Here is a 57671-nt window from a genome sequence, read left to right on the forward strand (position 1 = left end):
CCCCGTAGGAGTGTTGTGAATAAAGGGACATGAGTAGGGCGGGGCACGTGAAACCCTGTCCGAACATGGGGGGACCACCCTCCAAGCCTAAGTACTCCTCAGCGACCGATAGCGAACAAGTACCGTGAGGGAAAGGTGAAAAGCACCCCGACAAGGGGAGTGAAACAGATCCTGAAACCGGATACCTACAAACAGTCGGAGCCCAAGGTTCGTCCTGGGTGACGGCGTACCTTTTGTATAATGGGTCAGCGAGTTGGTTTGACGAGCAAGCTTAAGCCGTAAGGTGTAGGCGCAGCGAAAGCGAGTCTGAACAGGGCGTTCAGTTCGTCGGACCAGACCCGAAACCGAGTGATCTAGCCATGGCCAGGCTGAAGGTGCGGTAACACGCACTGGAGGGCCGAACCGGTGCCTGTTGAAAAAGTCTCGGATGAGCTGTGGCTAGGGGTGAAAGGCCAACCAAACTCGGAAATAGCTGGTTCTCCGCGAAAGCTATTTAGGTAGCGCCTCGGGCGAATACCGCGGGGGGGTAGAGCACTGGATGGGCTAGGGGGTCTTACCGATCTACCAAACCTAACCAAACTCCGAATACCCGCGAGTACTACCCGGGAGACACACGGCGGGTGCTAACGTCCGTCGTGGAGAGGGAGAAAAAACCCTGATCACCAGCTAAGGCCCCTAAATCGTGGCTAAGTGGGAAAGGATGTGGGGATCCCAAAACAACCAGGATGTTGGCTTAGAAGCAGCCATCATTTAAAGAAAGCGTAACAGCTCACTGGTCTAGACAAGGGTTCCTGCGCCGAAAATGTAACGGGGCTCAAGCCACGTGCCGAAGCTGTGGGCTCGAAAGAGCGGTAGCGGAGCGTTCCCTAAGCTGATGAAGCGGTAGTCGCGAGACGCCGTGGAGGTATGGGAAGTGCGAATGCTGACATGAGTAACGATAAAGAGTGTGAGAGACACTCTCGCCGAAAGTCCAAGGGTTCCTGCGTAAAGTTAATCTGCGCAGGGTTAGCCGGCCCCTAAGGCGAGGCCGAAAGGCGTAGTCGATGGGAACCTCGTGAACAATCGAGGGCCTGGGAGTAGTGACGAATTCCGTGTGTTGTTCGATCTTATCGGATTGATCGGGCAGCGAAGGAGTTCCAGGAAACAGCCTCCCGTATAGACCGTACCCGAAACCGACACAGGTGGACTGGTAGAGCATACCAAGGCGCTTGAGAGAACTCTGCTGAAGGAACTCGGCAAATTGCCTCCGTAACTTCGGGATAAGGAGGCCCTGGGCTTGCGCAAGCAGGTTCAGGGGGCACAAGCCAGGGGGTGGCGACTGTTTACCTAAAACACAGGGCTCTGCGAAGCCGCAAGGCGACGTATAGGGTCTGACGCCTGCCCGGTGCCGGAAGGTTAAGAGGAGAGGTGCAAGCTTTGAATCGAAGCCCCGGTAAACGGCGGCCGTAACTATAACGGTCCTAAGGTAGCGAAATTCCTTGTCGGGTAAGTTCCGACCTGCACGAATGGCGTAACGACTTCCCCGCTGTCTCCAGCAGAGACTCAGTGAAATTGAATTCCCCGTGAAGATGCGGGGTTCCTGCGGTTAGACGGAAAGACCCCGTGCACCTTTACTGCAACTTTGCGCTGGCATTCGTGTCGGCATGTGTAGGATAGGTGGTAGGCATTGAAGCATGGGCGCCAGCTCGTGTGGAGCCATCCTTGAAATACCACCCTTATCGTCATGACTGTCTAACTGCGGCCCCACAGGGTCCAGGACAGCGCATGGTGGGCAGTTTGACTGGGGCGGTCGCCTCCCAAAGAGTAACGGAGGCGCGCGATGGTGGGCTCAGAGCGGTCGGAAATCGCTCGTTGAGTGCAATGGCATAAGCCTGCCTGACTGCGAGACTGACAAGTCGAGCAGAGACGAAAGTCGGCCATAGTGATCCGGTGGTCCCACGTGGACGGGCCATCGCTCAACGGATAAAAGGTACGCCGGGGATAACAGGCTGATCTTCCCAAGAGTCCATATCGACGGGAAGGTTTGGCACCTCGATGTCGACTCATCACATCCTGGGGCTGGAGCAGGTCCCAAGGGTTCGGCTGTTCGCCGATTAAAGTGGTACGTGAGTTGGGTTCAGAACGTCGTGAGACAGTTCGGTCCCTATCTGCCGTGGGTGTTCGAGACTTGAGACGATCTGTCCTTAGTACGAGAGGACCGGGATGGACGCACCACTGGTGGACCTGTTGTCGTGCCAACGGCAGTGCAGGGTAGCTATGTGCGGACGGGATAACCGCTGAAGGCATCTAAGCGGGAAACCCACGTCAAAACAAGGTCTCGCAAAACAGAGCCGTGGAAGACGACCACGTCGATAGGCCAGATGTGTAAGCGCAGTAATGCGTTGAGCTGACTGGTACTAATAGCTCGATCGGCTTGATCGCTCTCATTTGTCGATATCCATCGAATGATCCTTCCAAGCGAAGGATCGACATTCATCCCTGCACGCGGCGGTGACAAAACACTGCCGAAGACCTCTTCACCCTTGCGTTCCGCCGGCCTGGTGGTTCTAGCGGGGGGCCTGTACCCGATCCCATTCCGAACTCGGCCGTAAAACCCCCCAGCGCCAATGGTACTTCGTCTCAAGACGCGGGAGAGTAGGTCGCTGCCAGGCCTGCAGAGCGCAAGTCAATCACACACGAACCCGCAAGGCGCGGCCCCCGGTCCTCCGGACGGCGCCCGCCGCGCGAAACCTTCTCGATCCGACGGACGATCCTCTCCAACGCCCTCGCACTTCTTCCCGAAGTCCGAGGGCGTCGTTGCTTGGTCGACCCGATCCCGTGGCCCCCACGTCCCGACCGGACAAGGACCCATATAATCGGACACAAGCACGAAAAACACCTCACGCGGGGTGGAGCAGCCCGGTAGCTCGTCAGGCTCATAACCTGAAGGTCGTCAGTTCAAATCTGGCCCCCGCAACCAAACAAAACACACACCAAAGCCCGCCAGGTCAAAAAACCGGCGGGCTTCGTCGTTTAAGGCACGACAGGTAGACCATGTCGTGTCGAAGCGCGTAGCGCGAATGGTCCGGCGGCGACTTCGCACTCAGGCGCGGTCCGGCATGCAGACACCGCGCCGGAGGCGCGCTCGCCGGTGCGACGTGCGCCTTGGCCCGGCGTGCTCGAATCGGTCGGATCAGCGTCTGCGCCGAGGCCTTCACGACCCTCTGTTCCCCAGGCTCCGCCCGCGCTCTGGACTCGATCGTGAGAATGCGGTCGGATGCGCCGGGGAGGAGATGCATGACCGTCGCACACCAGCCTTGGCTCGTGGCGTTGTCGCTGCTCATGGCATTCCAGGGCAGTTACGTCGGCCTGCATCTCGCGCGGCAGATCGGCGAGGCGACGGGGTTGCGCCATCGCCGCCTGATCGCCTCCTCGGCGCTCTCGCTCGCTCTGGCGATCTGGACAATGCATTTCATCGGGATGCTGGCGGTCGATCTGCCGGTGGCGGCCGACTTTCTCGTGCTGCCGACGCTGCTGTCCTTCCTGATCTGCGTTCTCGTCGTGGGCGTCGCCGTCTTCATCGTCAGCCCGGAATGGGTGTCCGGGCGCCGCCTCGTGGCGGCGGCGCTGTTCATGGGCGGCGGCATCGTCGTGATGCACCATCTGGGCATGCTGGCGCTGCAGAAGGGGTTTCATCTCGGCCATGATCCGTTTGCGACCGGCGTGAGTGCCCTCATCGGCGTCGCTGCCTCCGGCATGGCGCTCTGGCTCGGCTTCGGCGATCGGGCGCCGCGTTCCTTACCGGGCTCGGCCGCGCTCCTGGCGCTCGGCATCTCGGCAATGCATTACACCGCGATGAGCGGCACCAGCCTGCATCCGCATGCGGTCGAAGCGGTCGGCACCCAGCCGGCTCTATCGCCGGGGCTTCTGGCCGTGGTGGTGTCGGTGGTGGCCTTTTTCGTCTCGGGGCTGTTCCTGCTGACCCTGGTCCCGATCCGCCCCGCCCCCGAGGTCGCCGTTCTGTCGCGGGCTGCGCCGGGCGGCCTCGAAGCGGCCCCTCCGAGGCGGGAGACCCGCGCCCGGCGGGCGCGATCGCCGAGGGTGCCGTCCCCGCGACCTCGGCCACGCCCGGTCCATCGGCTGCTGCGGCCTATCCGAAGGTTCTGCCGGTCGAGCGCGAAGGTCTCAAGCGCAGTCTCGACGTCCTGCGTATCGTGGCCGTGCAGGCGCAAGCGCATTACACGCAGCTGTTCGACGGTGAAGAGACCTGGTTTTGCCCTCTGACGATTTCGGAGGTCGAGGCTCGGCTCGATCCGGCCGAGTTCAGCCGCATCCACCGCAGTCACATCGTCCGCCTGGACAAGATCGCCACGTTGAAGCGGTCGGGGGACGCCGGCGAAGTCCTGTTGTCGACGCGGGTGCCCTACAAGGTTCCGGTCGCGCGTTCGCGCAATCGTTGGCTCAAGGCGCAATTGCAGGGGCGTTTGATCGTCACGTCCTGAAAGGGGTTGCGACCGGGGCGCCGGTCCGCGCGGATCCGAGCTGCCTGTGGCTCGGCCGATGTCCCGACGGCGAATGCCGAAGCGAGCGCCGATGCGACGATGCCCTGCCCTCGATGCGTGCGCGGCTCGATCCGTTCGGCCGCGCCCGCGCCACGGGCGCGGGGAAGAGGGCGTCGAACAGGGCAGATACCCTATGGCCCCGGTTGGCTTTTCTGCCCCTCGCGCTCCGCACGAGTTGCGGGCATCTTGGACCAAATGCGGCAGGGCTTCTGACGCAATTCGTGCAGGAAATGCACCGCCGGTGCGCCGGAACCGTCGATCGTGCATCCGCAGTTGCCCTTAGGTGGGCCACTCATACCCTCTGCGAACCGATTTAAAGAGCCCGGATCGATGCGGTCCGAGCCGATCGTGGAGGAGACGCCCGTGATTCCCGGACCCTTCGTCTACCACCGTCCCGGCAGCGTCGCGGAGGCCGTCGGGCTGCTCGCGTCGCTCGGTGAGGAGGCCCGACCGCTCGCCGGCGGGCACAGCCTGATCCCGATGATGAAGCTGCGCATGGCAATGCCCGAGCATCTGGTCGATCTCGGCGGCATCGCGGCGCTCAAGGGCATCGCCCGTGATGGCGATGATGTCGTCATCGGCGCGACCACGACGCAAGCCGAACTGCTCAAATCCGACCTGCTCGCGGCGGTGCTGCCGATCATGCGCGAGACCTCGGCCGTGATCGCCGATCCGCAGATCCGCACGCGTGGCACGATCGGCGGCAATGTCGCCAACGGCGATCCCGGCAACGACATGCCGGGCCTGATGCTCTGCCTCGATGCGCGCTACGTCGTCGCCGGGCCGAACGGAAGCCGCGAGATCGCGGCGCGCGACTTCTACCAGGCCGCCTACTTCACCGCGCTCGAACCCGGCGAGATCGTCACGGCCGTGCGCATCCCGGTTCCGCCGACCGGCCACGGCTTCGCTTACGAGAAGCTCAAGCGCAAGGTCGGCGACTATGCGACCGCCGCAGCCGCCGTGGTGCTGACGATGGCGGGTGGCCGCGTGACCTCCGCCTCGATCGGCCTCACCAATGTCGCGCCGACGCCACTGTTTGCCGAGGCGGCGAGCCGGCTCGTGGTCGGCACCGGTCTCGACGCGGCGACGATCCGTGCCGCCGCGGAGGCGGCCAAGGCGATCGCCGACCCCGCCACCGACGGCCGCGGCACGGCCGAATATCGCCGCGAGATGGCCGGCGTCATGGTCGCTCGCGCGCTCGCCAAGGCCGCCGGCCGCGCCAAGGGAGCCTGAACCCATGTCCCAGATCGACAATGTCGCCGTGACCGTGACGGTCAACGGCAAGAAGCACCAGCGCTTCGTCGAGCCGCGCACGCTGCTCGTCCATTTCCTGCGCGAAGACCTCGCGCTGACCGGCACGCACATCGGCTGCGAGACCAGCCATTGCGGCGCCTGCACGGTCGAGATCGACGGCGTCTCCGTGAAGTCCTGCACCATGTTTGCCGTCCAGGCGAACGGTGCGTCGGTCACGACGGTCGAGGGGTTGGCTCAGCCGGACGGCACGCTGCATGCGCTGCAGGAGGGCTTTCGGCAGTGCCACGGGCTGCAGTGCGGCTTCTGCACGCCGGGCATGCTGATGCGCGCCAAGGTGCTGCTCGCCGAGAACCCGGACCCGACCGAGGCGGAGATCCGCGCCGGCATCTCCGGCAATCTCTGCCGCTGCACCGGCTACCAGAACATCGTCAAAGCCATCCAGTACGCCGCCGCCAAGCTGAACGGCCGTACCTATCAGGAGGCCGCCGAATGAACGACATGACCCCCACCCGCGAACAGCGGGAAGCGCGGCTCGAGGGCATGGGCTGCAAGAGGAAGCGCGTCGAGGACATCCGCTTCACGCAGGGCAAGGGCCAGTATGTCGACGACATCAAGCTGCCCGGCATGCTGCATGGCGACTTCGTGCGCAGCCAGTACGCCCATGCCCGGATCAAGCGCATCGACGCGACCAAGGCGAAGGCGCTGCCGGGTGTCGTCGCGGTGATCACCGCCGAGGATCTGAAGCCGCTCGGCCTGCACTGGATGCCGACGCTCGCCGGCGACGTCCAGGCCGTGCTCGCCGACGGTCTCGTCTCGTTCCAGAACCAGGAGATCGCCTTCGTCGTCGCGGAGAACCGCTACATCACCGACGACGCGATCCAGCTGATCGAGGTCGAGTACGAGGAGCAGCCGGTCATCGTCGATCCGTTCCGCTCGATGGCGCCGGACGCGCCGGTGCTGCGCCCGGATCTCGCCGGCAAGACCGTCGGCGCGCACGGGCCGCGCAAGCATCACAACCATATCTTCGAATGGACCATCGGCGACAAGCCCGCGACCGACGAGGCCTTCCGTCAGGCCGAGGTCACGATCAAGGAGATGATCTCCTACCATCGCACCCATCCCTCGCCGCTCGAGACCTGTCAGGCGCTGGCGAGCTTCGACAAGATCAAGGGCGAGCTGACGGTCTACGGCACGTTCCAGGCGCCGCATGTGATCCGCACGGTCGCCTCGCTCCTGTCGAAGATCCCCGAGCACAAGATCCATGTGATCGCGCCCGACATCGGCGGCGGCTTCGGCAACAAGGTCGGCGCCTACGCCGGCTACATCTGCGCGATCGTCGCCTCGATCGTGACCGGGCTGCCGGTCAAGTGGGTCGAGGACCGGATGGAGAACCTCTCCACCACGTCCTTCGCCCGCGACTATCACATGACCGCCGAGATCGCGGCCACGAAGGAGGGCAAGGTCACCGGCCTGCGCGTCCACGTGCTCGCCGATCACGGCGCGTTCGATGCCTGCGCCGACCCGTCCAAGTGGCCGGCCGGCTTCATGAACATCGTCACCGGCTCTTACGACTTCCCCGTCGCGCATCTCGCGGTCGACGGCGTCTACACCAACAAGGCACCGGGCGGCGTTGCCTATCGCTGCTCGTTCCGCGTCACCGAGGCGGCCTATTGCATCGAGCGGGCGATGGACATCCTGGCGCAGAAGCTCGGCATGGACCCGGCCGATCTCCGGATGAAGAACTTCATCCGCCGCGAGCAGTTTCCCTACCAGTCCGCGCTCGGCTGGGAATACGACTCCGGCGACTATCACCTCGCCATGCAGAAGGCGATGGACACGATCGGCTACCGCGAACTCCGCGCCGAGCAGAAGGCCAGGCAGGAGGCCTTCAAGCGCGGCGAGACGCGCGAGATCATGGGGATCGGCGTGACCTTCTTCACCGAGATCGTCGGTGCGGGGCCCTCGAAGAACTGCGACATCCTCGGCGTCGCGATGTTCGACAGCGCCGAGATCCGCATCCATCCGACCGGCTCGATCATCGCGCGGATGGGCTCGAAGTCTCAGGGCCAGGGCCACGAGACGACCTGGGCGCAGATCATCGCGACCGAACTCGGCATTCCCGCCGACGACATCATGATCGAGGAGGGCAACACCGACACGGCGCCCTACGGCCTCGGCACCTACGGGTCGCGGTCGACGCCGGTCGCCGGTGCGGCCATCGCGATGGCCGCGCGCAAGATCAAGAACAAGGCGCAGATGATCGCCGCGCATCTGCTCGAGGTCTCGGAATACGACCTCGAATGGGACATCGACGGCTTCCGCGTGAAGGGCAATCCCGAGCGCGCGAAGACCATGAAGGAGATCGCCTGGGCCGCCTACAACAGCCCGCCGCCCGGCCTCGAGCCGGGTCTGGAGGCGGTCAACTACTACGATCCGCCGAACATGACCTACCCGTTCGGTGCCTATTTCTGCGTGATGGACGTCGATGTCGACACCGGCGTCGCCAAGATCCGGCGCTTCTACGCGCTCGACGATTGCGGCACCCGCATCAATCCGATGATCATCGAGGGGCAGGTCCACGGCGGGCTCACCGAAGCCTTCGCGATCGCGATGGGGCAGGAGATCAAATACGACGAGACCGGCAACGTGCTCGGCGCGTCGTTCATGGACTTCTTCCTGCCGACCGCAGTCGAGACCCCGAGGTGGGAGACCGACTTCACGGTGACGCCGAGCCCGCATCACCCGATCGGCGCCAAGGGCGTCGGCGAGAGCCCGAATGTCGGCGGCGTGCCGTGCTTCTCGAACGCGGTCAACGACGCCTTCGGCTTTCTCGGCTCGACGCATATCCAGATGCCGCATGATGCCTGGCGCATCTGGGAAGCGGCGAAGCGGCTCGGCCTGCACGCGGTCTGAACCCGAACCCCCGCGGCGGCCGGCACTGGCCGGTCGCCGCCCCATCCTCGGCCCGAGACCCGCTCGGCCCTTCCCGGGACGCCGCCCGACCATGCTCGATAGCCAGCCCCCCGATCGCCAAACCATTGCGGATCGCCTCGCCGGCGTCGGCTATGTCGCCGACGGCGCGCTCGCGACCGCGCTGCAGCTCATGGATCTGCTGCAGCGACCGTTGCTCATCGAAGGCGAGGCGGGCGTCGGCAAGACCGAGGTCGCCAAGGCGCTCGCCGCCGTTCACGACACGCGGCTGATCCGGCTGCAATGCCACGAGGGTCTGGACCGGGCGGACGCGCTCTACGAATGGAACTATCAGCGCCAGCTCCTGGCCATCAAAACGCGCGAGGGCCTCGACGCCGACGAGACCGAGGCGCATGTCTTCTCCGAGCGCTACCTGCTCGAGCGACCGCTGCTCGCGGCGATCCGCCAGCCGGTCGCGCCGGTGCTGCTGATCGACGAGGTCGATCGTGCCGACGAGGAGTTCGAGGCGTTCATGCTCGAAGTCCTGTCGGATTTCCAGGTCTCGATCCCCGAACTCGGCACCATCACGGCGACCGCGATCCCGCGCGTGGTGCTGACCTCCAACGGCACGCGCGAGCTTTCCGACGCGCTGCGGCGGCGCTGCCTCTATCACGCGCTCGACTTCCCCGATGTCGAGCGCGAGGCGCGCATCCTGCTCGCCCGGCTGCCCGGCATCGATACGACGCTGGCGCTGCAGATCGCGCGGCTGATCGAGCGCATCCGCAAGGAGGAACTCACCAAGACGCCCGGCGTCGCCGAGACGCTCGACTGGGCGGCGGCGCTCGTCGGGCTCGGTGTGACGCGGCTCGACGAGGCGCGCGAAACCGTGTTCGAGACGCTCGCCTGCGTGCTCAAGACCCGCGAGGATCGCGCCCGTATCGGCCGCGAGGTCGTCGACCGCCTGATCGGAAAGGTGGCGTGACATGGCTGCGACTCCGGCTGCGCAACGACTCGAAACATGGGACGACATCGGCCGCGCGATCCGCCGCCGCGTCGCCGGCTTCGTCGCGACCCTGCGCGACAACGGCTTTCGCGTCGGCCTTGCCGAGGCGCGCGACGCGGCGCGTCTGCTCGCGCACCCGACGGTCACACGACCGTCGGACGCAAAGCCGGCGTTGCGGGCGCTGTTCTGTGGCCGGCGATCGGATTGGGATGCGTTCGATGCGCTGTTCGACGCGTTCTGGGCCGGCAGGGGCGTGAAGACCCGTGTCGCGGTGTCGGGTTCGAGCGCGATGGTAAGCCAGCGAACCATCAAGTCCATGCAGGACGCGCGGGCCGGGGCAGGGATGGCTGGTCCGGCGATGGACGTCGAACGGGGCGCCGAGGGCCCGGAGACGGAAGCCGACCCGTCCGGTCGACGCGAGGGCGCGAGCCTGTTCGAGGCGCTCGCACGCACCGACTTTCGCCACATCGCCGATCCGGAGGCGCTCGCCGAGGCGCATGCGCTCGCGGCGCGGCTCGCGCGGCGGATGCGCGCCCGGCTGACGCGCCGGGACAAGGCCGCGCGCCATGGGGCCCGGCTCGATCTGCGCCGCACGATCCGGGCGAGCGTCGCGACCGGCGGCACGCCGATCGCGCTCGTGCGCCGGCGCCCGCGTTCGCGCCCGCTGCGGCTCGTGGTGCTGGTCGACGCCTCCGGCTCGATGAGCCTCTACACGGGCGTGTTGCTGCGCTTCGTCCACGGCGTGCTCGACCATTTCCGCGAGGCGGAAGCGTTCCTGTTCCACACGCGGCTCGTCCATGTCTCGGATGCGTTAAAGGAGAAGGACGCAGGCCGCGCGCTCGATCGCCTCGGGTTGATGGCCGAAGGCGTCGGCGGCGGCACGCGGATCGGCGACAGCCTCGCGACCTTCAACCGACACCACGCCGCGCGCGTCATTCACTCGCGCACCTGCGTGATGATCCTGTCCGACGGCTACGACACCGGCGAGCCTGAACGGCTCGGCGCCGAGATGGCGGCGCTCGGTCGCCGCTGCCGGCGCATCGTCTGGCTCAATCCGCTGCTCGGATGGGAGGGCTACGAGCCCTCGGCCCGCGGGATGTCGGCCGCGCTGCCGCACATCGACCTGTTCGCGCCCGCCCACACGATCGAGAGCCTGATGGCGCTCGAACCCTATCTCGCGCGCATCTGAGGAGGAGCCCATGCAACCTCGGACCGACGTCATCGACCTCGCCGCGACGCTGAAGGCGCGCAACGAGGCCTTCTGCCTCGCGACCGTGGTGCGCACGGTCTCGGTCACGGCCGCCAAGGCCGGCGCCAAGGCGGTGATCCGGCCCGACGGCACGATCTCCGAGGGCTGGATCGGCGGCGGCTGCGCCCGGGCGGCGGTGGTCAAGGCCGCGCGCGAGGCGCTCGGCGACGGCCAGCCGCGGCTGGTCTCGGTCATGCCGAAGGACATTCTCGCCGAACTCGGTCTAAAGCCCGGCGAGGAGCGCGACGGTATCCGCTTCGCCCGCAACATGTGCCCGAGCCGTGGCACGCTGGATGTCTTTGTCGAACCGATGCTGCCCAGGCCCGAGCTGGTCGTGCTCGGTGCGAGCCCGGTCGCGGTCGCGCTTTCGGATCTCGCAGCGCGCTTCGGCTATCGGGTCGCGGTTTCCGCGCCCGCCGACGATCTCGCGCTCCATGGCGAGGCCGACGAGCGCATCGAGGGCCATGCCCTGCCCGCCGTCGCGACCGGTCATCGGTTCGTGGTCGTCTCCACCCAGGGGCGCGGCGACGAGGCGGCGCTGAAGGCGGCGCTTCAGGGCGAGGCCGATCATGTCGCCTTCGTCGGCAGCCGCCGGAAGATGGCGGCGCTGCGCGAGAGCCTCGCCGAGGCGGGCGTCGCCCTCGACCGGCTCGACCGGGTCAAGGCGCCGGCCGGGCTCGACCTCGGCGCGATCACGCCCGAGGAAATTGCGCTCTCCATCCTCGCCGAAATCCTGTCGCTGCGCCGTGCCGGCCAGCGCGTGCCCCACGAGATATGAGGACCAACCCCATGCAGATGAACGACAGCCAGCGCATCGCCGCCCCGCGCGCCTCGATCCGTGGCCATGCGAACCTGGAGATGACAGTTGCGAACGGGATGATCGCCAGCGGCCGGCTCAAGGTCGACCCCGTGAAGGCGATGTTCGGCGGCAAGTCGGCCGCGGCTCTGGTTCTCGCGCTCCTGCTGCCGATCGGCGCGGCGCATCTCTGCTGTCTCGGCAGTGCCCATGCCGACACCGGGCTCGCCCATGCGGCGATCTGCACCGGCTCGCCGGTCCGCTGAGCGGATCCGGCCGGCGCGTGCATGTTGCGCGGCCCGATCGGAACCGGTCGCGCCGATCGGCGGGGATCGCCCTCAATCGGCCTTCGCGGCGATCCGGCGTCTCGCGAGTGTGAGGCCGAGGCCGACCATGACGTAGGCCGCGGCGGCGCCATAAAGCCCGAGCAGCGGGATCAATGCGCTGTTCAATGCCGCCGAGGCGATCACGGCACCGATCGCCGTCGTGGCGATCGCCTGGTCGCGGTGCTGCGAGATCAGCACGAAGCCGAGGCCCTCGGACGTCATCCGCGCGAGCGTGCCGAGCATGATCAGTGCGAAGACCGGCAGCGAGGCTGCCAGGATCGGGCGCCCCATCAACGGCAGCAGCGCGGGCATGACCAGACCGGCCGCGAGTGCGAGGCCGATCCCCCAGCGGGCGGTCTCCAGCGCGATCCGTCGCCGCTCCTTGCCGATGAGGGCCGTGTCGCCGGTGCGTGCCGCGCTCACGAGCGCTGGCATCTGCGGCAGCATGATGCCGTTGACCGCCAGCGTGTGCACGACGTTGGTGTAGGACCAGAAGAACGTGTAGATGCCGACCGCCTCCATGCCGAGGAAATAGGAGACGAGAAAGCGGTCGAGGTAGAGGTTGCCGACCACGCCGATGTCGGCGATCCAGAACGGCACGCCACCGACGAAGGCGCGGCGCAGATAATCGCGATCGAAGCCGGCGAACCGCCACCATCCACGGGTCACGGCGAGGATCGCGATCGCGATCCAGCTGAGCGACAGACCGCCGACCCAGCATAGCAGGACGGTATCGAGGCTGCGGGCGCCGGGATCGATGAGGCCCCAGAGGATGGCGATCAGGGGCCACAGGCCCGAGCGGATGAAAAACAGGATGTTCGCCGCGACCGCCTGACCGCGTCCGATCTGCAGCGAGAACGCATCGAGCGAGAGATGTTCCAGCAGAAGGATGGCGGCGATCAGCATGGCTGTCGTCGCCCCGATCGGGGGGCCGAACCACATTGCGCCCGCCCAGAGCAGGGCCTGAACGGCGAGTTCGATCGCGAAGGTCGTGGCGAGCCTGGTTGTGGCGATCGGGATCGCAGCGGATCGGTCGAGACCGACCACCAGGCGTGAGGTCCAGTCGTGGATGCCGAAGCTCAGGATGACCGGCAGACCGGTCACCAGGCCCACGATGAGACCGTAGGCGCCGACATCGGCGAGGCCGAGGTAACGCGCCATGTAGATCGTCAGAGCGAACTTGGCGCCGGCATTGCCGAGCCGCAGCAGGACCATCGCCGCCTGGGCCGCTGTCCGACGGTGTCTCTTTGCGAGCTTCAGCAGGTTCGACGTCATCGCGGTCGGTGGCTCCGATCGGTCGCGCGCGGCGGTTCGGACGCAGGGCTCGGCGCGGCGCTCACGCGAAGCGCTTCAGAAAGGCGTGGGTAAGGCGCGCCGTCTCGTCCCAGTCGAACCGGCGGGCGCGCTCGAGCCCGGCGGCGCGCAGATGCGCGCGGAGCTCGCTATCGGAGAGCAGGCGCACCAGTGCATCGCCGAGCGCCGACGTGTCGTGCGGATCGACGAGCAGCGCTGCGTCGCCGACCACTTCGGGCAGGCTGGTCACGTCCGAGACGATCGCCGGTGTGCCGCAGGCCATGGCCTCGAGCGGCGGAAGGCCGAACCCTTCGGCGAACGACGGGAAGGCAAAGACGCCGGCTCCGGCCATCAACAGCGGCAGTTCGGCGTCCTCGATCCGGCCGACAAGACGCGACCGGGGTGGCAGTGGCGGGATTTCGGAGCCGTCGAATGCACGGCCGTAGGCGGCCGCATCGCCGGCGATCACCAGCTCGATCCGATCGTCGATCCGCGGAGCGATCGCGGCCCAGGCCTCGATCAGCCCGCGGAGATTCTTGCGCGCCGAGCCGGAGCCGACCGACAGCACATAGCCGGGGGTGAGTGTATGCGCCGTGCAGAAGCGATCGAGTGCCTCGGGCTCGGCGGGACGGAAGCGATCGTGATCGACGCCGAGCGGCGTCGCGAGGATGCGGTCGGGTGCAAGATCGAAACGCTCGATGATGGCACGACGCGAATACTCGGACACGGTCAGGACAGCATCGACACGCTTCAACATGCGGGGGATGAACCAGCGATAGAACCGGGTCCAGCCCGGCGCCGCGTCGGCATCGGGTCCTTCGAGCATGGCGAGGTCGTGCAACGTCACGACGAGGGGGGCACGGGCGATGAGCGGCGCCGTGTTCGATGGGCTCCAGATCAGCCGGTCACGCGCGCGCAAGGGCAGCACGGTCTGCTCCCACAGGATGCCGCGCGCCTGTCCGGCCGGGCGCGCAGGGCCGATGACGGCCATGTCGGGAATGCGCCGGGCGATCTCACCGGTGTAGCGCTGGATCCCGGTTGTCGCCTGGGACAGGCATCTTCCGTTGCAGACGATCATGATGATCTCCCGGGAACCGGCGGCGGCGTCAGGTGCAGGACTGCAGGACCCCACGGGTCGCGATCGCGGTCTTCTCCCAGTTGAAGTCCGCGGCACGTGCGAGCCCGGCCTGGCGCAGTCCGGCGGCGCGCGCCGGATCGGAAAAGAAGCCGATCAGTGCGTCGGCGATGTCGTCGAGGTCGCTCGGATCGACGAGCAGGGCGGCATCGCCGGCCACTTCCGGCAGGCTGGTGCCCCGGCTGGTCAGCACGGGCGTGCCGGAGGCCATGGCTTCCAGTACCGGAAGGCCGAAACCCTCATAGAGCGACGGATAGGTCAGCAGCGCCGCACCGGCATAGAGCAACGGCAGATCGGCATCGCCGACCCGGCCGAGGATCCTTGTGCGCGGCGGCAACTGATCGAGCGTGGTTCCGCTCAAGACCCGCGCCGGACCCGCACCGCCGGCGATGACCAGTTCGACGTCCTCGTCGATCTGTGCCTGAGCTCGAGACCAGGCCCGGAGGAGACCGGTGACGTTCTTGCGCGCGGAGAGTGCGCCGACGAACAGCAGATAGCGACGCGGCAAGCCGAGCCGCGCGCGCATCTCCTCGATCGCGGCAGGGTCTTGCAGATGAAAGCGCTCGTGGTCGACTGCGAGGTGGGTGACGTGAATGCGGGCTTCGTCAAGGCCGAAGCGCTCGATCAGACGGGCGCGGGTGAACTGCGAGACGGTGATGATCGCCTCGACACGGGAGAGCAGGGTCGGGAGGACGAGATGGTAGAGCGCGCGAAACGAGGCCGAAAAGCCGGCCGGCACATCGAACGGAGCGATGTCGTGGACGGTCACGACCTGCCGCCGCACCGCGATCGGGCCGGTGTTGCAGGGGCTCCAGAGCAGTCGGCGGCCGATCCGCATCGGCAGGACCGCCTGTTCCCACAGGTGGCCCATGACACCGGCCGCCGAATGGCCCGGCCGGATTGTTTCGATCCCGGGCATCCGCGCGAGGATCTCATGTGTATACCGCTGGATGCCGGTCATCGGCGTGTCGAGGACGCGGGCATTGCAGACTATGGTCATCCTCGTCCTCTCGGGGAGCGATGCCCCGGTCGCGCGATCGGCTTCCCGGCGGCTCTTGCGGGTTTCCGCCGGTTTTGACGTTCGAGAGATTACGGACCCGAGATCAATAAGATCTGAATCGAGTTGGCTGCCTCCATGTCGGCCTCGGCCCGAGAAACCGGTCGTGGCTTCATGGCTGCGACGTGGCTGAAGGTGTGGTGCCATGGCTTGGCTTCGGCGGTGATCGGATCGGCGATGGTCCTGTCAATCTTGCCGAGGGCGCCCCGATGTCATGGCGCGGCCATCAACTAATATATTCCGTTACGGTATGTGATAACGACCGACGATCTTCCGAGATTTACGATCGAACAAGTATTCCAGGATTATCGTCCGAGGAACGATCGATCCGGAGGAATCATGTCTGCCGCCGTCCAAACCAACCGAGGTGTGTTTCGTTCGATCGGCGCCAAGATCTTCGCCGGGGTGGCCGCACTCGCGGTGCTGGCCGGCGTCGTCGGCGCCGTCGGCTATCGCGGCCTCGATACGCTCGGCGATCTCGTCGACCAGACGGCTTCGGCCTCGGCGGTAATGTCGGGCTTCAATGACGCGAGCGGGGCCGTGGCGGCCTTCGTGCTCGCGCCGGAGGACAAGTTCATCGCGCGCGGCCTCGCGGCGCTCGACGCGGCGACGGCCGCGTCCGACCGGATCGTCGAGGCGGACACCCGCGACAGGATCAAGCGCCAGATCGACGATTTCCGCAGCACCTTCGCCGATCTCCGGAAAGCGTCATCGGTGATCGCGGCGGCGGCGACCGAGATGACGACCACCGGAGACGAACTGGTCAAGACGGCGAATGCCACCGAGACCGAGAGCTTCCAGAAGGTCGAGACCGTTGATCGCGAGGTCGCCGCGATCCAGCTCGATCTCGGTCAGATCCGCTCGGTGAGCCTGGCGGCGAGCAAGCTGCAGGCGGCGATCTACGAGGCGCGGACCGCGCTCATCGCCTATGCGCGCCAGCCCGACCCGATCCTGGTCTCGAAGGCGCAGGCGACCGTGATCATCGCCAAGCCGGATCTCGAGATGCTGGTCAAGATGGCCGGCTGGCCGGCGACGCAGAAGCACGTGCAGCGCATTTCCGAGCGCTACGAGGCACTCGAAAAGAAGCTTCAAATTACCGACGCCTTCGACGAGACGGTCGCGACCGACGCGATCGACGACGCCAATGTGCTGACCCGCACGGTGACGACGCTGCTCACCACGCTGAACCTGCTCGCGACCACCAACGACGAGATCCTGCGCGAGCGTGCCGACGAGCGCTCGAAGGTGCGCGTCACGGCCGGTTCGGTGCGCAGCTTCGGCGACAGCGCGAAGATCGCGGTCGCCGGCGCGGACAAGTTCCGGCTCGATCCGTCGGAGGCCAATGCCGAGGCGGTGCGCGCGGCGATCAAGCGCGCCGACGGCTTCGGCAAGATGCTGGAGCGGATCGGCCTGGCCCAGCTGCGCGAAGGGCTCGGCAAGCTCGGCGCTGCCTTCGACCGGATGGTGGCGGCGAAGCGCGACCTCGACGGCTCGATCGGCCGGGCGCTCGAGCGTTCGACCGCAGCCAGCCAGGCCATCGCGGCAATCGTGCGCGACCAGCAGGCAACGGCGCGCGACGAGCGCGGTACCAACGCCATGATCGTGATCGGCACGGGGCTCGCCGCGCTCGGCTTCGTCGTGGTGATCGCGCTGTTCATGGCGCGCAAGGTCGCGGCGCCGATCCGCGGCATCACGGCGGCGATGCAGCGGCTCGCGCGTGGCGAGACCGCGCTCGATCTCGATGCCCGCGACCGCACCGACGAGATCGGCGACATGATCGCCGCGGTCTCCGTGTTCCGCGACAATGCGATCGAACGCCAGCGCCTCGCGCGGGACCAGGCCGAGAAGGACGAGCAGGAGCGGCGCCGGCAGGCGAAGATCGAAGAGCTGATCCGCAGCTTCCGGGCCGAGATGTCGACCGTGCTCGAGGTCGTGTCGCAGAGCGCCGATCGCATGCAGTCGACCGCCGACCAGCTCAATGCCGGCGCCTCGGGCGCCTCGGATCAGGCGCGCAGCGCCTCGTCCTCGTCGCGCGATGCGACCGCCTCGGTGCAGACCGTCGCGACGGCGGCCGAGGAACTCTCCGCTTCGATCGGCGAGATCGGCCAGCAGGCGCGCGGTGCCCTTGACCTCGTGGAGGCGACCTCCGGCAACGCCTCGTCGACCGCCGCGCGCTCGGCCGTTCTGGTCGAGGCCGCGACCAAGATCGGCGATGTCGTGTCGCTGATCCGCTCGATCGCCGGCCAGACCAATCTGCTCGCGCTCAATGCCACGATCGAGGCGGCGCGCGCCGGCGAGGCGGGCAAGGGTTTCGCGGTGGTGGCGAACGAGGTCAAGGCGCTCGCCAACCAGACCTCGCGGGCGACCGACGACATCGTCGCGCAGATCGACCAGATCCAGGCGGCGACGCGCACCGTGGTCGACGCGATCGAAGGCATCACTCAGGGCATCGGCGACGTGAAGACCTATACGACCTCGATCGCCGCAGCGGTCGAGGAGCAGGGGGCGGCGACGGCCGACATCGCGCGCAGCGTGGTGCGGGCGGCCGACGGCACCGGCCATGCGACCGAGTCGGTCGATCAGCTGGCGCGGTCGGTCGAGGAGACCACCCACTCGGCAACCAGCGTGCTGCAGGTCTCGCGCGAGCTCAACAGCCAGGCCCAGCGCGTCCGCGCGATCCTCGACGACTTCCTGCAGGGTGTCGCGGCCGCCTGAGGCCGCAACGCTCGGCCGACGTTCAGCCGCCAGCTGGCGGTACCCGCGGCATCAGCCGCCAGCCGGCGGCAGGGGCCGCGGCTTGCGGTCGAGGTCGATCGCCACGAAGGTGAATACCGCCTCGGTGACCTTCGCGGTCTCGGTTTCCTCGCGGGCGCGGCGCCAGGCCTCGATGCGGATGCGCATCGAGGTGCGGCCCTCGCCGACGATCGCGCCATAGAAACTGACTTCGTCACCGACCAGAACCGGCCTGTGGAAGCTCATGCCCTCGACCGCGACGGTGGCGGCGCGGCCGCGCGCGCGGCGCGTCGCGACATTGCCGGCGGCGAGGTCCATGTTGGCCATGAGCCAGCCGCCGAAGATGTCGCCGGCCGGGTTGGTGTCGGCGGGCATGGCGATGGTGCGGATCACCGGCGCGCCGAACTGGGCTTCCGGATCGACGATCGGATCGGTGGTCGGGTGGGCGGACATCGGGCCTCGTCGGTCGGGGACGGCGGAGGGCGGGGACGGTCAGCCGAACCTAGACCGTTCAGGCCTCTAGGGAAAGTTACGGACTTCCGACCCTGGCCGGTCCGATCGTCGCGCTTGGGGACTTCACGCCCGAAGCCCTCACGCGAAAAGACCGGGCCGCATATGCTGCGCCCCGGTCTCGTTTTCAGAACCCCGTCGATGTCGTGGGATCGTGTCAGGCCGCGTAGCGGTCGAGCGCCAGATCGCCGGCTTCGATCTCTGGATGGCGGGCGCCGATCAGGTCGGCGAGAACGCTCGCCGAGCCGCAGGCCATGGTCCAGCCGAGCGTGCCGTGGCCGGTGTTGAGCCACAGGTTGCCGAACTTCGTACCGCCGATGATCGGGGTGCCGTCCGGCGTCATCGGCCGGAGGCCGGACCAGAAGGTCGCGGCCTTCAGGTCGCCGCCACCCGTGAACAGATCGTCGACCGAATGTTCGAGTGTGGCGCGGCGCGCCTCCGGCAGGTCGGTCGAGAAGCCGGAGACCTCGGCCATGCCGCCGACGCGGATGCGATCGCCGAGGCGGGTGATCGCGATCTTGTAGGTCTCGTCCATGATGGTCGATTCCGGCGCGCGCGCCTCGTCGAGGATCGGGGCGGTGATCGAGTAGCCCTTGACCGGATAGACCGGCAGCGACAGGCCGAGGTCGCGCAGCATGCGCGGCGTGTAGCTGCCCATGGCCGCGACATAGGCATCGGCCTGGAACGTGCCGGCATCGGTCACCACGCCGGTGATGCGGTCGCCGGAGCGGGTCAGGTTGCGGATCGAGACGCCATAGCGGAAGTGCACGCCGAGGCTCTCGGCGATCGAGGCGAGCGCGTTGGTGAACTTGAAGCAGTCGCCGGTCTCGTCGTTCGGCAGGCGCAGGCCGCCGACGAACTTCTCACGGACATGGGCGAGCGCCGGCTCGACGCCGATGCAGCCGTCGACGTCGAGCGTCTCGAACGGCACGCCGTCCTGCTTCAGGATCGCGATGTCCTTGTCGGCTGCGGCGAGCTGCTTCTCATAGCGGAACAGCTGCAGCGTGCCCTGGGTGCGCTCGTCATACTTGATGCCGGTGCGCTGGCGCAGCGCGATCAGGCAATCGCGGCTGTATTCGGCGAGGCGGACCATGCGGCCCTTGTTGACCGCGTAGCGCGAGGAGGTGCAGTTCGCCAGCATCGAGATCAGCCAGCGGTACATGTCCGGATCGAGCGTCGGGCGCAGGATCAGCGGCGCGTGCTTCATGAACAGCCACTTGACCGCCTTCTGCGGGATGCCGGGCGCGGCCCAGGGCGAAGCGTAGCCGGGTGAGATCTCGCCGGCGTTGGCGAAGCTCGTCTCGAGCGCCGGCCCCGCCTGACGGTCGAGCACCGTCACCTCATGGCCGGCATAGGCCAGATAATAGGCCGTGGTCACGCCCACGACACCGCCGCCGAGCACCAGAACCTTCATCGTAAGCCCCTCGCAGTTAGGTCAAGTTCGAACAGGACGCGGTCGATCGAACCGCGGAAAGCAGGAGCCGTGCCGGCACGCCATCGCGATGCCGAACGGGGATCGGTTAGCCGAGACCCGTGCGGGTCTCAGGCGGTCTCGTAGCGCCGCGCGAAGCGGTGCCCGAGGCCGGTCAGGATCTCGTAGGGAATGGTGCCGGCGTCGCGCGCCACATCCGCGAGCGACTGGTGCGGACCGACGAGCTCGACCATGTCGCCCGGCTTCAGGGCGCCATCGGGAAGTGCGGTCACGTCGATGATCGTGCTGTCCATTGAGACGCGGCCGACGATGGGCAGGCGCACGCCGTCGAAGACCATGGCGCCGCGGTTGCTCAGCGCACGCGGCCAGCCGTCGGCATAGCCGACCGCGACGGTCGCGAGGCGGCGGACGCCTTCGGTCGTGTGGGTCAGGCCGTAGCCGACGCCGACGCCGGCCGGCACGTCGCGGAGCTGGACGACCGGCGCGCGCAGGGTCACGACCGGCTTCAGCGGCGAGCCCTTGTCGGAGACCGGATGAACGCCGTAGAGCGCCAGACCCGGGCGGATCAGGTCGAAGCCGAAGCCGTTCAGGAATGCCGCGCCCGAATTGCCGAGCGCGCGCGGTGCCGGCGGCAGGCGCTCGGTCAGCGCGCAGAACTCGGCGAACTGCGCGGCGTTGGCCGGCGAATTCGGCTCGTCGGCGCAGGCGAGATGGCTCATCACCAGCACGACGTCGATGGCGGCGAGAATGCCCGGATCGGCGGTCAGGATGTCGACCTCGGCGCGGGCGAGGCCGAGACGGGTCATGCCGCTATCGACCTGCACCGCGGCCGCCAGGCGCTGGCCGCGCAGCGTGCATTCGGCCGACCAGCGCAGCACCTGATCCAGCCCGTTCAGCACCGGCACGATGCCGGCATCGGCGGCGACGGCCTCGGCGCCCGGCGCGAGGCCGTTCAGCACGTAGAGCGACGCCTCGCGCGGCAGGATGCGGCGCAGGTCGAGCGCTTCGACGAGATGGGCGACGAAGAAGTCGCGGGCGCCGGCCTTGTAGAGCGTGGTCGCCACTTCGCGGGCGCCGAGGCCATAGGCGTCGGCCTTGACCACGCCGGCGACGCGCGCCTGCGGCTGGAGCCGCTGGAGCGTGGCGTAATTGGCGGCCAGGGCGCCGAGATCGACCACGAGTTCGCCCGCGCCCAGCAACACGCTGTCGATATCCGCTGTCACCCGGCTCAGCATGGTCCGCCCTCCTGGTCCGTCGCTCGCGAAGGCCGCCCGCTGCACCTCTCGCGGGCTTGCCTAAATTCAGGACATGAAAGACAGTGTCTCAGACATTCGTTCGAATGTGGCATCTCGATGCGCATGCTTACTGCGATTTCGTGTTTATGGCGCAATAATATTGCGTAATTTCAGGAGAAAGTTGTCGTGCAGCTCGACGAGTTCGACCGCCGCATCATCCGTCTGCTGCGCAAGGACGGGCGCATGACCAATGTCCAGTTGGCGCGCGAGATCGGGCTCTCGCCCTCGGCGTGCCTGCGCCGCGTGCAGGCGCTGGAGGCGAACGGCGTCATCCGCGGCTATACGGCGATCATCGGCGGCGACGAGGCGGACGGCATGATCGTGATCGTGCAGATCACGCTCGACCGGCAGGCCGAGGAGACGCTGAACCAGTTCGAGGAGGCGATCCGCAAGCACCCGGAGATCCGCGAGTGCTACCTGATGACCGGCGTCGCCGACTACCTGATCCGCGCCGAGGTCGCGAGCGCGGCCGACTACGAGCGCATGCACAAGGAGGTACTGTCGCGCCTGCCCGGCGTCGCGCGCATCCAGTCGAGCTTCGCGATCCGCAGCGTGTTGCAGGTGCCGGGGCGGTGAGCCGAGGGTGAGCGGGGCTCGACAGCGGCGACGCCGCGTGAAACCGTCCGCGCCGCAGTCAGCCGAGCCAGAGGAAGAACCATGATCGACGACGAACGCGCGCTCCGGCAGGCGATCATCGACAAGTGCCTGTGGATGAACGCGAGCGGGCTCAACCAGGGCACCTCGGGGAACATCTCGGCGCGTTTCGGCGATCGCATGCTGATCACGCCGAGCGCGACGCCCTACGATGATCTGCGCCCCGAGATGATCGCGTCGATGCCGATCGTCGGCGCCGAGGCCGAGGGCTATGGACACTGGCAGGGGCCGCTCAAGCCTTCGACGGAGTGGCGGTTCCATCTCGACATCTTCGCCGCCCGGCCGGATGTCGGCGCGATCGTGCACACGCATTCGACCTATGCCACGGTGCTCGCGATCGCGCGGAAGCCGATCCCGGCCTGCCACTACATGATCGCCGCCTTCGGCGGCACCGATATCCGCGTCGGCGACTACGCGACCTACGGCACGGCGGCGCTTTCGGCACATGCGTTGACGGCGCTCGAGGGCCGCAATGGCTGCCTGCTCGCCAACCACGGCATGATCGCGGCCGGCCCTGGCCTCGACAAGGCGATGTGGCTCGCGGTCGAGCTGGAGACGCTCGCCAAGCAATACTATCTCGCGCTGCAGATCGGCGGCCCGGTGATCCTGTCGGACGCCGAGATCGCCGATGCGGCCAAGGGCTTTGCGAGCTACGGGCTGCAGGACAAGCGGCCGCTCACGGCCGAGTGACGGCGATCAAGCCTCCGCCGGCCCGAAGCCGCCGCCGGTCGGGGTGATCACCGTGATCGCCTCGCCGGCGTCGAGGGGCGTGGAGAAGCAGCCGGGGCGCTCCTCGAGGCGGCCATCGTTGCGGCGGACGATGTTGCGGCCGATCTCGCCGGGGCCGCCGCCCTCGAGGCCGAACGGGGCGACGCGGCGGGCGCCCGAAAGCAGCGACAGCGTCATCGGTTCGCGGAACCGGATCGTGCGGCGCGTGCCGTCGCCGGCCTTGTGCCGGCCCGTTCCGCCCGAGCCGCGCCGGACCGAGAACTCCTCGAGCACCACGGGGAAGCGCGTTTCCAGGATCTCGGGATCGGTCAGGCGCGAGTTGGTCATGTGGGTGTGGATCGCGGCGGCGCCGTCGAAGCCGGGGCCGGCGGGGGCGCCGGAGCAGATCGTCTCGTAATACTGATAGCGTGCGTTGCCGAAGGTCAGGTTGTTCATCGTTCCCTGCGCGGCGGCGAGAGCGCCGAGCGCGCCGAACAGCGCGTTGGTCACCTGCTGGCTGACCTCGACATTGCCGGCGACGACCGCGGCCGGATATTGCGGCGACAGCATGGATCCCGGCGGCACGACGATGTCGATCGGCTCCAGGCAGCCGGCGTTCATCGGGATGTCGGCATCGACCATGACACGGAAGGCATAGAGCACCGCGGCGCGGGTGACCGGGGCAGGGGCGTTGAAATTGTCCGGCCGCTGCGGGCTCGTGCCGGTGAAGTCGACCGTCGCGCGGCGGGCGGTGCGGTCGACGGTGATCGCGACACGGATCTTCGAGCCGGAATCCTGTTCGAGTTCGAAGCTGCCGTCGTCGAGCCGATCGAGCACGCGGCGCACGCTCTCGGCGGCGTTGTCCTGGACGTGGCGCATGTAGGCCTGGACGGTGTCGAGGCCGAAATGCGCGATCATTTTCTTCAGCTCGGCCGCGCCGCGCGTGTTGGCGGCGATCTGGGCCTTCAGGTCGTTGACGTTCTGGGTCAGGTTGCGGACCGGGTAAGTCGCGCCGGTGAGAAGCGTCTCCAGCGCCGCCTCGCGCAGCACGCCGTTCTCGACCAGCTTGAAATTGTCGATGTAGACGCCTTCCTCCTCGATCGTGGTCGCCTCGATCGACATGGAGCCCGGCGCGATGCCGCCGATGTCCGCGTGGTGACCTCGGCTCGCGACCCAGAAGATGATCCGCTCGCCGTCCTCGTCGAACACCGGGGTGCACACCGTGATGTCGGGCAGATGCGTGCCGCCGTTGTACGGCGCGTTCAGCGCATAGACCTCGCCGGGGCGGATCACCGGATTGCCGGCGATCACGGCCTCGACCGACTTGTCCATCGAGCCGAGATGCACCGGCATGTGCGGCGCGTTGGCGACGAGCGCGCCGGCGGCATCGAAGACCGCGCAGGAGAAGTCGAGCCGCTCCTTGATGTTGACCGAGTAGGCGGTGTTCTGCAGCGCCACGCCCATCTGCTCGGCGATCGACATGAACAGGTTGTTGAAGATCTCCAGCATGACCGGATCGGCGTCGGTGCCGATCGCCTCGGTCTTCGGGCGAGGCGCGATACGGGTCAGCACGAGATCGTCGCGCGGCGTGAGCACGGCCTGCCATCCCGCCTCGACGACGACGGTCTGGTTCGGCTCGATCACGATCGCCGGCCCGCGGACACGGTCGCCGGCACGCATGTCGCGGCGCAGATGGACGGTTGCGTCGTGCCATGTGCCCTGGCTGAAGAACCGTGTCCGATCGGCGACCGGCGCGTCGCGTGTCTCCGTTTCGGTCGCGGCGGTCGATGCCAGCGCTGCCGCGCCGCCGACCGCCTCGATCGAGACGGCTTCGACCACCAGCGGCTTGTCGTGATCGACGAAGCCGAAGCGGGCGCCGTGCAGCGCCAGAAACGTCTCGCGCATCAAAGCTTCGGCCTCGGGGGCGAGTGCGTTTCCGTCGAGGGGCGCGGGCACGTCGAGCGTGGTGTCGGTGCCCTTGTAGCGGATGTGGGCGGTGACGCTGACGGTTACGTCGTCGGCCGCGACGCCCTGCTCGGCGAGTTCGGCGCGGCAGATCGCGGCGAGCCGGCGGGCGGCGTCGCCGAGGGGCGTGCGCATGTCCTCGATCGCGACGTCGATCGTCTCGACGCGCGAAGCGCGGATCGAGGCGAGGCCCATGCCATAGGCCGACAGCAGACCGGAGAGCGGATGGATCAGCACGCTCTCGATGCCGAGCGCGTCGGCGACCAGACAGGCGTGCTGGCCGCCGGCGCCGCCGAAACTGTTCAGCGCATAGGCGGTGATGTCGTAGCCGCGCTGGACCGAGATCTTCTTGACCGCCTCGGCCATGTTGGCGACGGCGATCTTCAGGAAGCCGTCGGCGACCTCCTCCGGGCTGCGGCCGTCCCCGACGCGGGTCGCGAGGTCGGCGAATTTCGTGGCGACGGCGTCGCGGTCGAGCGGCTGGTTCTGGTCGGGGCCGAAGATCGCCGGAAAATGCTGCGGCGACAGCTTGCCGACCATGACATTGGCGTCGGTCACGGTCAGCGGGCCGCCGCGCCGGTAGCTCGCCGGGCCGGGCACGGCGCCAGCGCTCTCCGGACCGACGCGGAAGCGGGCGCCGTCGAAGGCGAGGATCGAGCCGCCACCGGCGGCGACTGTGTGGATCAGCATCATCGGCGCCCGCATGCGCACGCCCGCGACCTCGGTCTCGAAGGCGCGTTCGAAGCTGCCGTCGTAATGGGCGACGTCGGTCGAGGTGCCGCCCATGTCGAAGCCGATCACCTTGTCGAAGCCGGCGGCGCGGCCGGTCTCGGCGAGGCCGACCACGCCGCCGGCCGGACCCGACAGGATCGCGTCGCGGCCCTGGAACCGGTCGGCGCCTGTGAGCCCGCCCGACGACATCATGAACATCAGCCGCGCGCCGGTGCGCGCGACGTCCAGTTCCTCCGAGACCTGCGCGACGTAGCGGCCGAGGATCGGCGACAGATAGGCGTCAACGACTGTCGTGTCGCCACGGCCGACCAGTTTGATGAGCGGCGAGACCGCATGGCTGACCGAGATCTGCGGGAAGCCGATGTCTTTGGCGATCTCGGCGAGCGCGATCTCGTGCGCGGAGTGGCGATAGCCGTGGATCAGCGCGATGGCGACGGCGCGGATACCGGCGTCGAAGGCGGCCTGCAGGTCGCGGCGCGCGGCGTCGCGGTCGAGCGGGCGCTCGACCGTGCCGTCGGCGAGCACGCGCTCGTGGGCCTCGATCACGCGCTCATAGAGCAGCGACGGCTTGACGATGTTCTTGGCGAAGATCTTGCGCCGGTCCTGGTAGCCGATCTCCAGCACGTCGGCGAGGCCGCGCGTGGTGACGAAGGCGGTGCGCTCGCCCTTGCGCTCCAGGAGCGCGTTGGTGGCGACGGTGGTTCCCATGCGGACCTCGCCGATCGCGCCGGTCGGGATCGGCTCGCCCCGGCCGAGGCCGATCAGCTTGCGGATGCCGGCGACCGCGGCGTCGCGGTAGGCGCCGGGGTTCTCCGACAGCATCTTGACGACATGCAGTTTTCCGGAGCCGTCGCGCCCGATCACGTCCGTGAACGTCCCGCCGCGATCGATCCAGAAATCCCACGCCATGCCCGTCGCCTCCGTTGGGTTCGGCGGGACCATGGGGCAAGAACGGTCGGCTGACCAGTGCCTCGGCCGGGGATGTGCCCGGCTCGGACCGGGGCACGGTCGCCCGGTGGGCGAGGCACAAGAGAAAGGCGCGGGCCGCATCGCGGCACCGCGCCTTTGCTTGCTCGAACGGAAGGTCGAGGGCGTCGCCTCAGGGCTTCGGCAGCTGCTGCGGATGCAGCTGGAACAGCCAGGTCTCGGTCAGGGCCGTCTCGCCCTGCTTCAGGTAGGCGCGCAGATCGACCGGCTCGGGGCCCTCGGCCCGGATGTCGAACTGCAGGCGCCAGTTCTTGCTCCAGGTGGTCGTCTCCAGGAACACCGAGGAGATCTCGCCGCGCGACGGCGTGATGACCGCCACCGGCTTCTGGTCCTTGGGGAACTGGTCGAGCGGGCCACCGCCGAACTCGATCGAGAAGCGACGGATCTCCGGCGGGTTGGCGCGGGTATAGGGGAAGCCGCCGCGGCCGATGCGGGTGAACAGCGGGCGGGCGAGGTTGGTCGCCGGGTAGGGCTCGTCGGCGCCCCAGTGCAGGCGGTAGCGGTATTCGAACGACTGGCCGGCCTTCACGGGTTCGCGCGGAACCCAGAAGCAGACCATGTTGTCGAAGTCCTCATGGTCGGTCGGCAGCTCGACGAGCTGCACCGAACCCGGACCCCAGCCGCCGATCGGCTCGATCCAGAGCGAGGGGCGGCGCTCGTAGTTCAGATAGCGGTCGAGATAGGCGGCCGGATCGCGCTGCCGCTGCATCAGGCCGAAGCCGCGCGGGTTGTCGTCGACGAAGGCCGAGGTGTGCGGCTGCGGCGGGTTGACCAGCGGCCTCCAGATGCGCTCGCCGGCACCGGTCCACAGCGCCAGGCCGTCCGAGTCGTGCGCGGCGCGGCGCCACTCGAGCTCATAGCCCTTGTCGTATTCCGAGAACCAGTACATCGAGGTCATCGGCGAGATGCCGAGCTTCTCGACGTCCTTGCGCATGAACAGCGACTTCTCGACGTCCATCACCACGCCTTCGGTGCGGCGGATGGTGAAGCGATAGGCGCCGGTGATCGACGGGCCGTCGAGCAGCGCGTGCACGACCATCGGCTGGTGCTCGGCGGTCGCGGGCGCGAGATAGAACTCGATGAAGTCCGGGAATTCCTCCGGCTTCGGGCCGGCGGTGTTGACGGCGACGCCGCGCGAGGACAGGCCATATTCGCCGAGCGAGCCGATGGCGCGGAAGTAGGAGGCGCCGAGGAAGGCGACCCAGTCCTTCTGGCGCCAGTCGGGACGCGACTTGGCTTCCTTGACCTGGAAGCCGGCGAAGCCGGAATCCTCCGGCAGGCGCTGGGCCGGGCTGTCGTCCGGCATGTCGAAGTATTCCGGCTCGTAGAGCACCTCGCGGGCCTTGTCGCCGTCGACCGAGTACATCTTGATGCCCTTGGGAAAGTATTTGCCCAGGGGGAAGAAGGTCACCGGGTAGACGCCCGGATTGTCGCCGTGCAGGGCGAAGTCGGTCTTGAACTTGATCTTGCCGTGGGCGGTGTAGTCGATCTGATCGACGATGTCCGGCGCCGGCTTGTACGGCATCTGATAGGGCTTGGTCGCCATCTCGCGGGCGCGGGCGACCAGCGCCGCGTAGGAGAAGGGCTTCGCCTGACCGAACTTCAGCGGGATCGCTTGCGCCTCGCGGACGGAGACGCCGAGGCCGGCGAGGAAGGCGGCGGCGGCCGAGGCGGCCAGGAGATCACGGCGGGAAGGATCGGCGCTCATTCGGTCTCTCAAAAACGGGCTCTGGCGACTTCGAAACGGCATCATTGACGGGTCGCCGCGTCAACGATGTAGGACACCCGTCGTTCGCCTGCAATCACGGCGGAAACGAGACCGCGTGCCTTCGTGCGAATTGGTTTCCGCTCCCCGCCCGTCGATCCCGAGCCGGAGGGCGGAGCGCCTTTGCCGGCTCAGGGATCGGCACGTCGAGGCGGCCCCGATCGTCGGTCCACGATCAGGGGCCGACCACCTTCGAACAATCTCTGCGGCCGGACAGGGCGCAGGTCTGCAGCTTGTCGTAGGCGTTCATCTGTTCGAACGCCCACCAGCACAGGCCGAGCAGGACGGCGCCGATCACGAGCATGGTCATGATCGGCGGCTCCTTCTCACGCCGGGGCGGTCGCGGTGGTTGCCGGGTCGAACGGTCGGTCATCTCGGTCACTCCGAAGGCGCCCCCCGACGCGCTTGCCGAGCGTTCCATAGCACGGCTCAAGACCGAGCGGAGCGGCGGCGTCCGTGTCGGGTTTCCGTCGCGCTCCAGCCGTGCCAGATGGCGATGGCCTCGTCGGGACGGGTGCGCTCGATCGTGCGCCGCCCTGCGAAGATCGCGCCGCTCGCGCCGTCGACCGAGATCCAGTCGCCCTCCGCGAGCCGGCCCCCGCCGGTCGCGACATGCCAACCGACGGTCTTCCCGGCCGGGTCGACGGCGAGGCCGGCGCAGCCGACCACGGCGGGCCGACCCATCTGCCGGGCGACGACCGCGGCGTGGGCGGTGCGGCCGCCGGTGGCGGTGACGATGGCACTTGCCGCTGCGAAGCCGGCGATGTCCGAGGTCGAGGTGTCGGGGCGGACCAGCACGACCGGGTCGCCGGCGGTGGCGAGCCGCACGGCCGCCGCGCTGTCGCAGGCGATGCGACCGACCGCAGCGCCGGGCGAGGCGGCGACGCCGGCCGCGATCGGCATTGCGTCGTCGTCGGCGAAGCGGGTCTCGTCGAGCGCGGCCTCGTCGATGCCGTCGAGGCGGGCGAGGGCTTCCGCCGGGGTGATCAGGCCTTCGGCGACATGGTCGACCGCGATCGCCAATGCCGCGCGCGGCGTGCGCTTGGCCGCGCGGGTCTGCAGGAACCAGAGCTCGCCGCGCTCGACCGTGAATTCGACGTCCTGCACGTCATGGAAGGCACGTTCCAGATCGGCGAGCGCGGCGGTGAGCCGCGTCGCGACCTCGGGGAGGCGGGCGGCGAGGCCGTCGAAGCCCGCTGGCGTGCGGCGTCCGGAGACGACGTCCTCGCCCTGGGCGTCGAACAGCAGTTCGACCACCGGCCGAGTTCTCGCCGCGCGCGGGGTCGCGCGAGAAGGCGACGCCGGCCGCCGAACGGGCGTCGGCATTGCCGTAGACCATCGCCTGCACCGTCACGGCGGTGCCTTCGAGATCCTCGTAGCCGTGGAGCTTGCGATAGGTCACGGCCTTCGGCTGCTCCCACGAGGCGAAGACGGCGAGCGCGGCGGCGCGCAACTGATCGAGGGGCGCGGCCGGGATCCGGTGGCCGGCCTCGGCGACATGGTCGAGCGCGGCGCGGACATGGGTCGCGAGCGCGACCGCGTCGAGGTCGCGGTCGCTGTCGACTCCCTCGGCCGCGACCAACGCCTCGAGCGCGTGGGCGAGCGGCGCGGGATCGATGCCGAGCACGGTCTCGGCGTAGGCTTCGAGGAAACGGCGCCGGCAATCGAGCGCGAAGCGCGGATTGCCGGTCAACCGGACGAGACCGGCGGCGGCGTCCTCGGTTGCGCCGACGTCGAGCACGGTCTCCAGCATGCCCGGCATCGAGCGGGCGGCTCCGGAGCGGACGGACACCAGCAGCGGCCGGCGCCGGTCGCCGAACCGGCGGCCGGTCCGCGCCTCCAGGAAGGCGATGCCTTCGGCGAGGGCGTCGTCGAGCGCGGCGAGCGCCTTCGGCTTGCCCTTGGCGAGCTTGGCGTTGAAGGCGACCGGCAGCACGAAGGCCGGCGGCACCGGCAGGCCCATGCGGGCCATGGCCGCGATGTTGGCGGCCTTGTTGCCGACGACTTCCGGTTCCAGCGCCTCGGTCTCCGGGCCGCCGATCAGATGGACGCGTTTCATCGGGGTCTCCTCAGAGCCGGTCGGCATCGGCGTGACGGTTCAGTTCGCCGAGCAGATGCGCGCGCATCAGGTGGCCGGCATGGGCGAAGCGATCGGTGGCCGCCTCGATGCGGCGGGCGCACTGGGTCAGCACGATCGTGCGACGCGGATCGGTCTCGGTGCGGAGCGTGGCGGCCAGTGCGGCGCGCTCCTCGTCGTCGGCGGCATGTTCGAGCGCGAACAGATCCGCCATCGCGGCGAGCGCGTCGTCCATGTCGATGCGGTGGCCGTCGGCGGCGGCGGAGGCCGCATCGGCCATCCGCGCGACCGCCTCGGCGGCGCGCGTTGCGGTCGCGACCAGTCGGGTGAGGTCGCCGTTGCCCGCATCGATGCCCGGTCCCTGCAACAGCGACAGGAAGAACGAGGCCTCCTCGACGTCGTCGATCGCCTGCTCGACCTGATCGATCAGCGGCGCGACCTTGCCCTCGACCTTGAGCCGTTCGGCGGTCGCGCGCAGATCGATGGCCAGCCGGTCGGCCTTCTCCTCGATGCGCTTGGCGGTCGCGGCGGCGCGTACCGCGTCGCCGTGGCCGAGTGCTTCGGCGAGGCCGGCGAGGATCGAGCGCGCGAGGCCGGCCTGGGTCACGACACCCTGCAGGAGCGTGCTGCCGGAGCGTTCGAGCCGGCGCACGAGTTCGGCATCGATGGCGTCGCGGATCAGCCGGTCGGAGCGCGCCGCGAGCAGGCCCTCGCAGGCGATCCTGAGCGCCTGACGCAGGAAGTCGACGGCCTGATCCTCGCCGATCGCGTGATCGAGCCGGACGCCGTAGCCGATGTGGCCGTCGGCGGCGCGCTGGATGGCCCCGTTGACGAGATCGGCGCCGCCGAGCTCCAGAAAGGCGCGGTGGCCGAGGCGCCGGCGCGCCGCCCAGTCGAGCACGCGGATCGCGTCGTCCTTGTCGACGAAGCGCTGCAACTGTTTGCGCGCCTTGTTCCAGTCGATCAGGAACACCAGCGCGGCGCCGACGGCGCTCAGGAACGTGTCGCGCCGGCGCGGGTCGGCAACGTCCAGATGAGCCGTCACGAACTCGAAGGCGGCACCCTCGGCGAGCCCCTCGGCCTTGTGGGCGCTCGGCGCGGTCCAGACCACGTCCTCGAAGGACGAGAACAGGCCGATGAAGAACTTGGCGCGCGAGCGGTGCACGTCGGTGTAGGTGACGTCGACCGCCGCTTCCGTGACGGTCACGCATAGCACGTGCGCATCGGTCGTGCCGATGTCGTTCTGGATCAGCAGCCGCTCGCCCGCGCGTGCCGCGGTGGTGTCGAGGCCGGGATGGTCGAACTTCAGCTTCCGGGTCGCCTCGACACCGGCCATGAAGGCGCTCACCGCCTGTCGATCGTCACCGGCGAGGCCTGAGCAGCGGGCGCCGGCGACATCTTCCTCGGCATGATCGGCGGCAAGGCGGTTCAGCGCCTTGTGCAGGTCCATGATCAGCCGATGCAGGCTGTCGGCACTCTTGGTGCCGGCGGCGGTGATGCGGGCGACCTGCGCGCGGTCGAGGCCGTCGCCGTCGGTCGCGAGATCGGCCGCGAGCGCGGCGAACCGGACCTGGAACGCCGATACGTCGTCGCCGGCCGCACCGGCGGCCGCGATCATCGCCTCGATGTCGGCGCCGAGGTCATGGGCGATCGCGACCGCGCCGGGGGCCGCGAATCGCTCGCCATCCTGCGCGGCCGCACCGCGAATGAAGCCGCGCACGCGATCGGCATCGAGCCCGACCGCGCGGGCCTCGGCGTGGAGATCGCTCGCCGCGCCGCCACGGCCGAACGCCTGTTCGACCGCGGCCTGCAGCGCCGACATCAGCACCTTCGCCCGGTCGTTGGCGTCGAGCCCGGCGCGGATCCGCGCCGGCAGGAGCAGCGCGTTCTCGCCGAGATGTTCGATGATCAGGGTCTTCGCCGTCATGGTCCCCTCCGTCTCTAGGGCGACTATGGCGATGCCGATCGGGGCGGGCCTTGCTCGAAATCATTCACCGGACCGTCACATTGGGACGCCCGCGTGAGCCGCCCGAGCGCGCGGCACGCGCCTACGGGTCGCGACCGGCCGTAGCCGCGCTGCGCTCGACGTGTGCGCCCGGGGCCTGCGCGCCGTCGGGGCACGCCGAGATCACGGCAACATCGCGATCGTTCCATGGTCCGTATGCGTTCTGCACATTGGAATGATCACAGATCCGTGAGGCCGCCTTGTGCCCCTGAGCGGATCGCATTCGGCGACCTACATGCGTTGAACCACTTAAGACCAAGGGACGAGACGACCGGCCGGAAGAGCCGGTTCGCCGCCTTTGGCTCGAGGAGAGGCGGGACTTCACATGATCAATCTGACCATCAACGGCCAGAGCCACGCTCTGGACGTCGACCCGGACATGCCCCTGCTGTGGGTGATCCGGGACATCGTCGGCATGACCGGCACCAAGTTCGGCTGCGGCATGGCGCAATGCGGCGCCTGCACCATCCACGTCGACGGCACGCCGGTGCGCGCGTGCCAGACCGCGGCGTCCGATGCCGTCGGTCGCCAGATCACCACCATCGAAGGCATCGACGGCAAGGTCGCCAAGACCGTGCAGACCGTCTGGACCGAGATGGACGTGCCGCAGTGCGGCTACTGCCAGTCCGGCCAGATCATGTCGGCCGTAGCGCTGCTTTCGACCAACAAGAAGCCCTCCGACGCCGAGATCGACGAGGCCATGCACGGCAACCTGTGCCGCTGCGCGACCTACCATCGGATCCGCGCCGGCATCCATGAAGCCGCCAAGCGCCTGGAGGCCTGAGCCATGTTGAAGCACGTCATGAGCCGCTTCTCGGCCGAGAGCCTCAACGGCGGGACCGCCGCGGCGACCACGTCTCCGCTCGCTGTGCCGTCGCGGCGCGGCTTTCTCCTCGCCACCGCCGCGGCCGGCGCCGCGCTGACCATCGGCTTCCGGCCGCTCGAGGCGGAAGCCGCCGGCGCGCCGCCGGCCATCAAGCCGATGGACGCCCAGCCGTTCGCCGCCTACCTGCGCGTCGCGCCGGACGGCAAGGTCACCGTGATTTCGTCGCAGTTCGACATGGGCCAGGGCTCCTGGCACGGCCTGGCGACCCTGGTCGCCGAGGAACTCGGCTGCGACTTCTCGAAGATCGACGTCGAGGGGGCTGGGGCAACGTCAAGCTCTACGGCAATCTCGCCTTCGGCGGCGCCTTCCAGGGCACCGGCGGCTCGACCTCGATTGCCGCGACCTGGGACCGTTACCGGCTCGCCGGCGCGGCCGCCCGCCTGCTGATCGCGGCGGCGGCCTCGGAGGCCTGGGGCGTGCCGGTCAACGCGATCACTATCGCCAACGGCATCGTCACTGCGTCGGGCAAGTCGGCCGGCATCGGCGATTTCGCCGCCAAGGCAGCGACGCTGCCGGTGCCTGCGGAGATTCCGCTGAAGGAGCCGAAGGACTGGACGCTGATCGGCTCGGAGACGCTGAAGCGCTACGACAGCAAGCCGAAGACCAACGGTACCCAGCAGTTCACCATCGACGTGAAGCTGCCGGGCATGCTGACGGCGGTGATGATCCATCCGCCGATGTTCGGGGCCAAGCTGAAGAGCTTCGACGCCTCCAAGGCCAAGGGCGTCAAGGGCTTCGTCGAGGCGGTGGCGACGCCGCGCGGCGTCGGCGTCGTGGCGGAAAACATGTGGGCCGCGATCAAGGCCCGCGAGGTGATCACCGCGACCTGGGACGAGGCGGAAGCCGAAAAGCGCGGTTCGGCCGAGATCATGGCGCTCTATCGCGATCTCGCCGCCAAGGAGCCGGAGGCGATCGCGCGGACCGAAGGCGACGCCGACAAGGCGATGGCCTCGGCCGCCAAGGTGCTGAAGGCGACCTTCGAGTTCCCGTATCTGGCGCATGCGGCGCTGGAGGCGATGAACGCGGTCGTGCGCATGAACCCGGACGGCACGCTCGACCTTTGGTCCGGCCACCAGTTCCCGGACGTCTACCAGGGCACGGCTGCCAAGATCGCCGGCATCACGCCGGACAAGGTCAAGCTGCATGTGCTGAAGTCCGGCGGCTCGTTCGGCCGGCGCGCCACCACCAACGTCGACTTCATCAGCGAGGTCGTGTTCATCGGCGCCGCGCTCAAGTGGCGGGCACCGGTCAAGCTGCAGTGGACGCGCGAGGACGACATGCGCGCCGGCCAGTATCGTCCGGCCTTCGTGCACGCGATGCAGGCCGGCCTCGACAAGGACGGCAAGCTCGTCGCCTGGACCGATCGGATCGTCGGCCAGTCGATCATGAAGGGCACCATGCTCGAAGCCGGCATGATCAAGAACGGCATCGATCCGGTCTCGGTCGAGGGCTCGGCCAACATCCCCTACGCGATCCCGAACGTGAAGGTCGGGCTCACGACGCCGGATGTGAAGGTGCCGGTGTTGTGGTGGCGCTCGGTCGGCTCGACCCACTCGGCCTATGCGGTGGAGGCGTTCCTCGACGAGGTCGCGGAATCCGCGGGCAAGGATCCGGTCGCATTCCGTCTCGCGATGCTCGAGCACCATCCGCGCCATGCGGGCGTGCTCAAGCTCGCGGCCGAGAAGGCGAACTGGTCGACGCCGCCGGCGCCGGGCCGGTTCCGCGGCATCGCGGTCGCCGAGAGCTTCGGCTCTTACGTCGCGCAGGTGGTCGAGATCTCGCTCGGGGACAAGGGCGCGATCAAGGTCGAGCGCGTCGTCTGCGCGGTCGATTGCGGCATCGCGGTCAATCCGGACGTGATCCGCGCGCAGATGGAAGGCGGCATCGGCTTCGGCCTCGGCGCCATCCTCGGTGAGGAGATCACGCTCTCGGCCGGCAAGGTCGAGCAGGGCAACTACGATGCCTACACGCCGCTGCGCATCGACCAGATGCCGAAGGTCGAGGTGCACATCGTCAAGTCGGCCGAGCGGCCGACCGGCGTCGGTGAACCGGGCGTGCCGCCGATCGGTCCGGCGCTCGCCAACGCGGTCTACAAGGCGACCGGCAAGCGCATCCGCGTGCTGCCCTTCGCCAAGTCGCTGAGCGCCTGATCCGGCTAGGCGCATCGGCACGTAAACAGGCGGGAGGCGGTCCGGACGGACCGCCTCCCGCGACGTTTGGGTGCCTTACGTTGAGGTACTCAAAATGGGAACCTCGAGCGTGGTCGTGCATTGACACAATCGCTGCTGCCGCTGGTGGCAGTGTGGACGTCGGGCCTAGGTCCGTCGCCCCGCTCGCCACAGCAGGCCATGCCGCGGCCGGGGATCCGCTCCGACCGGGCACGGCTTCAACCATGGAGGTGCCATTTGACCGACAAGCTCAGCGTTTTGGTCGTCGATGACGAGGTCCTGGTTCGGATGTCCGCCGTGGACATGCTGGAAGATGCCGGCTTTGCCGTCGTCGGCGACGAGGGATCGGCGGAGGCGGCCCTCACCTGGCTCGACGGTTCGTCTCATCCGCTCGATCTTCTGTTCACCGACCTCACCCTGCCCGGCATGGACGGGCACGCCCTGAGCCACACCGTGCGGGCGAAGCACCCGGGCACGGCGATCGTGATCGTCACCGGGCACGCCGGCCTCGGCGTGCGCGCCAAGGGCGACCGGGTGTTCGAACTCGGCAAGCCCTTCACGGTTGCCCATATCGAGGAACTCAAGAGCCTCGTCTCGGCCGGCGCAGCCGGCTGATCTCCGTTCCGCTGCGCCCCGGCTCGCCGGGGCGCTCGGCGGGACATGTGCCGATGTCATCGACCGAAAATCGGCAGTGTGCGCAATCCGGCAAATTGGATCGGCGATGGATCTTACGTCGGGCGAACTCGTTGTTCGTTGCAGACGCATTCCCGCGCCCCGAGGTCCTGCCCTGCTCCCCTTTTTCCGTTTCAGAATGAGCCCCTGCGGCTCGTCGCCCAGGCCCGAGCGTCGCCATGCGGCGCTCATGGTGCTCGGGACGATGCTGTTTGCGCTGGTCGCGCTCATGGTGCCGGCGCGCGCGGCCGAAGGCGGCGGCCCGTCCGAAGTCACCTTCATCATCCAGGTGCTCATCCTGGTCGCCGCCGGCCGGATCTGTGGCGAGATCGCCCAGCGTCTCGGGCAGCCGGCGGTCATGGGCCAGCTGATTGCCGGGCTGATCCTCGGACCGTCCGTGTTTGGCCTGTTGGCGCCGGACTGGCAGAGGGCGCTGTTTCCGACCGCGCCCGAGCAGAAGGCCATGCTCGATGCCGTGTCGCAGCTCGGCATTCTGATGCTGCTGCTCCTGACCGGCATGGAGACCGATCCCTCGCTGATCCGCCGGGTCGGGCGCGCGGCGGCGAGCGTGTCGCTGACCGGCATCGCGATCCCGTTCGCCTGTGGCGTCGCGGCCGGCGAGATGCTGCCCGACGCGATGCTGCCGCATCCGGAGATGCGGCTGGTGACCTCCCTGTTCCTCGGCACGGCGCTGTCGATCTCCTCGGTGAAGATCGTCGCCATGGTCGTGCGCGAGATGAACTTTCTCTCCCGCGACATCGGCCAGATCATCGTCACCTCGGCGATCATCGACGACACGCTCGGCTGGGTGGTCATCGCGATCACCTTCAGCCTGGCGCGCCATGGCACGGTCGACGCCTGGGCGCTGGGGCAGGCGATCGTCGGCACCTTCGTGTTCCTGGCGCTGTCGTTCACGGTCGGGCGCGTGCTGGTGTTCCGGGCGATCCGCTGGTCGAACGATCATCTGGAGGGCGAATTCCCGGTCATTTCGACCATTCTGGTCATCATGGCCGTGATGGCGCTCGCCACGCATCTGATCGGCGTTCACAGCGTGCTCGGCGCCTTCGTCGCTGGTGTGCTGGTCGGCCAGTCGCCGATCCTGGCTCGCCACGTCGAAGAACAGTTGCGCGGGCTGATCGTGGCGCTGTTCATGCCGGTGTTCTTCGGCCTCGCCGGGCTCGGCGCCGATCTCACCATCCTGAGCAACCCCTATCTGCTCGGGCTGACCGCCGCGCTCGTGCTGATCGCGAGCATCGGCAAGTTCGGCGGCGCGTTCCTCGGCGGCGCGCTCGGCGGGCTCGACCGGCGCGAGAGCCTGGCGCTCGCCTTCGGCATGAATGCGCGCGGCTCCACCGAGGTGATCGTCGCGACCATCGGTCTTCAGATGGGCGCGCTCAGCCACGACCTGTTCACGATGATCGTCGCCATGGCGGTGCTGACCACCATGGTCATGCCGCCGACGCTGCGCTGGGCGCTGGCGCGCATCCCGCTCAGCGAGGATGAGGAGCGCCGGATCGCGCGCGAGGCCTTCGCCGCGACCGGCTTCGTGCCCAATCTCGAAAGGCTCTTGGTGACCGTCGACGGCAGCGCCAACGGCAAGCTCGCCTCGCGGCTGGCCGGGCTCGTCTCCGCGTTCCGGGGCATGCCGGTGACGGTGCTCGATCTGAGGCCGGCGTCGCCGGCCGCCGAACCGGCCGAGGCCCGCAAGCGGCCGGCGGAGGCGGAGATCGTCGAGACCTCGGCCGAGGGGCGGTCCGCGGCTCCGACGATGGCGATGAAGAGATCCGGACGCCGCGGCCGAAAGCAGACCTGATCGTCACCAAGCCGGCCGAGCCGGACGATACCGAGGCCGCAGTCTCGAGCGAGGCGCGCAAGGGCTACGACTTGCTGTTCGTCGGATTGCATCCACTGGTTGCTCCGGAGGGCGGGTTCGGCGGGCCGGTGACGCGGGCCGCGCTCGGCTTCGACGGGCCGTTCGCGATCGCGGCGGCGCGCGGGATCCATGCCGAGCGGCCGGCGGAAGGGCCGCTCGACATTCTGGTGCCGGTCAGCGGCTCGGAAGTGTCGCGGCGCGGCGCGGAAGCGGCCATGGCGATCGCGCGGGCGAGCGGCGCGCGCGTCACCGTGCTGCTGGTCAGCCACGTCGGCACCGAGAGCCGGGGCACCGCCCGGTTCTGGCGGTTGCGGCGGCAGGATGAGGCGGTGCTGAAGGCGATCGTCGAACTGGCCGATCGCTACGGCGTCGCGGTCCGGACGACCGTGCGCGTGCGCCGCGCGCCGGAGGATGCGATCCGCCGACAGGCCGCGGTCGGCCGGCACAATCTGATCGTGCTCGGCGTCAACCGCCGCCCCGGCGAGCGGCTCGCCTTCGGCAAGGTCGCCGAGGCGCTGCTCGACGAGGCCGAGACATCGCTCCTGTTCGTCTCCACGTGATGTGAGCTGGACTTCGTGTTTTACGTGTGTGAACGTCCGCCAACGCGCGAGCGGGGGCGCAATGAACAGGGATCAACTCATCCGAGCTTTGCGGCGCTACGCGCGGAAGCGCGATCTCGATTTCATGGTGGACACGAACCGAGGCAAAGGATCACATTACGTCGTCCGGATCGGTGCGGCCAAGACCACCGTGCAGGACAAGTTGACCCCCGGTCGTATCGCGGCGATCTGCAAACAGTTGAACATAGAATTTTCTGATTTATGATCGTCAGCGTCGGATTCAGTTTCGTCGTGGGGAACCGAGAATGCGTGAAATCTACGCAATGCAATTCGTTCCGGCGGAAGAGGATGGGATCCGTGTGACCTGCCGGGATCTCCCCGGATTGCTTACCTTCGGTGACGACGACGCTGAAGCGACTGAACTTGCCGCCGACGCATTGGCGACGCTCATCGGCCACCTGATCGCCGAGGGGGAGGATCTGCCGATGCCGACGCCACCTCAGCCGGGTGAGCGTCTCATTGAGCTTCCGCCTTCCTTGGCCGTCAAGGCAGCCGTTCACCGAGCTTGGCGCGCGACGGGCTACTCGAAGAGCGATCTCGCACGGCAGCTCTCCATTTCAGTCGACGACGTCGAGCGGATCCTGGATCCTCACCATTCGACCCGCCTCGACCGTATGGTGGAAGCGGCTCGGGTCCTCGGTGTGCGACTTTCCATTGAGGCTACGCCAACGGCGGCCTGAGTCGCCTCACCGTCCGACCAGCTGCTCCTCGATCGCCGCGTAGAGCACCTGCGCCGAGGGCGACAGCGGGCGGTCGCGGACGCGGACGAGGCCGAAGGGCTCGACCGTGATCGGCTCGGAGAACTTCAGGATCTTGAAGTTGCCCGAAGTCACGAACAGTTCGGCGACCGGGATTGCCAGCGGCGCGATCGCCTCGGTCTTGGCGGCCATGACCATGGTCATCAGGATCGAGCCGGTCACCAGCACGCGGTCCGGCGGCGGCACGCCGTGGCGGCGCATGATCGCCTCCAGGCTGCGCCGGAGCAGCGAACCGCGCGGCTGCAGCACCCATTCGCGGTCGTAGAGATCGGCCGGCGTCACCACCGCCTTGTCGGCGAGCGGGTGACTGCGGGCCACCATCAGGCAGCATTCCTCGGCCTTGCATTCGCGATAGACGAAGGGCTGCGGATTGACGCCGGTCGGGATGCGCGCGACCGCGAAATCGAGCTTGGAGGCGAGCAGGCGCTCGGTCAGCACGTCGCTCGTCTCGATGTCGACCGAGACCTGCAGGCGCGACATGCGCGAGCGCACCGCCTTCAGTGCTTCCAGCACGGCATCGACGGCCGGCGCCATCACCGTGCCGATCGCGACCGCGCCGCCTTCGCCGGCCTTCAACGCGGCGATCTCCTCGCCGGCCTGGCCGAGCTCGGACAGCATCGTGCGCGTGCGCCGGATCAGCGCCTCGCCGTACCAGGTCGGTTCGATGCCGCGCGGCAGGCGCTCGAACAGCGGCACGCCGACGATGTCCTCGATCTCGCCGAGCATCTTCGATGCCGCCGGCTGCGACAGGTTCAGCTCCGAGGCGGCGCGGTGGAGCTTGCGATGGTCGTCGAGCGCAACCAGCAGGTTCAGGTGCCTGAGCTTCAGACGGGTTTTCAGCAGGCGTTCGGCCGGCGAGACCCGTTGCGCCGTGCGCTTCGGGGCACGGGCTGGGTCTTTGGCTGGCTCCTCGGGGGCGTCGGGCATGGCTTTCTCCGGCGGCGGGCTTCGTTGGCCCAATGCATATCGAAATGCATATCACGTGTGCCGGGCTTGTCATTAGACAGTTATCGCTTCTGGCCCTTAAGCTCCGGCTCCCGAATATCGGGGCGTCGGGTCGAAGGGCCCCGGCGTGCCGCGGACGGCGGCCTTGCGGGTCGCCGCAACAACAGAATCTTCGGAGGGAGCTACGTCCATGCGTCTGTCGCAACTCATCGATCCGCGCGGCGAGCGTCGGGTCGCCGCCGTTCTCGACGACGGCTCCGCCGTCTTCGTGCCGGGTGCCGCTTCGGTCTTCGCGCTGGCGCAGGAAGCGATCGCGCAGTCGCGTGGGCTCGCCGATCTGGTCGCCGCGCGCGTCGCCAGCGCGCCGGCCGAGCCCGTCGATCTCGAGGACGCCTATCGCGACGGCCGCATGCTGGCGCCGCTCGACCATCCCGATCCGGCCCATCTCTATGTGACCGGCACCGGCCTGACCCATCTCGGCAGCGCCGAGGGGCGGGACAAGATGCACAAGGATCTCGCCGACCAGGCGAAGCTCACCGACAGCATGAAGATGTTCAAGAAGGGCATCGAGGGTGGCAAGCCGGCGAACGGTGCGGTCGGCGTCGCGCCGGAGTGGTTCTACAAGGGCGACGGCTCGACCGTCGTGCCGCCGGGCGGCACGCTGCCGTCGCCGTCCTTCGCGCTCGACGGCGGCGAGGAGCCGGAGATCGTCGGCCTCTATGTGATCGGTCCGGACGGCACGCCGTGGCGGATCGGCTTCGCGCTCGGCAACGAGTTCTCCGATCACGTCACCGAGCGGGAGAACTATCTCTACCTCGCGCATTCGAAGCTGCGCGCCTCGTCCTTCGGACCCGAGGTGCTGCTCGGCGCGCTGCCGGCGCATATCTCGGGCATGTCGCGGGTGATCCGCGACGGCGGCGTCCTGTGGCAGAAGCCGTTCCTGTCGGGCGAGGACAACATGTGCCACGCCATCGCGAACCTCGAGCACCACCACTTCAAATATTCGCTGTTCCGCCGCCCGGGCGACGTCCACGTGCATTATTTCGGCACCGCGACGCTCAGCTTCTCGGACGGCATCGTGACCCGGCCGGGCGACGTGTTCGAGGTGTCGGCGCCGCCCTTCGGTCTGCCGCTGCGCAACCCCTGGGCCGTCGCGGCCGCGCCGGCCGGTGGCGTCAAGGCGCTCTGAGCCGATCCGAGACTTGCTATTCCTTCGGCCGGGCTGTTCAGTCCGGCCGATCCCGTTCGAGGGCCACCCATGGCCCGCACCGCTTCCGAGAGGACGAACCGATGACCGCCGTCGCCAAGAACTTCATCGCCGGTGAATGGGTCGAGGCCCACGAGGCCGCGCCGAACCTGAACCCCTCGAACATCGCCGACACGCTCGGCGACTACGCGCGCGGCTCGGCTGCCGATGTCGATGCCGCCGCGGCGGCCGCCAAGGCGGCGTTCCCGGCCTGGTCGCGTACGACGCCCTATGCCCGGCACGAGATCCTGAAGAAGGTCGCGACCGAGATCTTCGCCCGCAAGGAGGAGCTCGGCCGGCTCCTGTCGCGCGAGGAAGGCAAGACGCTGCCGGAGGGTATCGGCGAGGTCACGCGCGCGGGCCAGATCTTCGAGTTCTTCGCCGCCGAGACCATCCGGATCGCCGGCGAGACGCTGCCGTCGGTGCGCCCGGGCATCGGCGTCGACGTCACCCGCGAGCCGCTCGGCATCATCGGCATGATCACGCCGTGGAACTTCCCGATCGCGATCCCGGCGTGGAAGATCGCGCCGGCGCTCGCCTACGGCAATTGCGTGGTGTTCAAGCCGGCCGAGCTGGTGCCGGGCTCGGCGCATGCGCTCGCCGAGATCATCGTGCGCGCCGGCGTGCCGGCGGGCGTGTTCAATCTGGTGATGGGCAAGGGCTCGGTCGTCGGCCAGCGCATGCTGGAACATCCCGACATCGCGGCGATCTCGTTCACCGGCTCGGTGCCGACCGGCCGGCGGCTCGCCGCCGCGGCCATCCAGGCCGAGCCGATGAAGAAGATCCAGCTCGAGATGGGCGGCAAGAACCCGCTCGTCGTGCTCGACGACGCCGATCTGTCGATCGCGGTCGAGTGCGCGGTCAACGGCGCGTTCTACTCGACGGGCCAGCGCTGCACGGCGTCCTCGCGCCTGATCGTCACCGAAGGCATCCACGACAGGTTCGTCGCGGCCATGACCGAGCGCCTGTCGAAGCTCGTCGTCGACGACGCGCTGAAGAGCGGCACGCAGATCGGCCCTGTCGTCGATCAGAGCCAGCTCGATCAGGACCTGCGCTACGTCGAGATCGGTCGCCAAGAGGGCGCCAAGCTCGCCTTCGGCGGCGAGCGGCTCAACCGCGAGACCGAGGGCTTCTACATGGCCCCGGCGCTGTTCGTCGAGGCGACCAATCAGATGCGCATCAGCCGCGAGGAGATTTTTGGGCCGGTCGCTTCCGTGATCCGGGTCAAGGACTACGAGGAAGCGCTCGCGACGGCCAACGACACGGCCTTCGGCCTCGCTTCGGGCATCTGCACGACCAGCCTCAAGTACGCGACGCACTATCGCCGCAACGCCGAGGCCGGCATGGTCATGGTCAACCTGCCGACCGCCGGAGTCGACTTCCATGTGCCGTTCGGCGGCCGCAAGAGCTCGTCCTACGGGCCGCGCGAGCAGGGCTCCTACGCCCGCGAGTTCTTCACGCAGGTCAAGACCCAGTACACGCTCGCGTGATCGCTGTGCCCGAGGCACGCGTTTCGCGCGCGTGGGCGATCGGGTGATCGATGATCGCTAGAGACTTGAAACGGCTCGAATCCGTGCGGATTCGAGCCGTTTTGCGTTGCCCGGCCTTGTCGGTCGGAGCCCATGGCGGGTCCGTAGAAACCATATCGGTTCAAGTATGGATAGTTGCCGAATTCGTATTTGACAGTTATCGGAATTCCATGAACCTTCGGGCTCGATCCATGCACCTCGGGCGGGGCGCTCGGATCGCCGCCGGAACGCGTCGGTATCGCCGTCCGCGTATTCAATCGATTCTGGAGCCGCAGCCAGGACGTCCAAAAAGCCCGGTCAGACAACCGGACCCAGAATTCGAGGCGGGTCGAACCCGCTCGGCACTCGGCTAGGGAGAGAGACCAGTGAAGATGATCAAATCCGCCATCGCGGCGCTCGCATTCGGCGCGCTCGCGCTCGCCTCGGGTGCCCAGGCTCAGGACAAGGGCACCGTCGGCATCGCCATGCCGACCAAGTCGTCCGCGCGCTGGATCGCCGACGGCGACAACATGGTCAAGGTGTTCAAGGACAAGGGCTACGGCACCGACCTCCAGTACGCCGAGGACGACATTCCGAACCAGCTCGCCCAGATCGAGGGCATGATCACCAAGAAGGTGAAGGTGCTGGTCATCGCCGCCATCGACGGCACGACCCTGACCTCGGCGCTGCAGAAGGCCAAGGACGCCGGCATCAAGGTCATCGCCTACGATCGCCTGATCCGCGGTTCGGAGAACGTCGACTACTACGCGACCTTCGACAACTTCCAGGTCGGCGTGCTGCAGGCGCAGACGCTCGAGAAGGCGCTCGGCCTCAAGGACGGCAAGGGTCCGTTCAACATCGAGCTGTTCGCCGGCTCGCCGGACGACAACAACGCCACCTTCTTCTTCAACGGCGCCATGTCGGTGCTGAAGCCCTACATCGACTCGGGCAAGCTCGTCGTCCGTTCGAAGCAGACCGCCTTCGACAAGGTCGCGACGCTGCGCTGGGACGGCGCGGTCGCGCAGGCCCGCATGGACGCGATCCTGTCGGCCTACTACGGCAAGGACAAGGTCAACGCCGTGCTGTCGCCCTATGACGGCCTGTCGATGGGCATCATCTCGTCGCTGAAGTCGGTCGGCTACGGCACCAAGGACCAGCCGCTGCCGTTCGTCTCGGGCCAGGACGCCGAGGTGCCGTCGGTCAAGTCGATCATCAAGGGCGAGCAGTATTCGACCATCTTCAAGGACACCCGCGAGCTCGCGAAGGTGACCGCGAACATGGTCGACGCGGTCCTGCAGGGCAAGCAGCCCGAGGTCAACGACACCAAGACCTACGACAACGGCAAGAAGGTGGTTCCGTCCTACCTGCTGAAGCCGGTCGCGGTCGATGCCACGAACTGGAAGGAAATCCTGGTCGGTTCGGGCTACTACAAGGAAGATCAGCTGAAGTGACCTGACCCTTCGGCCTTTGGATCCCCCGCCACTCCGCGATGCCGGCGGGGGATCCCATCTCTTCGGCACAGGCGCCAGTCTGTGCCGTTTTTCTGAAGGGCGTCCCGTTCCGCACGTCGTGACTTGCGCGGCGCGGCGATCGGACCCACGATCTCAGTAAAATTGCGTTGTCGCCGGCGCCGGGCCCCGCCCGTCCGGAGACGGCCGCGGGCCGCATGGGACGCGCGTGCGGCGGGGAGGAATTCGGATGGACGCCATCCTCGAAATGCGAGGCATCACCAAGACATTCCCGGGCGTGAAGGCGCTCGAGAACGTCAACCTGACGGTCCGTCGCGGCGAGATCCACGCGATCTGCGGCGAGAACGGTGCCGGCAAGTCGACGCTGATGAAGGTCCTGTCGGGCGTCTATCCGTATGGCTCCTATTCCGGCGACATCGTCTTCGAGGGCGAGGTCCGGAAGTTTTCGGGCATCCGGGACAGCGAGCATCTCGGCATCATCATCATCCACCAGGAACTGGCGCTGGCGCCGCAGCTGTCGATCGCCGAGAACCTGTTTCTCGGCAACGAGATCGCCAAGAACGGCGTGATCGACTGGTACGCGACCACGGCGCGGGCCCGCGAGCTCATGGCCAAGGTCGGGCTCAAGGAGAGCCCGTCGACGCTGATCACCAACATCGGCGTCGGCAAGCAGCAGCTGGTCGAGATCGCCAAGGCGCTCGCCAAGGACGTCAAGCTGCTCATCCTCGACGAGCCGACAGCCTCGCTCAACGAGCGCGACAGCCAGGCGCTGCTCGACCTGCTGCTCGAGCTCAAGGCGCAGGGCATCACCGCGATCATCATTTCTCACAAGTTGAACGAGATCAGCCGCGTCGCCGATTCCATCACGATCCTGCGCGACGGCTCGACGGTCGAGACGCTCGACACCCATGCCGGCGCGATCGACGAAGGCCGGATCATCAAGGGCATGGTCGGCCGCGAAATGAGCGACCGCTACCCGAAGCGGACGCCGAACATCGGCGAGACCATGTTCGAGGTCCGCGACTGGGTCGTGCACCACCAGATCCATCCGGATCGGCAGGTGGTCAAGGGCGTGAACATGCACGTCAAGCGCGGCGAGGTCGTCGGCATTGCCGGCCTGATGGGCGCAGGGCGGACCGAATTCGCCATGTCGGTGTTCGGCAAGGCCTACGGCCAGCGGATTTCGGGCGAGGTGACGCTCGAGGGGCAGCCGATCGACGTCGGGACGATCCCGAAGGCGATCGACGCCGGCATCGCCTATGTCACCGAGGACCGCAAGCACCTCGGCCTGATCCTCAACGAGGACATCCGCTTCAACATCCCGCTCGCGGCGCTGCAGAAGGTGGCGCCGAACGGCGTCATCGATCCGCACGAGGAGACGGTGCTGGCGCGGAAGTTCCGCGAGCGGCTCAACATCCGCTCCTCCGGCGTGACGCAGCTCACCGTCAACCTGTCGGGCGGCAACCAGCAGAAGGTCGTGCTGTCGAAGTGGCTCAACACCGATCCCAAGGTGCTGATCCTCGACGAGCCGACCCGCGGCATCGACGTCGGTGCCAAGTACGAAATCTACACGATCATCCACCAGCTCGCCGACAGCGGCCGGGGCGTGATCGTGATCTCGTCGGAGATGCCCGAGCTGCTCGGCATCTGCGACCGGATCTACGTGATGAACGAAGGTCGCTTCGTCGGCGAGTTCCTCGGCCACGAAGCGAGCCAGGAAAAGATCATGGGTGCGATCATGCGCAGAGAGGACGCCTGACATGAGTTCCGAGGCCGTCACGGCACCGAGGCCGTCCAAAGAGACCCCGTCCTACGCGGGGTTCCTCAAGAACAACATGCGCGAATACGGGATGCTCATCTCGCTGATCGCGATCATGCTGTTCTTCCAGTGGGCGACCGAGGGCCGGCTGTTCCAGCCGGACAACCTGACCAACATCGTGCAGCAGCGCGGCTACATCGTCGTGATGGCGCTCGGCATGCTGCTCATCATCGTCGCCGGCCATATCGACCTGTCGGTCGGCTGGCTCTGCGGCTTCCTCGGCGCTGTCGCGGCCATCCTGATGGTCGACCTGTCGATCCCGTGGTACGTCGCGGTGGTCCTGACGCTGATCGCCGGCGGTGTCGTCGGCGCGGTGCAGGGCGCGGCGGTCGCCTATCTGCGCATCCCGTCGTTCATCGTCACGCTCGCCGGCATGCTGACGTTCCGCGGCCTGACGCTCTACGTGCTCGGCGGCCGCAACGTCGGGCCGTTCCCGAACGAACTGTCGACGCTGTTGACCGGCTTCTTCCCCGAGCAGATCGGCCGCATCAAGGATCCGATCCTCGGTGGTGATGCCACGATCAGCTCGACGTCGCTGATCCTCGGCCTCGCGGTGGTCGGCGCCATGCTCGCCTCGGCGTTCACGGCGCGGGCGAAGCAGGCGAAGAACGGCATGATCACCGAGCCGTTCTTCTTCTTCGCGGGCAAGACGGTGGCGATCGCGGCGATGCTCGCCTACCTCGCCTACCTTTTCGCGACCTACAAGGGCCTGCCCAACGTCCTGGTGATCATGGGCCTGCTCATCGCGCTCTACTCGTTCCTGACCACGCGCACGACCACCGGCCGCCGGATCTACGCGCTCGGCGGCAACGAGAAGGCGGCGCGGCTGTCGGGCATCAACACCGAGCGGCTGGTGTTCCTCGCCTTCGTCAACATGGGTGTGCTGTCCGCGCTCGCGGGCATGATGGCAGCGACGCGGCTGGGCTGGGCGACGCCGAAGACCGGCGACGGCTTCGAGCTCGACGTGATCGCGGCCTGCTTCATCGGCGGTGCCTCGGCCTCGGGCGGCGTCGGCACGGTGCTCGGCGCGGTGATCGGCGCCTTCATCATGGGCGTGATGAACAACGGCATGTCGATGATGGGCCTCGGCATCGACTACCAGTTCATCATCAAGGGCCTGGTCCTGTTCCTCGCCGTCTTCGTCGACGTCTACAACAAGAACAAGGCGTGAGTTGCGTCCGCAAGGACGACGGCACGAACGGGCGGACGCGAGTCCGCCCGTTTTTCGTTCGGGCCATGTCCGGCGGATTAGCGTGAACCCGGCCGGGCCTTGTGTGCTGCGTCGGGTCGGTCGAGGCCGGCCAGGTGACGCGCGCGATAGTCGACCGCGTCGGTCAGGCGACGGTCGAGGACATGGAACATCTTCACGAGCCTGTCTGTGAACACGGCTGCATCCTTCGGGAGCTCCGGATCATCGGGACGGTCGCGCTGCGACCACATCCCTGCCAGGACGGCACGGGCCGCCTGCCGGTGTCGGATCGGCCGGTTCCGGGTCCCTGTCTCCGACGCTCTGCAGCTTGGCCCGAGCGGGCATCAGGTCTCCATGCGGAAAGCGCGCTTCTCGCATATGGGCCGCATAAAGAACGGTCGCCGCGCAAGATGTGCGCCGGGCCGGGAACCGGGCTTCAGCGATCTCCCTTCGGCCGCCAGCGCGTCAGGGTCAGCGCATTGGTGACCACCGAGACCGAGCTCAGCGCCATGGCGGCGCCGGCGAGCGCCGGGGTCAGGTAGCCGAGCGCGGCGAGCGGCACGCCGATCACGTTATAGGCAAAGGCCCAGAACAGGTTCTGACGGATCTTGGCCCAGGTCGCGCGCGCGATCTCGATCGAGGCGGGGACGAGACGCGGATCAGGGCGCATCAGCGTCACGCCGGCGGTCTCCAGTGCGACGTCGGCGCCGGTGCCGATCGCGATACCGACGTCGGCGGCGGCGAGCGCCGGGGCGTCGTTGACGCCATCCCCGACCATGGCCACGATCCGTCCGCCACGCCGATAGGCCTCGACACGCACCGACTTCTGTTCCGGGCGGACCGGACCTTCGAAACCATCTAGACCGAGCTTTGTCGCGACCGAGCGGGCGACCGGTTCGGCGTCGCCGGTCAGCATGCGGGTCTCGATGCCGCGCGCCTTCAGCGCCGCGACGGCCTCCGCGGCCTCGGCGCGAACCGGATCGGCGAGCGCGACGAGGCCGAGCGCCTCGCCGTCTCGGGCGACGGCGACCACCGTCTTGGCCGCGCCTTCGAGCCGGGTCTTTTCGCGCGCGAGCAGGCGCAGGTCGACGCCCTCCTCGGCCATGAAGGCCTCGTTGCCGATCACCACGCGCCGGCCGTCGACGGTCGCGCCGACGCCGCGGCCGGTGAAGGAGCGGAAGCCTTCGGCGCGGGCGAGCGGCAGGCGGCGCAGCTCGGCGGCGGCGAGGAAGGCGCGGGCGAGCGGGTGCTCGCTGGCCGCCTGCACCGAAGCGGCGAGGCGCAGCATCTCGACGCCGTCGGTGCCGAGGCCGACGATATCGGTGACGGCCGGATGGCCTTCCGTCAGCGTGCCGGTCTTGTCGAACACCACGACGTCGACCGCGTGGGCACGCTCCAGTGCCTCGATGTCCCGGATCAGGATGCCGGCCTTCGCGGCGGCACCGGTGCCGGCGACGAGGGCGGCCGGCGTCGCGAGGCCGAGCGCGCAGGGGCAGGCGATGACGAGCACCGAGACGGCCGCGACGAAGGCCGGCTCGACCGTGCCGCTGACGAACCACCACGCGCCGAAGGTCGCGGCCGCGATCGCGACGATGGTCGGCACGAACACGGCCGAGACCTTGTCGACCAGCTTCTGCACCGGCGCCTTGGCGATCTGCGCCTGTTCGACCAGGCGGGCGATGCGGGCGAGCGTCGTGTCCTCGCCGATCGCGCGGACCGTGACGATCAGCGCGCCGGAACCGTTGATCGTCCCGGCGGTCACCTTGTCGCCCGGGCCGCGGGCGACCGGCACGCTCTCGCCGGTCAGCATCGCCTCGTCGATCTCGCTGCCGCCTTCGCTGACGATGCCGTCGACCGGCAGCCGCTCGCCGGGACGGACCAGCACGGTGTCGCCGGCGCGCAGGGCATCGACCGAGACGGTTTCGGTCTGCGCGCCATCCGGCCCGTCGATGACCCGCGTCGCGGTATCGGGCCTGAGCGCCATCAGCTTGGAGATCGCGGCGGAGGCCGAGCGCTTGGCGCGGGCCTCCATCAGCTTGCCGAGCAGGATCAGGGTCAGGATCGTCGCCGAGCCCTCGAAATAGAGATGGCCCATCGCGTGATGGCCGAGCCGGAGCGTCATCACGGTGCTGAAGCCCCAGGCCGCCGTGGTGCCGAGCGCGACCAGCACATCCATGTTGGCGGAGCCGCCGTTGAGCGCCTTGAATGCGCCGCGGTAGAAGCGCCAGCCGGCGATGATCTGCACCGGCGTCGCGAGCGCGAGCTGCGTGAGCGGCGACAGGAGATGATCGGCGCCCAAGGCCATCGCGATCATCTCGGCGACGAAGGGCAAGGTGAGCAGCGCCGAGATCGCGAAGACGAGCAATGTCTGCCGCTCTTCGGCGCGGCGGGCGGCGGCGGCCTCTTCCATCGCCTGCCGACGGGCGCGCGCCTCATGGGCGCGCGGGCGGGCGCCATAGCCGGCATTCTCGATCGCGCCGACGATCCTGTCCGGTGTGAGGCCAGGGGCGCGAACCTCCGCCGTCTCCAGCGCCAGATTGACGATGGCATCCTCGACGCCGGGCAGGCGCTTCACGACCTTTTCGATCCGCGTCGCGCAGGCTGCGCAGGTCATGCCGGAAATGTCGAACACCAGCGGTTCGGCCGCCGCCTGAGCCGTCGTTGTGCGGGCCGTAGCCCTGTGGGCCGGCCCGACGATCGGCGTCGGCGGGGCGGCGGGCTGACGACCGTTTGCGGGCTGAGGCGAGGCACTGGGCGCGGTCATGGCAATCCCCGACGGCAGGCGCCGGACAGTGGGCGGGTCCTAGAGACGATCGACGGCCCGCGACGGCGGCGTGCGTCGCGAAGCACTCTTTCGCAGGTAGGGACCGCGGTGGCATCGGGTCAAGATCGGCCGTCGCCGAATGTGCCGCGCGGATACCGGCCTGCGTTCCGCGCATGGCGCAACGGATTGCCTTCGACGGTCGTGGCCCGCATTCTGCGACCGGCCGAACGGCGCAGCCGACGTCGGCGCCGCCGCGGGAGGAAGTTGATGGACGACAAGACGATAAGGCCGGTCGGACCGCAGGTCGACGGCTGGGTGGAGCGTTCGCGGCCGGTGCGGACGGCGAAGGAGGGCATCCACACCCGGCTCGAGCCGCTCGACGTGGCGGCGCATGGCGCGAGCCTCTGGCGCGCGGTCGACGGCCACGATGCGGTCTGGACCTATCTCGCTTATGGCCCGTTCCCCAACGAGGCAGCCTTCATCGAGTGGCTGAAGGGCCGGGCCGAGCTCGCCGATCCGCTCTATTTCGCCGTCGTCGACAAGGCGACCGGCCGGTCGCTCGGCTGCATCACGCTGATGGAGCAGCGGCCCGCGGTCGGCGTCATCGAGGTCGGCCATATCTTCTTCTCGCCGGACCTGCAGAAGACGCCGATCGCCACCGAGGCGATCGCGCTCGCCGGCCGGCATGTGTTCGACGAGCTCGGCTATCGCCGCTTCGAGTGGAAGTGCGACAGCCTGAACGCGCCGTCGCGGGCGGCTGCGCTGCGCTTCGGCTTCGCGTTCGAGGGCATCTTCCGCAAGCACCTGATCGTCAAGGGTCGCAACCGCGATACGGCCTGGTTCGCCATGACCGACGACGACTGGCCGAAGATCGGCGCTGCCTTCGACGCTTGGCTCGCGCCGGCGAATTTCGATGGGGGCGGCGTGCAGCGGCGCCGGCTGGCGGAGATCCGCGACGGACTTTGATCTCATCTCGACAAAGCGCCATGCGACGAAGATCGCGGGCGCGACAGGGCCGGAGCAACCGGCCGACATTGGAGGAGACGCATGCATATTCTGATCATCGGCGCCGCCGGCATGGTGGGCCGAAAGCTGGTGGCGCGGCTGCTCGCCGAGGGCGAAGTCGGCGGGCGGGCGATCACGGCGATGACGCTCGCCGACGTGGTCGTGCCGCCGCGGCCCGAAAATCCGCCGTTCCCAATCGTCGCGACCGCGTCCGACATTTCGACGCCGCACGAGGCCGAGCGGCTGATCGCGCCGCGGCCGGATCTGATCTTCCATCTCGCGGCGATCGTCTCCGGCGAGGCGGAAGCGGATTTCGACAAGGGCTATCGCATCAATCTCGACGGCACACGGCTCTTGTTCGAGGCGATCCGCGCGCAGGCCTCCTATCGGCCGCGCGTGGTGTTCACCTCGTCGATCGCGGTTTTCGGCGCGCCGTTCCCGGAGGAGGCCCGCGACGGCGCGACCGTCGATCTGCCGATCCCGGACAGCTTCCATCTGACGCCACTGACCTCCTACGGCACGCAGAAGGCGATCTGCGAACTGCTGCTCGCCGACTATTCCCGGCGCGGCATCTTCGACGGGATCGGGATCCGGCTGCCGACGATCTGCGTGCGTCCCGGCCTGCCGAACAAGGCGGCCTCGGGCTTCTTCTCCGGTATCATCCGCGAGCCGCTCGCGGGCAAGCCCGCCGTGCTGCCGGTGCCGGACAGCGTGCGGCACTGGCATGCGAGCCCGCGCGCGGCGGTCGGCTTCCTGATGCATGGCGCGACCATCGATCTCGAGGCGGTCGGGCCGCGGCGCAATCTCACCATGCCCGGCCTGTCGGTGACGGTGGCCGAGCAGATCGAGGCGCTGCGCCGCGTCGCCGGCGACGCGGTCGCAGCCCGGATCGAGCGCGTCCCGGACGAGACGATCATGCGCATCGTCGCCGGCTGGGCGCGCAGTTTCGACGCCAGCCGCGCGACCGCGCTCGGGTTCCGCGCCGAGACGAGCTTCGAGGAGATCATCCGCGTGCACATCGAGGACGAGCTCGGCGGCACGTTCGTGGGGTGATGACTTTGTGGGGCAGGGTCAGTCGAGGTTGTGAAGGTCGCGCGCGCCGTCGAGGACGCGCGCGATCTTCACCAGGTCGGCTTCAGCGATGTAGAGCTCCAGCCAGCGCTCGCAGACCAACGAGCGGGCGCCTTCGGCAATCTCGGGTCTGAGGCGTCCCATGTGAGGATGGGAGGCCAAGGCTGCGGCGCGGCGCTCTATGCGGGCACCGATGGTGTCGGCCGTCGCGGCGCCGGAGTGCTCGGCGATCCAGAGCCAGATTTCCGCGATATCGTTGCGGGCCTTGGCGGACCAGACGACGGCCGGCATGATTATCCCCGTTCGGAGAGCTTGCTGCGACCTTCCCGCCCGATTTCGGCGAGATCGAGCGGACGAAAATCACCGCTTGCGAGGCCCTCGGCCCAGGCCTCACGAAGAAAACGCAGCTTCTCCGCTTCGAGGTGATCTTGCCGTTCGAGGAGGCGTAGCGCCTCCCGCACAACTTCGCTCGAGGAGGTGTAGCGACCGGATTCGACCTTTGCCTTCACATAGTCCGCCAGTTCGTCGGTCAGGGAGACGTTGAGGTTCATGATGCCTTCTCCTGCCGGCCATCGTGGCATCAGCCACAGGCCTTGGCAAATTTAGGCATCAAGCCTTGCACTTCACACCCTCGCCGCCGGCAATGGCGTCCGGCCGCGGATCAGGTCCGCGGCCTTTTCGGCGATCATCATGGTCGGGGCGTTGGTGTTCGACGAGTTCACACGTGGCATGATCGAGGAGTCCGCCACGCGCAGGCCGTCGATGCCGCGGACCTTCAGGTCCGGGGTCACGACCGCCTGATCGTCGACGCCCATCTTGCAGGTGCCGGCCGGGTGATGGTCGGTCTTGGCGTGCCGGCAGCCGTAGTCGAACAGTGCCTCGTCGCTCATCCGTTCCGGACCGGGCAGGCGCTCGCCGAGCACGAAGGGCGCGAGCGCCTTCTGGCGGACGATCTCGCGGGCGATCTTCAAGCCCTCGATCGACATGGCGCGATCGTAGGGATCCTCCCAATAGTTAGGGTCGATCAGCGGCATGGCGCGCGGATCGCTGGAGGCGAGCCGCACCGTGCCGCGCGAACGCGGGCGCAGGAAGGCCGAGTTCAGTGTCATGCCCGGATTGGACATTTTCGCCACGCCCGCCTCGATGCCGGAGCCTTGGCCGAAGTGGAACTGGATATCGGGCGAGCGCGCGGCCTTGTCGGCGTACCAGAAGCCGCCGGTTTCGAACAAGGACGAGGCGACCGGGCCGCGCTTGAACAGCAGGTACTGCAGCCCGGCCCAGGCGCTGCGGTGCCACTTGGCGTAATTGTCGTAGGTGTGGTCGCCGGTGCATTCTGCGATCACGAACAGGTCTAGGTGGTCCTGCAGGTTCGAGCCGACGCCCGGCAGGTCGTGCAAGGGCGTCACGCCGACCGAGGCGAGGTGGTCGGCCGGGCCGATGCCGGACAGCATGAGCAGCCGCGGCGAGCCGATCGCGCCGGCGGTGACGATCACTTCGCGGGTCGCGGTGACGATCTCGGTCGCGCCGCCCGTGGTCGGCGCGATCTCGACGCCGACCGCGCGGCCGTGTTCGATCACCACGCGCAGGATCTGCGTGCCGGTGCGCACCGTGAGGTTCGGCCGCTTGCCCTCGATCGGGCGCAGATAGGCCATCGCCGCTGAGGAGCGGCGGGCGTTCTTCTGGGTCAGCTGATAGGGGCCGACGCCGTCCTGCACCGCGCCGTTGAAGTCGTGATTGTAGGGGATGCCGTATTCCTGCGCGGCGCGGAAGAAGGCATCGCAGATCGGCAGGGTCGCGAGCGGGTTCGACACGCCGAGTTCGCCGCCATAGGCATGGTAGGCATCGACGAAACTCTGGTTGTCCTCGCCGCGCTTGAAGTAGGGCAGCACCTCGGCGTAGGACCAGCCGGCGCAGCCGTGCTCGGCGGCCCATTCGTCATAGTCGGCGCGGTTGCCGCGTGTGTAGAGCTGGGCGTTGATGGTCGAGCCGCCGCCGATCACCTTGGCCTGCGTGTACCAGAGCACGCGGCCCTGCATGTGGCGCTGCGGCACCGTCGACCAACCCCAGCTCGCGATGCCCTTGGTCATCTTGGCGAAGCCGGCCGGCCAGTGGAAGAACGGGTGATTGTCGCGGCCGCCGGCCTCGATCAGCAGGACCGAGACCGCCGGATCCTCGGAGAGCCGGTTCGCCAGCACGCAGCCGGCGGGGCCGCCGCCGGCGATGATGTAGTCGACCATGGTTTCCTCCCGCGGGTTTTCCCGTGGCTGTTCTTGTCTGGTCAGGTCGGCTCAGAGCCGAGGCAGCGCCAGGCCGCCGTCGACGTCGATCACCGCGCCGGTCGAGAAGCCGAAGGCGCCCGAGGCGAGGCTCGCGACCGCGCGCGCGACGTCCTCCGGCAGGCCCCAGCGGCGCTCGGGCACGAGGCCTCCGTCGATCAGCCGGTCGTATTTCTCGGTGACCGGAGCGGTCATGTCGGTCTTGATGATGCCCGGCCGGACCTCGAAGACGCCGATCCCGGTGCCGGCGAGCCGAAGCGCCAGCGCCTTCACGAACATCGACAGGCCGGCCTTGGAGATGCAGTAGTCGGTACGCTCCGGCGAGGCGGCGGCGGCGCTGACCGAGGTGACGGTGACGATCGAGCGCGGCTGCGGCGTCGCCGGTGCGGCGAGCATGCGCCGGGTGATCGCCTGGGTGAGGAACACGGTGCCGCGCAGATTGACATCCAGGACGGCATCGAAATTTGCCGGCAAAAGATCGAGCAGGTCGCCGCGTACGACGGCGCCGCGACCGGCATTGTTGACCAGGCAATCGACGTGGCCGAGCGTCGCGAAGATCCGATCGAGCGCGCGGCCGTGGGCGTCCAGGTCGGCGAGATCGAAGGTCTCGGCCGCGACCGTCGCGCCGAGACCGCGCAATTCGCCGATCGCGGCATCGAAGATCGCATCGTCGACCGCGTCGGTGATGGCGAGATCCCAGCCGGCGCGGGCGAGGTCGCGGGCGATCGCGAGGCCGATGCCGCGGCGGCCGCCGGTAACGAGCGCGACCGGCTTGGTGGAGGCCGTTGGCCGAGGTCCGGTCATGCAGCGAACTCCGTCCGGGCGATGTGATCGGCGGCGCGCAGCGCGAAGGCGGCGACGGTCAGCGCCGGATTCACCGCCGCGCTGGTCGGCAGCACGCTCGCGTCGACCACGAACAGGTTGTCGTGGTCGAAGGCGCGGCCGAACGGATCGAGCGGGGCGGTCGCGGGATCGTTGCCGATGCGGATCGTGCCGCACTGGTGCGACGGCGTGCGCCGGTCGAACGGCTTGGTCAGCACGATCGGGTAGCCGGCGGCGCGGAAACGCTCGCGCATGGTCCGGATCAGGCCTTCGTGGGCGGCCCAGTTGGTGCGGCGCCACTGCAGCACGATGCGCCCGCCGTCGAGCCGGACGCGGCTCTCGGGCTCGGGCAGGTCCTCGCTCATCAGATACCAATCGACCGCGCGCGATGAGACGGTCCGGAGCGCCCATTCCGGCACGCGCGGCATCTGGCCTTTCAAGATCGGCGCGGTGACGCGGCCGAGCAGCTGCACATTGCCGAGCGGCCGGCCGCCGCGGCCGTCGCCGTCGTAGAAGTCGTTGATGCCGAGCGTCTTCTGATAGACGCTGTCGTTGCGGCTCCGCGGGTCGATCGCGAGCATGGCCGAGGAATTGTGGTTCATGAAGTTGCGGCCGACCTGATCGGAGCGGTTCGCCAGCCCGGTCGGGCAGGCGCCGTTCGCCGAGGCGAGCAGGATCGCGGCGGAGTTGACCGCGCCGGCCGCGAGCACCACCAGTCGGGCGCGCACGCGCCTGCGTTCACCGCGATGCTCGACCTCGACGGCTTCGATCCGTCGTCCGTCCGGGCCGATCAGGAGGCGCAAGGCCTTGGCGTGGGTGACGAGGGAGACGTTCGACGTGGCCAGGGCGGCGGCTAGTGCGCAGGTTTCGGCGTCGGATTTGCCGGTGCGCGTGTCGGGATAGGCGTCCCAGGGCGTGGCGGCGCGCTTCAGCCAGCGATCGATGTCGACGCCGAGCGGCAGCGAGAAGGGGTGAGCCCGGTCGCGGCCATGCGGGCGCGGACGCGGGCGATCGCCGGTTCGTCGGGCACCGGCGGTTCGGGAAAGGCGCTGCTCCGCGCTGGCTCGGTCGGGTCCTCGCCCGCACGGCCGCGGACCCGGTAGAGCCGTTCGGCGGCGCCGTACCAGGGTTCGAGCGCGGCATAGGGAAACGGCCAGGCCGGCGACACGCCGCCCGGATGTTCGACGGCTTCGAAATCGCTCTCCCGGTAGCGGATCAGCACCGCGCCGTAGAACTTCGAATTGCCGCCGACATAGTAGTAGTTGCCGGGGTTGAAAGGCCGGCCGTCCTCATCGAGCCATTGCTCGCTCGGGCGATAGTGGCCGCGCTCAAAGATCGCGCGGGAGTCGCGCGTTTCGGGCGTGTCGAGGAGCTGGCCGCCGCGCTCGAGGATCGTGACGCGCGCGCCCTTGCCCGCCAGCCCGGCGGCGAGCGTGGCGCCGCCGATGCCGGAGCCGATGATCAACACATCGGTTTCGTCCGGCAGATCGGCCGAGACGAGCGGTAATGTCGGGCGGGCCGCATCGGTCATCTCAGCGGTCCTCGAACAGCGCCTTGCGCTTTTCCCGGAAGGCGGCGACGCCCTCGGCGAGATCGGCGGTGGTGGCGACCAGACTGCCGGCGAGTGCCTCGATGGCGGCTTCGGTCTCCTCGCCTTCCGCCGCGTTGATCAGGCTCTTCACCACCTGCACGGCGATCGGCCCGCGCGCGGCGATCGTCTCGGCGAGCGCGAGGCCTTGCGTCAAGCCGTCGCCCTTCGCGGCGACCGCATCGACGAGACCCTGGGCGAGCGCTTCGTCCGCGCCGATCATCTCGCCGGCGAGCGCCATGCGCTTGACCGTTCGCGAGCCGAAACGGCGGACAAGACGCTGGGTGCCGGACCAGCCCGGCGTCATGGCGAGGCCGGTCTCGGGCAGGCCGAGGCGGGCATGGACTTCTGCCACGATCAGGTCGGCGCAGCCGGCGAGTTCGAGGCCGCCGCCGAAGGCCGCGCCGTTCAGGACCGCGATCAGCGGCTGGCGCAGCCGGGCCAGCCGGTCGAACACGCGGTGGCCGTCGCGGATCCAGTGCCGGCCGAAGCCGATCGGATCGAGCCCCGCCCAGGCCTCGATGTCGCCGCCGGCGGAGAAGGCCTTTTCGCCGGCGCCGGTCAG

Annotated in this window: 44 protein-coding genes, 1 tRNA gene, 2 rRNA genes and 2 pseudogenes (2 of these 49 running past the window's edge); 29 read left to right on the forward strand and 20 right to left on the reverse strand. The window is 68.2% G+C overall.

Going from position 1 to position 57671, the window contains the following annotated elements:
• From ABS361_21375 to ABS361_21430, 12 genes are all read left to right on the forward strand, one after another.
• Positions 1-2421, forward strand: a 23S ribosomal RNA gene (locus ABS361_21375) (it extends 306 nt beyond the left edge of the window).
• 115 nt (positions 2422-2536) lie between these two features.
• Positions 2537-2651: ribosomal RNA gene (gene rrf / locus ABS361_21380) — 5S ribosomal RNA — on the forward strand.
• A gap of 231 nt (positions 2652-2882) precedes the next feature.
• Positions 2883-2959 (forward strand) — tRNA-Met (locus ABS361_21385).
• Positions 2960-3276: 317 nt separating this feature from the next.
• The gene (locus ABS361_21390; GenBank protein ID XBY44527.1) at positions 3277-4263 is read left to right on the forward strand and encodes an MHYT domain-containing protein; all 987 of its coding nucleotides are present in this window, start codon (positions 3277-3279) and stop codon (positions 4261-4263) included.
• Positions 4194-4481, forward strand: a complete 288-nt coding sequence (locus ABS361_21395; GenBank protein XBY44528.1) for a LytTR family DNA-binding domain-containing protein — start codon at positions 4194-4196, stop codon at positions 4479-4481. The genes ABS361_21390 and ABS361_21395 overlap by 70 nt, the downstream gene beginning before the upstream one ends.
• A gap of 423 nt (positions 4482-4904) precedes the next feature.
• Positions 4905-5774, forward strand: a complete 870-nt coding sequence (locus tag ABS361_21400; GenBank protein XBY44529.1) for a xanthine dehydrogenase family protein subunit M — start codon at positions 4905-4907, stop codon at positions 5772-5774.
• A gap of 4 nt (positions 5775-5778) precedes the next feature.
• Entirely contained in the window at positions 5779-6288 is a 510-nt protein-coding gene (locus ABS361_21405) for a (2Fe-2S)-binding protein (GenBank protein XBY44530.1), read from the forward strand.
• Positions 6285-8708: an aerobic carbon-monoxide dehydrogenase large subunit gene (locus ABS361_21410; protein ID XBY44531.1), complete on the forward strand. Its 2424-nt coding sequence runs from the start codon at positions 6285-6287 to the stop codon at positions 8706-8708. The genes ABS361_21405 and ABS361_21410 overlap by 4 nt, the downstream gene beginning before the upstream one ends.
• Before the next feature lie 91 nt (positions 8709-8799).
• Positions 8800-9687 carry a MoxR family ATPase gene (locus tag ABS361_21415; protein XBY44532.1) on the forward strand — a complete coding sequence of 296 codons (888 nt, stop codon included), beginning with the start codon at positions 8800-8802 and terminating at the stop codon, positions 9685-9687.
• 1 nt (position 9688) lies between these two features.
• Positions 9689-10897 carry a VWA domain-containing protein gene (locus tag ABS361_21420; GenBank protein ID XBY44533.1) on the forward strand — a complete coding sequence of 403 codons (1209 nt, stop codon included), beginning with the start codon at positions 9689-9691 and terminating at the stop codon, positions 10895-10897.
• Between the two features lie 10 nt (positions 10898-10907).
• Positions 10908-11735 (forward strand): XdhC/CoxI family protein, encoded by an 828-nt coding sequence (locus tag ABS361_21425; protein ID XBY44534.1) that lies wholly within the window; start codon positions 10908-10910, stop codon positions 11733-11735.
• An 11-nt stretch (positions 11736-11746) separates the two neighbouring features.
• A complete protein-coding gene (locus ABS361_21430; GenBank protein XBY44535.1) occupies positions 11747-12019 on the forward strand; it encodes a hypothetical protein in 273 nt (90 codons plus the stop codon).
• Between the two features lie 72 nt (positions 12020-12091).
• On the opposite strand, the gene ABS361_21435 is transcribed toward ABS361_21430, so the two are convergent.
• The 3 genes from ABS361_21435 to ABS361_21445 form a co-directional block, all read right to left on the reverse strand.
• Complete coding sequence (locus tag ABS361_21435) at positions 12092-13354, reverse strand: oligosaccharide flippase family protein (protein XBY44536.1); 1263 nt, start codon at positions 13352-13354, stop codon at positions 12092-12094.
• Positions 13355-13415: 61 nt separating this feature from the next.
• Positions 13416-14450 (reverse strand): glycosyltransferase family 1 protein, encoded by a 1035-nt coding sequence (locus ABS361_21440; protein ID XBY44537.1) that lies wholly within the window; start codon positions 14448-14450, stop codon positions 13416-13418.
• A gap of 28 nt (positions 14451-14478) precedes the next feature.
• On the reverse strand, positions 14479-15711 hold the full coding sequence (locus ABS361_21445) for a glycosyltransferase family 1 protein (protein ID XBY44538.1): 1233 nt from the start codon (positions 15709-15711) through the stop codon (positions 14479-14481).
• Positions 15712-15903: 192 nt separating this feature from the next.
• Between ABS361_21445 and ABS361_21450 the strand changes: the two genes are divergently transcribed.
• Complete coding sequence (locus ABS361_21450) at positions 15904-18279, forward strand: methyl-accepting chemotaxis protein (protein XBY44539.1); 2376 nt, start codon at positions 15904-15906, stop codon at positions 18277-18279.
• A gap of 51 nt (positions 18280-18330) precedes the next feature.
• Here ABS361_21450 and ABS361_21455 read toward each other — a convergent pair whose 3' ends face one another.
• The 3 genes from ABS361_21455 to alr all read right to left on the reverse strand — a co-directional run bounded on the left by ABS361_21455 (position 18331) and on the right by alr (position 21474).
• A complete protein-coding gene (locus ABS361_21455; GenBank protein XBY44540.1) occupies positions 18331-18750 on the reverse strand; it encodes an acyl-CoA thioesterase in 420 nt (139 codons plus the stop codon).
• A 214-nt stretch (positions 18751-18964) separates the two neighbouring features.
• On the reverse strand, positions 18965-20221 hold the full coding sequence (locus tag ABS361_21460) for a D-amino acid dehydrogenase (protein ID XBY44541.1): 1257 nt from the start codon (positions 20219-20221) through the stop codon (positions 18965-18967).
• Between the two features lie 128 nt (positions 20222-20349).
• On the reverse strand, positions 20350-21474 hold the full coding sequence (alr, locus tag ABS361_21465) for an alanine racemase (protein XBY44542.1): 1125 nt from the start codon (positions 21472-21474) through the stop codon (positions 20350-20352).
• Positions 21475-21660: 186 nt separating this feature from the next.
• Between alr and ABS361_21470 the strand changes: the two genes are divergently transcribed.
• Together ABS361_21470 and ABS361_21475 are read left to right on the forward strand one after the other, a co-directional pair.
• A complete protein-coding gene (locus ABS361_21470) occupies positions 21661-22110 on the forward strand; it encodes an Lrp/AsnC family transcriptional regulator (GenBank protein XBY44543.1) in 450 nt (149 codons plus the stop codon).
• 81 nt (positions 22111-22191) lie between these two features.
• Complete coding sequence (locus tag ABS361_21475) at positions 22192-22878, forward strand: class II aldolase/adducin family protein (protein XBY44544.1); 687 nt, start codon at positions 22192-22194, stop codon at positions 22876-22878.
• A gap of 6 nt (positions 22879-22884) precedes the next feature.
• On the opposite strand, the gene ABS361_21480 is transcribed toward ABS361_21475, so the two are convergent.
• From ABS361_21480 to ABS361_21505, 6 genes are all read right to left on the reverse strand, one after another.
• Positions 22885-26502, reverse strand: coding sequence for a hydantoinase B/oxoprolinase family protein (locus tag ABS361_21480; GenBank protein ID XBY44545.1), 3618 nt, complete (start codon positions 26500-26502; stop codon positions 22885-22887).
• Between the two features lie 190 nt (positions 26503-26692).
• A complete protein-coding gene (locus ABS361_21485) occupies positions 26693-28288 on the reverse strand; it encodes a glucan biosynthesis protein D (GenBank protein ID XBY44546.1) in 1596 nt (531 codons plus the stop codon).
• A 232-nt stretch (positions 28289-28520) separates the two neighbouring features.
• The gene (locus ABS361_21490; GenBank protein ID XBY44547.1) at positions 28521-28655 is read right to left on the reverse strand and encodes a hypothetical protein; all 135 of its coding nucleotides are present in this window, start codon (positions 28653-28655) and stop codon (positions 28521-28523) included.
• A 119-nt stretch (positions 28656-28774) separates the two neighbouring features.
• Positions 28775-29452 carry a PEP-utilizing enzyme gene (locus tag ABS361_21495; GenBank protein XBY46976.1) on the reverse strand — a complete coding sequence of 226 codons (678 nt, stop codon included), beginning with the start codon at positions 29450-29452 and terminating at the stop codon, positions 28775-28777.
• Position 29453: 1 nt separating this feature from the next.
• Positions 29454-30404 (reverse strand): PEP/pyruvate-binding domain-containing protein, encoded by a 951-nt coding sequence (locus ABS361_21500; GenBank protein ID XBY44548.1) that lies wholly within the window; start codon positions 30402-30404, stop codon positions 29454-29456.
• Positions 30405-30414: 10 nt separating this feature from the next.
• On the reverse strand, positions 30415-32349 hold the full coding sequence (locus ABS361_21505; GenBank protein ID XBY44549.1) for a hypothetical protein: 1935 nt from the start codon (positions 32347-32349) through the stop codon (positions 30415-30417).
• A gap of 403 nt (positions 32350-32752) precedes the next feature.
• On the opposite strand from ABS361_21505, the gene ABS361_21510 reads away from it, so the two are divergent.
• From ABS361_21510 to ABS361_21540, 7 genes and pseudogenes are all read left to right on the forward strand, one after another.
• On the forward strand, positions 32753-33211 hold the full coding sequence (locus ABS361_21510; GenBank protein XBY44550.1) for a (2Fe-2S)-binding protein: 459 nt from the start codon (positions 32753-32755) through the stop codon (positions 33209-33211).
• 18 nt (positions 33212-33229) lie between these two features.
• Positions 33230-35463: pseudogene (locus tag ABS361_21515) on the forward strand (xanthine dehydrogenase family protein molybdopterin-binding subunit).
• Between the two features lie 255 nt (positions 35464-35718).
• Complete coding sequence (locus tag ABS361_21520) at positions 35719-36096, forward strand: response regulator (protein ID XBY44551.1); 378 nt, start codon at positions 35719-35721, stop codon at positions 36094-36096.
• A gap of 247 nt (positions 36097-36343) precedes the next feature.
• Positions 36344-37966, forward strand: coding sequence for a cation:proton antiporter (locus tag ABS361_21525; GenBank protein XBY44552.1), 1623 nt, complete (start codon positions 36344-36346; stop codon positions 37964-37966).
• 71 nt (positions 37967-38037) lie between these two features.
• A complete protein-coding gene (locus tag ABS361_21530) occupies positions 38038-38586 on the forward strand; it encodes a universal stress protein (GenBank protein XBY44553.1) in 549 nt (182 codons plus the stop codon).
• Between the two features lie 61 nt (positions 38587-38647).
• The gene (locus tag ABS361_21535; GenBank protein XBY44554.1) at positions 38648-38851 is read left to right on the forward strand and encodes a hypothetical protein; all 204 of its coding nucleotides are present in this window, start codon (positions 38648-38650) and stop codon (positions 38849-38851) included.
• Between the two features lie 40 nt (positions 38852-38891).
• The gene (locus ABS361_21540) at positions 38892-39326 is read left to right on the forward strand and encodes a type II toxin-antitoxin system HicB family antitoxin (protein XBY44555.1); all 435 of its coding nucleotides are present in this window, start codon (positions 38892-38894) and stop codon (positions 39324-39326) included.
• A gap of 6 nt (positions 39327-39332) precedes the next feature.
• On the opposite strand, the gene ABS361_21545 is transcribed toward ABS361_21540, so the two are convergent.
• Entirely contained in the window at positions 39333-40331 is a 999-nt protein-coding gene (locus ABS361_21545; protein ID XBY44556.1) for a LysR family transcriptional regulator, read from the reverse strand.
• 208 nt (positions 40332-40539) lie between these two features.
• Between ABS361_21545 and araD1 the strand changes: the two genes are divergently transcribed.
• From araD1 to mmsB, 5 genes are all read left to right on the forward strand, one after another.
• Positions 40540-41538, forward strand: a complete 999-nt coding sequence (gene araD1, locus ABS361_21550) for an AraD1 family protein (GenBank protein XBY44557.1) — start codon at positions 40540-40542, stop codon at positions 41536-41538.
• Positions 41539-41639: 101 nt separating this feature from the next.
• On the forward strand, positions 41640-43085 hold the full coding sequence (locus ABS361_21555) for an aldehyde dehydrogenase family protein (GenBank protein XBY44558.1): 1446 nt from the start codon (positions 41640-41642) through the stop codon (positions 43083-43085).
• Positions 43086-43489: 404 nt separating this feature from the next.
• Positions 43490-44554, forward strand: a complete 1065-nt coding sequence (gene chvE / locus ABS361_21560) for a multiple monosaccharide ABC transporter substrate-binding protein (GenBank protein XBY44559.1) — start codon at positions 43490-43492, stop codon at positions 44552-44554.
• Positions 44555-44801: 247 nt separating this feature from the next.
• Positions 44802-46331, forward strand: coding sequence for a multiple monosaccharide ABC transporter ATP-binding protein (gene mmsA / locus ABS361_21565; protein XBY44560.1), 1530 nt, complete (start codon positions 44802-44804; stop codon positions 46329-46331).
• A gap of 1 nt (position 46332) precedes the next feature.
• Complete coding sequence (gene mmsB, locus ABS361_21570; GenBank protein XBY44561.1) at positions 46333-47562, forward strand: multiple monosaccharide ABC transporter permease; 1230 nt, start codon at positions 46333-46335, stop codon at positions 47560-47562.
• 454 nt (positions 47563-48016) lie between these two features.
• Here the strand turns inward: mmsB and ABS361_21575 are convergent, their stop codons facing one another.
• On the reverse strand, positions 48017-50212 hold the full coding sequence (locus ABS361_21575) for a heavy metal translocating P-type ATPase (GenBank protein ID XBY44562.1): 2196 nt from the start codon (positions 50210-50212) through the stop codon (positions 48017-48019).
• Positions 50213-50611: 399 nt separating this feature from the next.
• Between ABS361_21575 and ABS361_21580 the strand changes: the two genes are divergently transcribed.
• Together ABS361_21580 and denD are read left to right on the forward strand one after the other, a co-directional pair.
• Positions 50612-51310, forward strand: a complete 699-nt coding sequence (locus ABS361_21580) for a GNAT family protein (protein XBY44563.1) — start codon at positions 50612-50614, stop codon at positions 51308-51310.
• A gap of 81 nt (positions 51311-51391) precedes the next feature.
• Positions 51392-52402 (forward strand): D-erythronate dehydrogenase, encoded by a 1011-nt coding sequence (gene denD, locus ABS361_21585; GenBank protein XBY44564.1) that lies wholly within the window; start codon positions 51392-51394, stop codon positions 52400-52402.
• Between the two features lie 18 nt (positions 52403-52420).
• On the opposite strand, the gene ABS361_21590 is transcribed toward denD, so the two are convergent.
• The 6 genes and pseudogenes from ABS361_21590 to ABS361_21615 all read right to left on the reverse strand — a co-directional run.
• The gene (locus tag ABS361_21590; protein ID XBY44565.1) at positions 52421-52711 is read right to left on the reverse strand and encodes a type II toxin-antitoxin system RelE/ParE family toxin; all 291 of its coding nucleotides are present in this window, start codon (positions 52709-52711) and stop codon (positions 52421-52423) included.
• A gap of 2 nt (positions 52712-52713) precedes the next feature.
• Positions 52714-52971, reverse strand: a complete 258-nt coding sequence (locus ABS361_21595; protein ID XBY44566.1) for a type II toxin-antitoxin system ParD family antitoxin — start codon at positions 52969-52971, stop codon at positions 52714-52716.
• A 72-nt stretch (positions 52972-53043) separates the two neighbouring features.
• Positions 53044-54657, reverse strand: coding sequence for a GMC family oxidoreductase N-terminal domain-containing protein (locus ABS361_21600; GenBank protein ID XBY44567.1), 1614 nt, complete (start codon positions 54655-54657; stop codon positions 53044-53046).
• Between the two features lie 51 nt (positions 54658-54708).
• Positions 54709-55500, reverse strand: coding sequence for a 3-ketoacyl-ACP reductase (locus tag ABS361_21605; protein XBY44568.1), 792 nt, complete (start codon positions 55498-55500; stop codon positions 54709-54711).
• Positions 55497-57049, reverse strand: a pseudogene (locus ABS361_21610) (GMC family oxidoreductase). The gene ABS361_21605 and the pseudogene ABS361_21610 overlap by 4 nt, the downstream one beginning before the upstream one ends.
• Position 57050: 1 nt before the next feature.
• Positions 57051-57671, reverse strand: the 3' portion of a protein-coding gene (locus tag ABS361_21615) for an enoyl-CoA hydratase/isomerase family protein (protein ID XBY44569.1). Its footprint extends 159 nt past the window's final position; only the last 621 of its 780 coding nucleotides appear in the window; its start codon lies beyond the right edge, outside the window; its stop codon occupies positions 57051-57053.

This window comes from Ancalomicrobiaceae bacterium S20 (assembly GCA_040269895.1).
Lineage (GTDB): Bacteria > Pseudomonadota > Alphaproteobacteria > Rhizobiales > Ancalomicrobiaceae > Methyloraptor > Methyloraptor flagellatus.

Coding starts and splice junctions, on each gene's coding strand:
- ABS361_21390 (XBY44527.1), top strand. CDS start 3,277: ATGACCGTCGCACACCAGCCTTGGCTCGTGGCGTTGTCGCTGCTCATG.
- ABS361_21405 (XBY44530.1), top strand. CDS start 5,779: ATGTCCCAGATCGACAATGTCGCCGTGACCGTGACGGTCAACGGCAAG.
- ABS361_21410 (XBY44531.1), top strand. CDS start 6,285: ATGAACGACATGACCCCCACCCGCGAACAGCGGGAAGCGCGGCTCGAG.
- ABS361_21415 (XBY44532.1), top strand. CDS start 8,800: ATGCTCGATAGCCAGCCCCCCGATCGCCAAACCATTGCGGATCGCCTC.
- ABS361_21420 (XBY44533.1), top strand. CDS start 9,689: ATGGCTGCGACTCCGGCTGCGCAACGACTCGAAACATGGGACGACATC.
- ABS361_21425 (XBY44534.1), top strand. CDS start 10,908: ATGCAACCTCGGACCGACGTCATCGACCTCGCCGCGACGCTGAAGGCG.
- ABS361_21430 (XBY44535.1), top strand. CDS start 11,747: ATGCAGATGAACGACAGCCAGCGCATCGCCGCCCCGCGCGCCTCGATC.
- ABS361_21435 (XBY44536.1), bottom strand. CDS start 13,354: ATGACGTCGAACCTGCTGAAGCTCGCAAAGAGACACCGTCGGACAGCG.
- ABS361_21440 (XBY44537.1), bottom strand. CDS start 14,450: ATGATCGTCTGCAACGGAAGATGCCTGTCCCAGGCGACAACCGGGATC.
- ABS361_21445 (XBY44538.1), bottom strand. CDS start 15,711: ATGGCACCACACCTTCAGCCACGTCGCAGCCATGAAGCCACGACCGGT.
- ABS361_21450 (XBY44539.1), top strand. CDS start 15,904: ATGTCTGCCGCCGTCCAAACCAACCGAGGTGTGTTTCGTTCGATCGGC.
- ABS361_21455 (XBY44540.1), bottom strand. CDS start 18,750: ATGTCCGCCCACCCGACCACCGATCCGATCGTCGATCCGGAAGCCCAG.
- ABS361_21460 (XBY44541.1), bottom strand. CDS start 20,221: ATGAAGGTTCTGGTGCTCGGCGGCGGTGTCGTGGGCGTGACCACGGCC.
- alr (XBY44542.1), bottom strand. CDS start 21,474: ATGCTGAGCCGGGTGACAGCGGATATCGACAGCGTGTTGCTGGGCGCG.
- ABS361_21475 (XBY44544.1), top strand. CDS start 22,192: ATGATCGACGACGAACGCGCGCTCCGGCAGGCGATCATCGACAAGTGC.
- ABS361_21480 (XBY44545.1), bottom strand. CDS start 26,502: ATGGCGTGGGATTTCTGGATCGATCGCGGCGGGACGTTCACGGACGTG.
- ABS361_21485 (XBY44546.1), bottom strand. CDS start 28,288: ATGAGCGCCGATCCTTCCCGCCGTGATCTCCTGGCCGCCTCGGCCGCC.
- ABS361_21490 (XBY44547.1), bottom strand. CDS start 28,655: ATGACCATGCTCGTGATCGGCGCCGTCCTGCTCGGCCTGTGCTGGTGG.
- ABS361_21500 (XBY44548.1), bottom strand. CDS start 30,404: ATGAAACGCGTCCATCTGATCGGCGGCCCGGAGACCGAGGCGCTGGAA.
- ABS361_21505 (XBY44549.1), bottom strand. CDS start 32,349: ATGACGGCGAAGACCCTGATCATCGAACATCTCGGCGAGAACGCGCTG.
- ABS361_21510 (XBY44550.1), top strand. CDS start 32,753: ATGATCAATCTGACCATCAACGGCCAGAGCCACGCTCTGGACGTCGAC.
- ABS361_21525 (XBY44552.1), top strand. CDS start 36,344: ATGGTGCTCGGGACGATGCTGTTTGCGCTGGTCGCGCTCATGGTGCCG.
- ABS361_21535 (XBY44554.1), top strand. CDS start 38,648: ATGAACAGGGATCAACTCATCCGAGCTTTGCGGCGCTACGCGCGGAAG.
- ABS361_21540 (XBY44555.1), top strand. CDS start 38,892: ATGCGTGAAATCTACGCAATGCAATTCGTTCCGGCGGAAGAGGATGGG.
- ABS361_21545 (XBY44556.1), bottom strand. CDS start 40,331: ATGCCCGACGCCCCCGAGGAGCCAGCCAAAGACCCAGCCCGTGCCCCG.
- araD1 (XBY44557.1), top strand. CDS start 40,540: ATGCGTCTGTCGCAACTCATCGATCCGCGCGGCGAGCGTCGGGTCGCC.
- ABS361_21555 (XBY44558.1), top strand. CDS start 41,640: ATGACCGCCGTCGCCAAGAACTTCATCGCCGGTGAATGGGTCGAGGCC.
- mmsA (XBY44560.1), top strand. CDS start 44,802: ATGGACGCCATCCTCGAAATGCGAGGCATCACCAAGACATTCCCGGGC.
- mmsB (XBY44561.1), top strand. CDS start 46,333: ATGAGTTCCGAGGCCGTCACGGCACCGAGGCCGTCCAAAGAGACCCCG.
- ABS361_21580 (XBY44563.1), top strand. CDS start 50,612: ATGGACGACAAGACGATAAGGCCGGTCGGACCGCAGGTCGACGGCTGG.
- denD (XBY44564.1), top strand. CDS start 51,392: ATGCATATTCTGATCATCGGCGCCGCCGGCATGGTGGGCCGAAAGCTG.
- ABS361_21590 (XBY44565.1), bottom strand. CDS start 52,711: ATGCCGGCCGTCGTCTGGTCCGCCAAGGCCCGCAACGATATCGCGGAA.
- ABS361_21595 (XBY44566.1), bottom strand. CDS start 52,971: ATGAACCTCAACGTCTCCCTGACCGACGAACTGGCGGACTATGTGAAG.
- ABS361_21600 (XBY44567.1), bottom strand. CDS start 54,657: ATGGTCGACTACATCATCGCCGGCGGCGGCCCCGCCGGCTGCGTGCTG.
- ABS361_21605 (XBY44568.1), bottom strand. CDS start 55,500: ATGACCGGACCTCGGCCAACGGCCTCCACCAAGCCGGTCGCGCTCGTT.